Source organism: Noviherbaspirillum aerium, assembly GCF_008929045.1.
GTDB classification, from domain to species: domain Bacteria; phylum Pseudomonadota; class Gammaproteobacteria; order Burkholderiales; family Burkholderiaceae_D; genus Noviherbaspirillum; species Noviherbaspirillum aerium.
The window spans coordinates 55,207-112,877 of record NZ_VFAH01000005.1 but is presented as its reverse complement, the minus strand read 5'-3'; the positions used below and the strand labels follow the sequence as shown (position 1 = coordinate 112,877).

At 62.9% G+C, this 57,671-nt stretch carries 48 protein-coding genes, 1 pseudogene and 1 riboswitch (2 of these 50 only partly in view); of the genes and pseudogenes, 15 read left to right on the top strand and 34 right to left on the bottom strand.

The window, feature by feature from the left end; all coding sequences use genetic code 11:
• On the top strand, nt 1-162 hold the end of the coding sequence (locus tag FH061_RS09835) for a copper chaperone PCu(A)C (protein WP_151635455.1). The gene continues 321 nt to the left of window position 1, outside the view; only the last 162 of its 483 coding nucleotides appear in the window; the start codon falls outside the window, past its left edge; the stop codon is at nt 160-162.
• Between the two features lie 179 nt (nt 163-341).
• Here the strand turns inward: FH061_RS09835 and FH061_RS09830 are convergent, their stop codons facing one another.
• From FH061_RS09830 to FH061_RS09810, 5 genes are all read right to left on the bottom strand, one after another.
• The gene (locus FH061_RS09830; protein WP_404822437.1) at nt 342-803 is read right to left on the bottom strand and encodes a DUF411 domain-containing protein; all 462 of its coding nucleotides are present in this window, start codon (nt 801-803) and stop codon (nt 342-344) included.
• Nucleotides 804-812: 9 nt separating this feature from the next.
• Nucleotides 813-1,838, bottom strand: coding sequence for an asparaginase (locus tag FH061_RS09825; RefSeq protein ID WP_151635454.1), 1,026 nt, complete (start codon nt 1,836-1,838; stop codon nt 813-815).
• 23 nt (nt 1,839-1,861) lie between these two features.
• Complete coding sequence (gene rfaE2 / locus FH061_RS09820; protein WP_151635453.1) at nt 1,862-2,338, bottom strand: D-glycero-beta-D-manno-heptose 1-phosphate adenylyltransferase; 477 nt, start codon at nt 2,336-2,338, stop codon at nt 1,862-1,864.
• 182 nt (nt 2,339-2,520) lie between these two features.
• Nucleotides 2,521-3,378: a ferritin family protein gene (locus tag FH061_RS09815; protein WP_151635821.1), complete on the bottom strand. Its 858-nt coding sequence runs from the start codon at nt 3,376-3,378 to the stop codon at nt 2,521-2,523.
• A 375-nt stretch (nt 3,379-3,753) separates the two neighbouring features.
• Nucleotides 3,754-4,686 carry a MerR family transcriptional regulator gene (locus FH061_RS09810; protein ID WP_151635452.1) on the bottom strand — a complete coding sequence of 311 codons (933 nt, stop codon included), beginning with the start codon at nt 4,684-4,686 and terminating at the stop codon, nt 3,754-3,756.
• A gap of 347 nt (nt 4,687-5,033) precedes the next feature.
• Here FH061_RS09810 and FH061_RS09805 point away from each other — a divergent pair, with 347 nt between their 5' ends.
• Together FH061_RS09805 and FH061_RS09800 are read left to right on the top strand one after the other, a co-directional pair.
• Nucleotides 5,034-6,101 (top strand): hypothetical protein, encoded by a 1,068-nt coding sequence (locus tag FH061_RS09805; RefSeq protein WP_151635451.1) that lies wholly within the window; start codon nt 5,034-5,036, stop codon nt 6,099-6,101.
• Nucleotides 6,102-6,330: 229 nt separating this feature from the next.
• Nucleotides 6,331-8,496, top strand: coding sequence for a putative bifunctional diguanylate cyclase/phosphodiesterase (locus tag FH061_RS09800; RefSeq protein ID WP_192804989.1), 2,166 nt, complete (start codon nt 6,331-6,333; stop codon nt 8,494-8,496).
• Nucleotides 8,497-8,542: 46 nt separating this feature from the next.
• Here FH061_RS09800 and FH061_RS09795 read toward each other — a convergent pair whose 3' ends face one another.
• The 8 genes from FH061_RS09795 to FH061_RS09765 form a co-directional block, all read right to left on the bottom strand.
• The gene (locus tag FH061_RS09795; RefSeq protein WP_151635449.1) at nt 8,543-9,673 is read right to left on the bottom strand and encodes a YbdK family carboxylate-amine ligase; all 1,131 of its coding nucleotides are present in this window, start codon (nt 9,671-9,673) and stop codon (nt 8,543-8,545) included.
• Between the two features lies 1 nt (nt 9,674).
• A complete protein-coding gene (locus FH061_RS09790) occupies nt 9,675-10,862 on the bottom strand; it encodes a cation:proton antiporter (protein ID WP_151635448.1) in 1,188 nt (395 codons plus the stop codon).
• A 908-nt stretch (nt 10,863-11,770) separates the two neighbouring features.
• Nucleotides 11,771-13,117 (bottom strand): ATP-binding protein, encoded by a 1,347-nt coding sequence (locus tag FH061_RS09785; RefSeq protein WP_192804988.1) that lies wholly within the window; start codon nt 13,115-13,117, stop codon nt 11,771-11,773.
• Nucleotides 13,114-13,773: a response regulator gene (locus FH061_RS09780; protein ID WP_151635444.1), complete on the bottom strand. Its 660-nt coding sequence runs from the start codon at nt 13,771-13,773 to the stop codon at nt 13,114-13,116. Before FH061_RS09780 ends, FH061_RS09785 begins: the two co-directional genes overlap by 4 nt.
• Nucleotides 13,770-14,030, bottom strand: a complete 261-nt coding sequence (locus tag FH061_RS09775; protein ID WP_151635442.1) for a hypothetical protein — start codon at nt 14,028-14,030, stop codon at nt 13,770-13,772. Before FH061_RS09775 ends, FH061_RS09780 begins: the two co-directional genes overlap by 4 nt.
• 77 nt (nt 14,031-14,107) lie before the next feature.
• Nucleotides 14,108-14,278: a hypothetical protein gene (locus FH061_RS30375; protein ID WP_192804987.1), complete on the bottom strand. Its 171-nt coding sequence runs from the start codon at nt 14,276-14,278 to the stop codon at nt 14,108-14,110.
• Nucleotides 14,279-14,512: 234 nt separating this feature from the next.
• Nucleotides 14,513-15,205, bottom strand: a complete 693-nt coding sequence (locus tag FH061_RS09770) for a hypothetical protein (RefSeq protein ID WP_225984577.1) — start codon at nt 15,203-15,205, stop codon at nt 14,513-14,515.
• Nucleotides 15,206-15,231: 26 nt separating this feature from the next.
• Complete coding sequence (locus FH061_RS09765) at nt 15,232-16,227, bottom strand: fatty acid desaturase family protein (RefSeq protein ID WP_151635440.1); 996 nt, start codon at nt 16,225-16,227, stop codon at nt 15,232-15,234.
• Between the two features lie 239 nt (nt 16,228-16,466).
• On the opposite strand from FH061_RS09765, the gene FH061_RS09760 reads away from it, so the two are divergent.
• Both FH061_RS09760 and FH061_RS09755 read left to right on the top strand, forming a co-directional pair.
• Nucleotides 16,467-19,346: a hypothetical protein gene (locus tag FH061_RS09760; protein ID WP_151635438.1), complete on the top strand. Its 2,880-nt coding sequence runs from the start codon at nt 16,467-16,469 to the stop codon at nt 19,344-19,346.
• A gap of 179 nt (nt 19,347-19,525) precedes the next feature.
• Nucleotides 19,526-20,809 carry an MFS transporter gene (locus tag FH061_RS09755; RefSeq protein ID WP_225984576.1) on the top strand — a complete coding sequence of 428 codons (1,284 nt, stop codon included), beginning with the start codon at nt 19,526-19,528 and terminating at the stop codon, nt 20,807-20,809.
• A gap of 139 nt (nt 20,810-20,948) precedes the next feature.
• On the opposite strand, the gene FH061_RS09750 is transcribed toward FH061_RS09755, so the two are convergent.
• On the bottom strand, nt 20,949-21,704 hold the full coding sequence (locus FH061_RS09750) for a PhaM family polyhydroxyalkanoate granule multifunctional regulatory protein (RefSeq protein WP_151635436.1): 756 nt from the start codon (nt 21,702-21,704) through the stop codon (nt 20,949-20,951).
• Nucleotides 21,705-21,931: 227 nt separating this feature from the next.
• Here FH061_RS09750 and FH061_RS09745 point away from each other — a divergent pair, with 227 nt between their 5' ends.
• From FH061_RS09745 to FH061_RS09725, 5 genes are all read left to right on the top strand, one after another.
• Nucleotides 21,932-23,095: a DUF3108 domain-containing protein gene (locus FH061_RS09745; protein WP_151635433.1), complete on the top strand. Its 1,164-nt coding sequence runs from the start codon at nt 21,932-21,934 to the stop codon at nt 23,093-23,095.
• Nucleotides 23,096-23,115: 20 nt separating this feature from the next.
• Entirely contained in the window at nt 23,116-23,904 is a 789-nt protein-coding gene (locus FH061_RS09740) for a DUF3108 domain-containing protein (protein WP_151635431.1), read from the top strand.
• A 146-nt stretch (nt 23,905-24,050) separates the two neighbouring features.
• Nucleotides 24,051-24,752, top strand: coding sequence for a 7-cyano-7-deazaguanine synthase QueC (gene queC, locus FH061_RS09735; protein WP_151635429.1), 702 nt, complete (start codon nt 24,051-24,053; stop codon nt 24,750-24,752).
• Between the two features lie 57 nt (nt 24,753-24,809).
• Nucleotides 24,810-25,601, top strand: a complete 792-nt coding sequence (locus FH061_RS09730) for a metallophosphoesterase family protein (RefSeq protein WP_225984575.1) — start codon at nt 24,810-24,812, stop codon at nt 25,599-25,601.
• 1 nt (nt 25,602) lies between these two features.
• On the top strand, nt 25,603-27,204 hold the full coding sequence (locus FH061_RS09725) for a protein kinase domain-containing protein (RefSeq protein ID WP_318840979.1): 1,602 nt from the start codon (nt 25,603-25,605) through the stop codon (nt 27,202-27,204).
• Nucleotides 27,205-27,241: 37 nt separating this feature from the next.
• Here the strand turns inward: FH061_RS09725 and FH061_RS09720 are convergent.
• Nucleotides 27,242-27,880, bottom strand: a pseudogene (locus FH061_RS09720) (DUF72 domain-containing protein); the annotation flags it as partial.
• Between the two features lie 316 nt (nt 27,881-28,196).
• On the opposite strand from FH061_RS09720, the gene FH061_RS09715 reads away from it, so the two are divergent.
• The gene (locus FH061_RS09715; protein ID WP_151635424.1) at nt 28,197-28,526 is read left to right on the top strand and encodes a hypothetical protein; all 330 of its coding nucleotides are present in this window, start codon (nt 28,197-28,199) and stop codon (nt 28,524-28,526) included.
• On the opposite strand, the gene FH061_RS09710 is transcribed toward FH061_RS09715, so the two are convergent.
• Nucleotides 28,514-29,686 carry a GGDEF domain-containing protein gene (locus tag FH061_RS09710; protein ID WP_151635422.1) on the bottom strand — a complete coding sequence of 391 codons (1,173 nt, stop codon included), beginning with the start codon at nt 29,684-29,686 and terminating at the stop codon, nt 28,514-28,516. The two genes, FH061_RS09715 and FH061_RS09710, sit on opposite strands and share 13 nt — an antisense overlap.
• A gap of 234 nt (nt 29,687-29,920) precedes the next feature.
• On the opposite strand from FH061_RS09710, the gene FH061_RS09705 reads away from it, so the two are divergent.
• Nucleotides 29,921-30,223 carry an EF-hand domain-containing protein gene (locus FH061_RS09705; protein ID WP_225984574.1) on the top strand — a complete coding sequence of 101 codons (303 nt, stop codon included), beginning with the start codon at nt 29,921-29,923 and terminating at the stop codon, nt 30,221-30,223.
• A 78-nt stretch (nt 30,224-30,301) separates the two neighbouring features.
• On the opposite strand, the gene phhA is transcribed toward FH061_RS09705, so the two are convergent.
• The gene (gene phhA, locus FH061_RS09700) at nt 30,302-31,195 is read right to left on the bottom strand and encodes a phenylalanine 4-monooxygenase (RefSeq protein ID WP_151635418.1); all 894 of its coding nucleotides are present in this window, start codon (nt 31,193-31,195) and stop codon (nt 30,302-30,304) included.
• Between the two features lie 127 nt (nt 31,196-31,322).
• Between phhA and FH061_RS09695 the strand changes: the two genes are divergently transcribed.
• On the top strand, nt 31,323-31,814 hold the full coding sequence (locus tag FH061_RS09695) for an Lrp/AsnC family transcriptional regulator (RefSeq protein WP_151635416.1): 492 nt from the start codon (nt 31,323-31,325) through the stop codon (nt 31,812-31,814).
• Nucleotides 31,815-31,849: 35 nt separating this feature from the next.
• On the opposite strand, the gene FH061_RS09690 is transcribed toward FH061_RS09695, so the two are convergent.
• The 12 genes from FH061_RS09690 to FH061_RS09635 form a co-directional block, all read right to left on the bottom strand.
• Nucleotides 31,850-32,536, bottom strand: a complete 687-nt coding sequence (locus FH061_RS09690) for a GNAT family N-acetyltransferase (protein WP_151635415.1) — start codon at nt 32,534-32,536, stop codon at nt 31,850-31,852.
• Between the two features lie 223 nt (nt 32,537-32,759).
• Nucleotides 32,760-37,289, bottom strand: coding sequence for an EAL domain-containing protein (locus tag FH061_RS09685; protein WP_225984573.1), 4,530 nt, complete (start codon nt 37,287-37,289; stop codon nt 32,760-32,762).
• Nucleotides 37,290-37,400: 111 nt separating this feature from the next.
• Nucleotides 37,401-38,432 carry an ABC transporter substrate-binding protein gene (locus FH061_RS09680; protein ID WP_225984572.1) on the bottom strand — a complete coding sequence of 344 codons (1,032 nt, stop codon included), beginning with the start codon at nt 38,430-38,432 and terminating at the stop codon, nt 37,401-37,403.
• Between the two features lie 150 nt (nt 38,433-38,582).
• The gene (gene cysC, locus FH061_RS09675; RefSeq protein ID WP_225984571.1) at nt 38,583-39,287 is read right to left on the bottom strand and encodes an adenylyl-sulfate kinase; all 705 of its coding nucleotides are present in this window, start codon (nt 39,285-39,287) and stop codon (nt 38,583-38,585) included.
• Nucleotides 39,284-40,561: a sulfotransferase family protein gene (locus FH061_RS09670; protein ID WP_151635414.1), complete on the bottom strand. Its 1,278-nt coding sequence runs from the start codon at nt 40,559-40,561 to the stop codon at nt 39,284-39,286. Before FH061_RS09670 ends, cysC begins: the two co-directional genes overlap by 4 nt.
• Before the next feature lie 120 nt (nt 40,562-40,681).
• Entirely contained in the window at nt 40,682-42,784 is a 2,103-nt protein-coding gene (locus FH061_RS09665) for a TonB-dependent receptor plug domain-containing protein (protein WP_225984570.1), read from the bottom strand.
• A gap of 116 nt (nt 42,785-42,900) precedes the next feature.
• Nucleotides 42,901-43,719 (bottom strand): citrate synthase family protein, encoded by an 819-nt coding sequence (locus tag FH061_RS09660; protein ID WP_225984569.1) that lies wholly within the window; start codon nt 43,717-43,719, stop codon nt 42,901-42,903.
• Complete coding sequence (locus tag FH061_RS09655) at nt 43,716-44,606, bottom strand: citrate synthase family protein (RefSeq protein WP_225984568.1); 891 nt, start codon at nt 44,604-44,606, stop codon at nt 43,716-43,718. Before FH061_RS09655 ends, FH061_RS09660 begins: the two co-directional genes overlap by 4 nt.
• An 11-nt stretch (nt 44,607-44,617) precedes the next feature.
• Nucleotides 44,618-46,390: a thiamine pyrophosphate-binding protein gene (locus FH061_RS09650; protein ID WP_151635403.1), complete on the bottom strand. Its 1,773-nt coding sequence runs from the start codon at nt 46,388-46,390 to the stop codon at nt 44,618-44,620.
• Nucleotides 46,391-46,959: 569 nt separating this feature from the next.
• Nucleotides 46,960-48,195 (bottom strand): multifunctional CCA addition/repair protein, encoded by a 1,236-nt coding sequence (locus tag FH061_RS09645; protein ID WP_151635401.1) that lies wholly within the window; start codon nt 48,193-48,195, stop codon nt 46,960-46,962.
• Nucleotides 48,196-48,205: 10 nt separating this feature from the next.
• Nucleotides 48,206-48,919 carry a glutathione S-transferase family protein gene (locus FH061_RS09640; RefSeq protein WP_151635399.1) on the bottom strand — a complete coding sequence of 238 codons (714 nt, stop codon included), beginning with the start codon at nt 48,917-48,919 and terminating at the stop codon, nt 48,206-48,208.
• A 133-nt stretch (nt 48,920-49,052) separates the two neighbouring features.
• Entirely contained in the window at nt 49,053-51,017 is a 1,965-nt protein-coding gene (locus FH061_RS09635; RefSeq protein ID WP_151635398.1) for a lytic transglycosylase domain-containing protein, read from the bottom strand.
• Nucleotides 51,018-51,274: 257 nt separating this feature from the next.
• Between FH061_RS09635 and FH061_RS09630 the strand changes: the two genes are divergently transcribed.
• The gene (locus FH061_RS09630; protein WP_318840978.1) at nt 51,275-51,868 is read left to right on the top strand and encodes a 5-formyltetrahydrofolate cyclo-ligase; all 594 of its coding nucleotides are present in this window, start codon (nt 51,275-51,277) and stop codon (nt 51,866-51,868) included.
• 85 nt (nt 51,869-51,953) lie between these two features.
• On the opposite strand, the gene metF is transcribed toward FH061_RS09630, so the two are convergent.
• From metF to metK, 5 genes are all read right to left on the bottom strand, one after another.
• On the bottom strand, nt 51,954-52,793 hold the full coding sequence (metF, locus tag FH061_RS09625; protein WP_151635394.1) for a methylenetetrahydrofolate reductase [NAD(P)H]: 840 nt from the start codon (nt 52,791-52,793) through the stop codon (nt 51,954-51,956).
• Nucleotides 52,790-53,131, bottom strand: a complete 342-nt coding sequence (locus tag FH061_RS09620; protein ID WP_151635393.1) for a phage holin family protein — start codon at nt 53,129-53,131, stop codon at nt 52,790-52,792. The genes metF and FH061_RS09620 overlap by 4 nt, the downstream gene beginning before the upstream one ends.
• 134 nt (nt 53,132-53,265) lie before the next feature.
• Complete coding sequence (gene ahcY, locus FH061_RS09615; protein ID WP_151635391.1) at nt 53,266-54,696, bottom strand: adenosylhomocysteinase; 1,431 nt, start codon at nt 54,694-54,696, stop codon at nt 53,266-53,268.
• Nucleotides 54,697-54,729: 33 nt separating this feature from the next.
• A riboswitch (S-adenosyl-L-homocysteine riboswitch) is annotated at nt 54,730-54,808 on the bottom strand.
• A 79-nt stretch (nt 54,809-54,887) separates the two neighbouring features.
• Nucleotides 54,888-55,841 (bottom strand): M14 family murein peptide amidase A, encoded by a 954-nt coding sequence (locus FH061_RS09610; protein WP_151635389.1) that lies wholly within the window; start codon nt 55,839-55,841, stop codon nt 54,888-54,890.
• A gap of 28 nt (nt 55,842-55,869) precedes the next feature.
• Nucleotides 55,870-57,033, bottom strand: a complete 1,164-nt coding sequence (gene metK / locus FH061_RS09605; protein WP_151635387.1) for a methionine adenosyltransferase — start codon at nt 57,031-57,033, stop codon at nt 55,870-55,872.
• A 223-nt stretch (nt 57,034-57,256) separates the two neighbouring features.
• Here metK and FH061_RS09600 point away from each other — a divergent pair, with 223 nt between their 5' ends.
• A protein-coding gene (locus tag FH061_RS09600) for a lysophospholipid acyltransferase family protein (protein ID WP_151635386.1) crosses the window boundary here: on the top strand, nt 57,257-57,671 show its start. It continues 437 nt past the right edge of the window; only the first 415 of its 852 coding nucleotides appear in the window; the start codon lies at nt 57,257-57,259; the stop codon falls past the right edge of the window.

Below are 57,671 nucleotides of genomic sequence, written 5' to 3'. Positions count from 1 at the left end.
TATCACATCATGCTGGTAGGCCTGAGCCAGCCGCTCAAGGCGGGGGACAAGATTCCGCTGACGCTCAGCTTCGAGAGGGCGGGCAAGACGGAGGTATCGGTAGTGGTGGAGAAAGCGCCCGCAAACGAGGAAAAGCCGGCCGGCGCACACCACCATCATTGAAGCTGCGCGCAGGCCAATGTCCTGGTACTGGCCTGCCATCCGCTCCGGGCCTTGTCTGGCAAGCATTGCGAGAGGTTCGGAGTTGCGGTCAGGAGCAGGGGCGCACGCGCACGGACTTACGCCTGGCACCGCAGGCGGGGATCCGGATCCAGGCCACACGGCAGCTTATCGAACCCCGCCTATGCGGGGTAGTGTTTGTACACGGTATGCTTGCCGCCCTGCCTGATCAGGATGACATCGAATGCATCCTTGCGGTCCCCTTCCATTCCCGGCGAACCCATGGGCATGCGCGGCACCGCCAACCCGTGGGCCTTGGGCCGCTCGGCGAGCAGACGCCTGATCTCTGCCGCAGGCACATGGCCCTCCAGCGCATAGCCGCCGACGACACCGGTATGGCAGGAAGCCAGTTCGGCCGGCACCTTGTATTTGCTGCGGTAGGGTGAGGTGTCTTCCACATCGGTCGCCTTTACCGTGAAACCGTTTGCGCGCAGATGGTCAACCCAGGCATGGCAGCATCCGCAGCTTGGCGTCTTGAATACCTGGATGACCGGCGCGGCGGCGCCCGGCGCGGCGGCCCGTGCGGCGGCGGGCATCAGCAGGGTGGCAAGCGTTGCCTTCAGCAGCTTTCTTCGTTCCATCATGAGTCTCTCTTAATGTTTGGAAAGTGCAAAGACCGCGCGCAAGTCGCCGGTCGGCACTCCCCTGAAGTTGTTGACATGCGGATTGGCCCAGGAAGCCAGCGGCGTATTGTTGATTGGATCACTCGTGCCGATGGCGCCGATCTGGCGCAATGCGGCAATGGCGGCGGGAAGCAATGCCCGCGCACTTCCATCGGCAATCTTGACGGCGATGCCGATTCCCATCGAGCGGATGCCGATGGCCTGCACCGCCTCGGCGCCAACCTTCGCAACCCAATCCCCGGGCGCCGCCTGCATGAAGGCGAGATCGCTGCGGCCGGTGCCCGACACCAGTTCAGGATGCAGTGTCATTGCATCGAACAGGTCTCCCATCAGGTGGCCGTAGACAGGATCCCGGCCGCCTTGCGCCAGCCGGGCATAAGCCAGCGCCAGGCGCGACAGCGGCAAGGCGAAATTCGGCGCCGAACAGCCGTCGATGCCCATCGGCATTGCATCCGGCGCGAGGCCGGCAACATCGGCAAGGCTTTGTTGTACCGCCTGCTGCAGCGGATGGGCAGGATTCACGTAATCGTCCAGCGGCGCGCCGTGCTGGACGCAATAGGCAAGAAAGCCCGCATGCTTGCCGCTGCAATTGTTATGCAGCTGGTTGAAGCTTGCTCCCGCATCCGGTGCCTTGTCATGGGTCGGATAGTAGATCGGCACATGGCAGCCGCAGCGCAAATGAGATTCGCCGCAGCCAGCCTTGTGCAGCATGCGCTCCACGATGCCGGTATGCATGGCCTCGCCGGAATGGCTGGCGCACAGCAATGCCAGTTCGCGGGTGTCGAAGCCGAACCGTTCATGTCCGCCGCCTTGCAGGAAGGGAAGCGCCTGGAAGGGTTTGATGGTTGAACGGGTGAAGGTCAGGAAGTCGGGGTCGCCGGCGTGGTACAGCACTTCACCGCGCACGTTGACGACCGCGACCGCGCCATGGTGAATCGATTCCGTGTGACCGCCGCGAGTCGCTTCAACCAGGGGAACGAACGGAACGAGCGCCATTGCGTTTTCCTTTTCCTTTTCCTTCAGGACTGCCGCACCTTGGCGAGCAGTCTCGTGGTGGAGCGGTCGTGCTCGAAATCGATGGCCATCGCGCGTCCGCCATAGGCCGACACGGCCTGCCCTTCCGGAATGGCGTTCATGTCATAGTCGCCGCCCTTGGCGTAGATCTCCGGGCGCGCTTCCTGTACCACTTCGAGCGCGGTATCTTCATCAAAGGACACCACCATGCTGACCGATTCGAGTGCCGCCAGGATGGCCATCCGGTCCTCGCAGGAATTCACCGGCCGGTCGTCTCCCTTGCCCAGGCGCTTCACGGAGGCATCGGTATTGACCGCGACAACCAGCGACGCGCCCAGCTCCCGGGCCTGCGCAAGGTAGGTTACATGGCCGCGATGCAGGATATCGAACACGCCGTTGGTCAGCACCACGGGCTTGGGGAGGTGCGCGACACGTTCTGCCAGTTCGGCGCGGTGGCAGATTTTCTTTTCAAATTCAGGCATGGAGCGAAGCAATGATTACCGGACAGTCAAAAATTTCGGAAGTCGGGAGAAACAAACATCAAAAGCTGAAAACCAAAAGCAAGGGCCGCAGGAAACTGCCTGCGGCCCTTGAGTGTAACGCGATTGCTTCAAACGGTCTTGCCTCGCGGTCCTGACTCGGCTGAACCGTCCGGTTGCAGCAATCAGGCCGCGGGCTTCAACTGGCCGGGCTGCAGACGCGCCGTGACTTCCTTGCGGTAACGGTTCAGATCCTGCACCGATTCGAAGGTCCGCTCGAACAGCAGCGACATATTGTGCAGGATGCGGTCGACGACCTTCTTTTCCCATTCGCCGTCGAACTTGATCTGGCCGTCGAGCCACCGTTCCAGCCAGTTCGGATCGGGCAGGCGGCTCTGCACGGTGTCGTTCGGGAACAGCGACTGGTTGACGTGCAGATTGGTCGGATGCAGGGGCTTCTCGGTACGGCGGGCGGAAGCCATCAATACGCCGATCTTGGCAAAAGCGGCGCGCGCGGAGTCGCCGACTTCGCCGAGCGCCTTCTTCATGTAACGCAGATAGGCGCCGCCATGACGTGCCTCATCCTGGCTGATGATCTTGTAGATTGCCTTGATGACCGGCTCGGTATGCCAGTCGGATGCGCAGCGGTACCAGTGATTCAGGCGGATTTCGCCGCAGAAGTGCAGCATCAGCGTCTCGAGCGGAGGTGCGGGATCGAATTCGAAGCGCACATTGTGCAGTTCCTCTTCAGTCGGAACCAGTTCCGGGCGGAAGCGGCGCAGGTATTCCATCAAGACCAGCGAATGCTTCTGCTCCTCAAAGAACCAGACGGACATAAATGCGGAAAAATCGCTGTCGCCGCGGTTGTCGCGCAGGAACATCTCAGTAGCAGGCAATGCCGACCATTCGGTGATCGCATTCATCCTGATGGTCTGAGCTTGCTCGTCTGACAATTTGGATGCATCAAACTGGTCCCAGGGAATGTCTTTTTCCATGTTCCAGCGGACTTGTTCAAGCGATTTGAATAGTTCTGGGTACAGCATCACGCACCTTCGAGTTTAGTTAAGTGATTGATTTTACCAAAGTCAAGCGGGGAAACCTGCATTCGGGCGAGTTTGCAAAGGCGCCTGCGCTTGGCACGGCGCCGCTCGTATGCTCGACGCCAACACCTGATTGGGACCGCAAACACGTCCGACCTGCAAAGTTTCCTGCCGTATTCAAGCGCTAACAAGCACTATGCCGCCTGCTTTAAAAATGCAAATATAAATATAAAGGCAGGCAAGCAAGCAACCAGGCAAGGAGCCTCGAGCACGGCATTGTCAGTTATGACCACGACCGTCGCCTCAAGTGCCAATTATGTCATGCTGAAATGTCATGCCCGTCTTGCATGACATGAGGAATCGTGCGTTCAGTGTCGCTCAGCAAGGTTTGTGACGTTGATACCAGTCACCAAGCTGTCCTGCAAGGTCGGACAGGCCAAGCACGCTGATGCCTGGCGGAGGACGGCGAGCAAGGACGGCGCACCCGCCGCCTATCCATATCTCGGTTTCCTCCGGCAAACCGGCGCGCAGGTCGCGCAAGCCTTCAATGGCCTGGTTTCCATTCATCGCCGACGAGAATGACAGTGCGACGATATCCGCATGCTGGGTTTGTGCCGCCCTGGCAATCTCGGTAATCGGGGTCTGCACGCCGAGGGACATGCAGTTCGCGCCTTCAAGGGCAAAGATGGCCTCCGCCATCAGCAGGCCAAGGCCATGCTGCTCCTGGGGAAATGTGGTCAGCAGAACGCGTGGACGTCCGGCCGCGCCATGTTGCCTGGGAATTGCGGCAATCGCGTTGCGCAGCACGATCTGGACCGATTCCGTATAGAGATGCTCTTCGAATACGGCGAGGCTGCCGTTTGCCCACTGCATGCCCACCATGTGGTTGAGCGGTGCAATGGTGTTCACCACGAACTCGAATAGTCCAAGGCGCAGCAGGTCTTGCGAGAGTGTGCGGCGAAAATCGTCGAAGCGGTGGGTCTTGCAAAGCTCAAGGTAGTGCAGCAGTTCCTGGCGTTCGCCGCCCCTGCTCTGCGGCGCCTCGGCTGTCTGGCCAACGCCTTGCGCGAGCGACTGCAATTCCTCGATATTGCGGTCGACAATCTTGCCCGGCCGGTGACCGATGTCGATCAGCCGCTTGAGCAGTTGCAGCTTGCGGACGTCTTCGAGCGCGTAGACGCGTTCGCCGAAGGCATCCCGGCCAGGTTGGGGAAAACCGTAACGTCGTTCCCATATGCGCAGCGTGTCCTTGGACAAACCGGTTTCACGTTCGACTGAGCCGATGCTGAGCGGACTGGCGTCAGATGTCATTGAAGAGATTGAATTAGGAATCAAGAGCTAAAAGGAGTCGGCAAAACACGGAATAAGACGGGAAGTCGCAAGATGCCGACATTGTAAGCGAAGCCTTCTGTCATGGACAACGAATTGGCAAGGCAGTTTGCATCATGTCATGGCCGTTTCCGGATCGCATGCAGCAGGTGGTGAAAGCTTCGGCTCTGCTCCATCGTGACTCCTTGCGCGTCGCCAGCGGCAAGCGGAGTTTCCAGTATTGAAGTTTATGCAATGCAACTATACCGGCTTGATGCTGTCCATGCCTGTCTGACTATTCAGGAACGCGGTTGCGTTTCCCGATCTCGAACAGTTGAAGCAGGGAGCGGATGCTTTTTCACTTATTCAATCGCACCAGGCTGCATGCAAGCCTGGGCATGCTGGCCGTTTCGACGCATGTTGCCGGCGTCGAAATGCATTCCAAACCGGACAACATCGTCGACAAGCTGCCGGACTTCCAGAGCGGCGTCCATGCCCCTGGCTATTTCGGCCTGGCGCGCGACCGCGCGATGGTCGGCTACGCCAGCCAGCAGGAGAAATGGGATGCCAAGCTGGAGCAGTACAGCGTTGCTCCGGCCCTGGTCTTCGACTATGGCCGTGCGCTATCAAGGCGCTTCGGCGCGGGCGGCACCGTTACCCACCGCGAGACGCAATCCGAAGTGGTCGTCAACGGCATCTTTGCGCCGAAGAGCAATGTCCGCTTCCGCATCGCCGGGTCGCAGCTGCGCAGTGACGCGGCCGGCATGCCGGGCATCGCTTCGGTAGAACAGCAAGGCTACCTGCTGGGCGCGAGAAAATACTGGGACAGTTACGAGTACCTGTCCGATCTCGGAATTTCTGCCTACACCGTCGAAGCCAGCGCAGCGGCGCCGGCCGCGGTAGCGGCGCTCACCGACCCGGATACGCTGGATGCGGGCATGACAGGCGCGCAGTTGCCGGCGTCCGGGCGCACCGAGGGCTATCAGCTCAGCCTCAACCTGCGGCCCTCGCCGGCATCGAAACTGGAGTTCAAGCATGACTTGAGCCAGGCCAGTTATTTCGCCGATGCCGCAGCCATCCGCAGCGAGTCGCAGGCATCGAGCCGCATCCGCTACTCGCATTTCTTCGACGACTGCCTGCAGCTGCACGGCGGCTATACCAGCACCAGCAGTGCCGAGCGCTTCGACCTGACGCTGACACGCGACAAGTGGAATCTGCACTTCATCCGCGAGCAGCATGACGGCGGTGCCAGCACGAGCATGCGTATCGGCTACGTCGTACCCCTGGGCCGTCATCAGAATACAAAGCGCCAGTGCGGCTCGGTCGGCGCACCGCGCTTCGACTCGATCGTCAACGCCACCATGAAACGCCCGGCTCAGCTGCCGGCCGAGCCGATGGCGATTGGCACCATCCGCTGATGTGCCAATTCATATCAAATCAGTATGCATTGATGCGTTTCTATCGTCTTCTCCGATGAAACGACCCATTTCCGGCAAAAAATGATGCCCGCCAGATACGGCTCGGGATATGATGAACCCTATCCTCTTCTGCAGCTTCGGACGTGCGCCGCACGTTGCCTGCGCATGCTGACGGGACTTGCCGGGACGACATGGGGTCTGCCGGCTTACTTTCCGCTGAATGGAAAACATGGAATCACAGTACGAGCCGTGGCTCGTCATGCTTTCGATTGCCATCGCAGTCTTTGCTTCCTTTGTCGCCTTCAATCTTACCGGCCGCGTCGCGGCGGCAAGGAACCGGCGCGTGGCCGCCTATTGGCTCGCCGGCGGCGCGCTGTCCATGGGAACCGGAATCTGGGCCATGCATTTCATCGGCATGCTTGCGCTCAAGCTGACAATGCCTGTGGTCGTCTACGACCTCGGCATGACTATTCTGTCGCTGCTGACCGCCATCGGAGTCAGCGGCTATTCACTGCATATCCTCGATCACGCCTCCCGGAAGCGGTCGCAGCTCATTGCGGCCGGCGCCGTAATGGCCGGTGGCATCATCGCCATGCACTATGCAGGAATGGCGGCGCTGGCATTGAGTCCGGCCATCACCTACGACCCATGGCTGGTGCTGGCATCGGTCCTGATTGCAGCGGCCGCTTCCACCGGAGCGCTCTCCATCAACTTGCGCGTACGCGGCGCACGGCTTGCCGCAAGCCTGCGGCACAGGGTGCTGGGTGCGCTGGTCATGGGCCTCTCGATCGCGGCCATGCATTACACGGGCATGGCGGCCGCGCATATTCCCGCCGGCGCCGTGTGCATCACCGAAACCGGCGTGCTCAATGTATGGTGGCTGGCCGGTGCCGTTGGCGGCATTGCATTCCTGCTGCTGGCGACGAGTCTTCATCTATCCATGATCGATTCCTATCTCGCCGCCCGTTCCAGCCAGCACACCCTGGAATTGAAAAAGGTGAATGCCGATCTCGAAAGCAATACTACGGAACTCCTGCAGGCCAACCGCCAGCTGAGGCAGGAAATCGAGGAGCGCATACGCTCGGAACAGAAGGTGGCCTATCTCGCTTACCATGACACGCTGACATCCCTGCCGAACCGGCGCATGCTCAGCAGCCACCTGCTGCACGCGGTGAGCCAGGCACAGCGCCGCGGCAAGCAGATCGCTCTTTTGCTCATCGACCTCGACCGCTTCAAGACCGTCAACGACACGATGGGCCATGAGGCGGGCGACCAGCTGCTGCAGGAAGTCGCCATGCGCATCCGGCACTGCCTGCGCGAAAGCGACCTCATCGCACGCCTGGGAGGCGATGAATTCGTGGTGTTGCTGGAAGATGTCGACACGCCGGCAACCGTCGCCGTGGTCGCCGAGAAGATTCTTGCCGTCGTGCGCTGGCCTTTCGTCATCGGCGGGCAGGAGTTCTATGTCAGCGCCAGCATCGGCGTGAGCCTGTTTCCGAAAGATGGCCAGAATGAGCAGTCCCTCTTGCGCTGCGCGGATGTGGCGATGTACAAGGCCAAGGAGGACGGCAAGAACGCATTCCGCTTTTATTGCAACGAACTCAATGCGCATGCCATCGAAAAACTGGCGCTGGAAACCTATCTGCGCACGGCGATCGAGCGCGGGCAGATTGCGATGCATTACCAGCCGAAGATCGGCCTGGATACCGGCCGCATCGTCGGCGTCGAGGCATTGATGCGCTGGACGCATCCCAAGCTCGGCATCGTTCCTCCGAGCCGCTTCATTCCGCTGGCCGAAGAAACACGCCTGATCCGCCCGCTCGGGCGCTGGGCGATCGAAGACGCCTGCAGGCAGGCCGTCGCCTGGCGCGAGCAGGGCCTGGCGGATCTGAACGTGGCGGTCAACCTGTCGGTATCCCAGTTCGACGACGAGGGGCTGCATGGCGACATTGCCTCGATCCTGCAGGCAACCGGCATGGACCCGACACGGCTGGAACTTGAAATCACGGAAAGCATGTTCATGGACAGGCTGGAGGAAAGCCTCGAGACGATCCGGCGGCTGAAGGAAGCGGGCGTGCGCATCGCGGTCGATGATTTCGGCACCGGCTTCTCTTCCCTGTCGACGCTGAAAAACCTTCCCATCGACACGCTCAAGATCGACGGCTCTTTCGTGCGCGGGCTGCCCTTCGACGCGAAGGATGCGGGCATCACGCGCGCCATCGTCGCCATGGCCAAGACGCTGAACGTGACGGTGGTGGCGGAAGCGGTGGAAACCGCAGCGCAACGCGATTTTCTGCAGGCCGCCTCATGCGACCAGGTGCAAGGGTATTACTACAGCAAGCCGGTGCCGGCCGCCCAGCTGACCGACATGCTGGCCTCGCCGTCGTTTGTCTGAGAAGCATTGACCAGCGAAGCTGATCATCGCATAGGGACAGGACGGCTCAGGCCATCTCGAAATTTTCGCGGAAGCGGAGCACCGCCTCGTTGACCATGCCTTCGGTGCTGCCGCATTGCGCGCGCTTGTCGCGCAGGTAGCTGGCATCGCTGCCTGCCTGCGCGGTTTTGCGTACATGCTCCAGTGCCTGCTCGGCGCCCAGCGCCGCGGCGAAGGGCGCGATACGCTCCAGCGTGCCAAGGATGTCTTCACGCAGCGTTTTCGCTTCGTGTGTCTGAGGATGCACGACCGTGCCATCAAGCCCGAAGCGGCATGCCTGGAAGCGGTTGTAGTTATAAACCAGGTAATCCTCCTCGCGCGGCGGGGCTTCCATGCCTTCCAGCAGATAACAGCACAGCGCCTGCAGATAGCAGGCCAGCGCGGCGGCGCGTTCGACCGTCAGCGGCGTATCGCAGACGCGCAGCTCTATGGTGCCGAATTCCGGCTTGGGGCGGATGTCCCAATAGAAATCCTTCATGCTTTTGACGATGCCCGTGTGCTCCATCTTGGCGAAATACTCGGACTGGAATTCTTCCCAGGTCAGCAGGAAAGGCGCGCGGCCGCTCAACGGAAAGGCGAACACGGAATTCAGGCGCGCCGAATTGAACAGGGTATCCCTGCCCTGCACATAGGGCGATGACGCCGAGAGCGCGATGAAGTGCGGCACATAGCGGTTGAGGCTGTGCAGCAGGCGCAACGCCACATCGCCGGAGCTGCAGCCGACGTGCACATGCTGGCCGAAGATAGTGAACTGCTTGGCGAGATAGCCGTACAGCGTGGAGACTTCCTTGAAGCGCGGCTTGGAAAAGATCTTGCGCTCCGACCAGTTCTGGAAAGGATGCGTTCCGCCGCCGCAGACGCCGACATTGAGCATGTCGCCGGCATGCACCAAGGTGTCGCGAATCTCGCGCAGCTGCGCCAGCAGTTCCGCATGATTGGTATGCACGTCGGTGGAAATCTCGATCATGCTCTCAGTGATTTCGGGCACCACGTTGCCGGGAAACTTGCGGCGCGACAGCAGGTCGAGCATGTCGGGGCTGGCATCGACCAGGTCGAAATCGCTCAGGCTGACCAGCTGCAATTCGAGTTCGACGCCAAGCGTCAGGGGTTTGGATACGCCAAAGGGTTCGAGCGGCATGTCATTTCTCCTCGGATTCGGAAGTTTCACCGGCAAACTTCAGGGCGAGCTGCGTCAGCACCGGACCGAAGATTGCCAGCAACAGCGTGGCGGTGGCCAGGGGCGCGAGCTGGTCCATCAGATCGATGCCCATGGAGCGCGTCTGCACCAGCAGGCCGATCACCAGCACCGACATCGGCGACATCGCAACGCCGGTCAGCAGGCCCTTGCGCCATGTGGTTCCGCTGAAGCGGGCGAACAGCGTGGCGCCGGCCAGCTTGGAAAGAAAGCGCGCCGCGAGCAGGGCCAGCGCGATGTCGGCGCCGGCCACGATGCGCGGCCATGCGAGACTGGCGCCGATGAACACGAACAGCAGCACGGTCAGCAGGTCTCCCAGCGCGCCGAAGTTGCGCTGCGCGGGGCTGAGCGCTTCGCGCCGGTGCCGCACCATCAGGCCGAAACTGAGCGTGGCCAGGATCGGCGACACCTTGAAGGCCTGGGCCAGCGCTGCCAGCAGGATCACCGCAATCGAAAACGCCAGGGTCGCATCCTGGGCAAGAATCCCTATCCTGCGCAGCAGCGTCGGCACCGCATAGCCGAAGGCGATGCCGAGCGCGCCCGATACCACCAGCACCAGCAGGCTGTTCGATACCGCGCTCCAGAGGCTGCCCGAATGCTGAAAGGACCAGAGGCCGACGATGAGATTGAAGATGAAGACCGCGAAGATGCAATTGAGAGCGGCCAGGTGCAGCACGCGTTCCGTCACCTGCCCCGAACTGCGCTGTTCGTTCACCACCCGCAGGACTTCCGCCGGCGAGGTGGACACCGCCAATGCGGCGATCAGCAGGCCCGGCAGGCCGGTAATGCCGAAGGATGTCGCCACCATGTACACCAGCACGAAAGTGGCGACGGATTCCACCAGGCCGCTGACGGCCAGCCACCAGTTCAGCCTTAGCCAGCGAAGATTGATGCGGTAGGCGAATTCGAAGAGGATCAGGCCGAAGGCCATGTTGGCGATCAGCGTGATTTCGCTCTCGCTGGGCCGTGGAAGCATGCCGGTCTGCGCATACGACAACAGCACGCCGGTCAGGCTGTAGATGCTGATGCGCGGCAGGTTGGTCGAGCGGTGCACGATTTCACCGAGCAACCAGGCAATCGCCACGGCAAGCGGCCAGACGAAGCCGCTACTGATAGGTAAGAATTCTGTCATCTGTTTCCTGGCAAGTTGACAAGCCGGCAGGGCGAACCTTGCCACGCCGGCGGCACGGCATGTGCCGGCCCATGGAAGGTCTGTCACGCGCGGTTGCGCCACTGCCCCTCCGGATGCCGGAGCCTGTGCATCCTCGCATGCGGCCGATACCCGCATGTCGACATGCGACAAGCTAGTTGGCTGCCAGTCCCAAGCCGCTCCAGGAGATGGCTCGGGTCTGGTATATGCCATGCGTTGAAGCCGTCTCGGATACGGCCCTGTTGAGAAGATCGTCCTGTTCGCCGCCATCCGGCACTGCAATGCAGCGCCTGTGCGGATACAAAATACAGTACGTACCTGTGCACGCTATGTACGTGCGAAAGAAAATGAAAAACTGACACGGCACTGCCGGAATGACGCACCCATGATCGAAGGGCGAGCCTGCTGCCGCATGGCCATCCTGAAACTGCTTGAGGACGGAGCACAAAGCCGTGTTTTCCGCTTGCATGAACGGCGGAGTCATGTTGCCGCTGGGGTGACAAGCAGCCTCATGTTGCCCGACTATGCTTAGGGGAAACTTAAACGGCGGGAAAGACGATGCGAGAGCTGCGCCGGCTCGGAAGAGACATCATTTTCAAATGCATGAAAATGATGCAGAATCTGCCTGCAGTTAAAAAAATCCATTCTCAGGAGTTGAGGAGAGACATGAAAGCCCGCTTCGCAAGAAGCGGGCTTTTGCATTCCGGCGGCGGGCGCAGGACACAGGATGCTTGCCGCGAGCCCTTCCGACGGGCGCGTCATGAAAGCCAAAAAAAATGGCTCGGCGGTCCAGGGACCTGCCGAGCCAAAAGGGAACCTTCATTGTCACCTGCTGAGTGACAGTACCAGCCCATCATGCCCGAGTTAGCTTAGGCGAAGCTTAAGAGCGGCTATACCGCTTCCGCGACCGGTTCGGGCTTGCGCAATACCTCATGCAGGGGGAAAGCCACCTCGACCTTCAATCCGCCCAGTTCCGAACGCCCAAGCTCCACGCTGCCCTGATGCCGGTCGACGATCGCCTTGACGATGGCCAGTCCCAGCCCGCTGCCGCCGGCGCTGGTGCCCGGCACGCGATAGAAGCGGTCGAATACGCGCGTCCGGTTTTCCTCCGAGATGCCCGGCCCCGAATCCTCGACGGTAAGGCAGGTTCTCCCGTTGAGGCTGGCAATAGCGACAGCGACGCTGCCGTCGGCAGGCGTATAACGTACCGCGTTATCCAGCAGGTTGCGCGTCATCATGCGCAAGGCTTCCGCATCCCCCTCCACGCCGGCGCGCACGGCGGCATCGAGCCGGATTTCAACATTCTTGGAAGCGGCAAGCGGCGCCACATCGGCGACTGCGTATTCGATGCAGGCCTGCAGATCGACGACCGTGTCGCTCGCCGGCACCGACATCGGATCCTGCCGCGCCAGCACGAGGAGCTGTTCCACCAGCCGCGAGGCGCGGTCCACGCCGCCCTGCAAGCGGGTGACGGCCTGCGCCCGCGCCATGTCATCCTTGGCCCGTGTCAGGGTCTGCAGCTGCAGCTTGAGCGCGGTCAGCGGCGAACGCAGCTCATGGGCCGCATCGGCGACGAAATTGCGCTGCGACTGCAGCGCGCTGCCCATGCGCGTCAGCAGCAGGTTGAGCTCGGCCACCAGCAGCGACACCTCCTGCGGCACGCCCTCGTCCGAGACCGGCGCGGTGGAGTCGGCATTGCGATGCGACAGGTCATGCCCGATCCGGTTGAGCGGACTCAGTGCCGAGGTCACCACCCACCATGCCGCGGCAAACAGCATCAGCGACACCGGAATGATCGGCCACAGCGAATGCATGGCGAGCGATATCGCGCGATCGCGCCGGGTATCCATCTTCTGCGCGACCTGGATGCGCTTGGACTGGTTTTCGATGGCGAACACCCGCCACTCGCCGTTGTTGAGGGACACCGTGGAAAAGCCGAGTGCGCCCTGTTGCGGCAGGAACAGATACGGCCGGCGCTGGAACACGCGCACGCCGTCATCGCCCCAGATCTGGATGACGAAATCGAAATTCGTGCTCGGCTTGGAGGAGGTGTACCACTCGGTATCGTCGAGCGCGGTGTCCTTCAGTGCGAAAGCCATCTGCTTCATGTGATAGTCGAACAGCTTGTTGGCTTCCTGCATCGCCTCGCGCAGCGATACCGTGAACTGCAGCGCCGCCGAGCCGAGAATCGCCACGCCCAGCAGCAGGATCAGGCGGATCCGCAGCGAGCGCATCATGGCTTGCCCACCATGTAGCCGAGGCCGCGCACCGTGATCACGAACTGCTGTCCGAGCTTCTTGCGCAAGCCATGCACATAGACCTCGATGGCATTGCTCTCGACATCGCCCGACCATCCGTACAGCCGCTCCTCCAGCTGGCTGCGCGACAGGATCGCGCCGGGACGCGCCACCAGGGCATCGAGGATCGCCCATTCGCGCGAAGAAAGAATCACCTGACTGCCGTCGACCATGACTTGCCGGGTCTCGATATTGATTTCGATATTGCCATGCCGGTAACTGCTCTCCGTCATGCCGCGCGAGCGCCGCACCAGCGCATGCAGTCGGGCAAGCAATTCCTCGACATCGAAGGGCTTGACGAGATAATCATCGGCGCCGGTTTTCAGGCCCAGCACGCGCTCGGGGACCGAATCGCGCGCGGTGACGATCAGCACCGGCGTGCTGTTGGAGCGGGCGCGCAGGCTGCGCAGCAGTTCCATGCCGTCCTTGCCCGGCAGGCCGAGGTCGAGCAGCATCGCATCGTAGGTATGGGTGGCGAGCGCAATGTCGGCGGCTTCGCCATCCTTGACCCAGTCGACGGCAATATCCTCGCCCTCGAGTGCGATCTGGATGTTTTCGCCGATCATTGCATCGTCTTCCACTAGCAGAATTTTCATGTCGTGCCGGTCTGGCCGTTCCCGTGCAGGAAAGCTTCGATTCTAGAACGATTTATGGATTCGCGGCCGCTTGTCGCCATGCGGGGCATTGCCGTTCCGACCATGAAGTCGATGAGGCCGGCAGCGAAATGCCGGAATGAATAGCGAGTTAACCGAGTGCGGCGGAGGAAATTGAGGAAACTGAGGAAACTGGGGAAACTGAGTGAGGAGAAAGCGATCGGATGTCGTTCGATGGCCTTGTGCTGACGGTCTGTCATATCATTTCGCCGACATGACAATTTGGCAGGCCTGCACGGAATTTCCGCACAGGCCTTGCATGGAAGCGGAAAACGGATCAGCGACGGCCGAAGCGGCCGAAACGGTCACGCCGCTCCAGTTCGATGCGCTGCACCCGGTTATTGCGTACCGCCGGCGCATTGATCTGCTGGCTGCTCTTGACCGCAGGCGAAATCGCGTTGCGGGAGGATACTGCGCTGACATTGGCGATCGTGAATTGTGTGCTCATAAACCCTCGGAGAAGTGTCGGTGCGGCAAAAGGAAACCATGTATGCCGTCATACATACGGTATGGAAACAGTTTGGCATGCGAAGCTTAGGCCAGCCTTAGACCATCCATCCTTTACCGGCTTTATTCCTGCATTCGTCAAAAAGTTTGAGAAATCTTCATCCGTTACACGGCTTTCGATGAAAGTCATTGCATGACAGAAATTTTCCGACCACTGGCGTCAACAATGATGTCGTCAACGCAACGCCACCATCGAAAGTGTTTCCAGCAAGAACATGGGCGCGTGACGCCAGAGCCGCGTGGGCGCGTTCAGAGGAATGGAGCCGCGCATGACTACCCCATAATTCAGGGAATCTTCATGCGGAAAGTAATTTTCCTGGATCGAGACAATCTCCTTGAATCCCTTGCGGTAGTAATACCGCAACTGCGGATCGAGCGGTTCCTTCGAACGAAATCGCCGGCGCGCATGCACGTATTGCCAGACCGGCAGTTGCGCGTCCCGTTCGCGCGCTTTTCTGAAGCCGGGTATCGGTGATCCGAGATAGATGTCGCGCCACCCGGCCTTCAGCGCACGTGGATAAAAATAACGGAAGATCTGCGTGACCGCCTTGGGGTCGACGCTGCTGAGGCTGATGCCGAACAGCGAGCGACCGGACTCCGAAGCGCCATGATGGATGCGCACGTCGGCGGAGACGTCCCAGCGCGTCGGCGCGGTGAAGGCATGCGGACTGACGGGCCGCATGAACAGCGAGGCCAGCGCCCTTCCCGAGCTGGCGCAAAAACTGCCGATGCAAAGTTGCGGATAGGTTTCGATACGGCGCAGCAGGGTTGCGGCGTCGGCTGCCTGATGCGATTCCCACTTGGCATGCTCGAGTCTCAGCAGCGCCGGGATATCTTCCGGACGAAGGTAACGGGAAATGATGTTCATGATTCAAACCTGTTTTGCGTGATACGTCAGGAGCAGGAAGACGCGGCATGGATGGCGGCGGCACCTGGAGCGGGACGCTTTTGCTCGCCGCGCGCTTGCGCCAGCTGCGCCACCAGGCCGGTGAGGTAGCCATGCGTAATGACGGCATGACGGCGGTAGTAGTCATCCTTCTGCAATGCCGCATGCAGGGACTTGAGGTGATGGAAGGGCACCGAGGGATAGAGATGATGCTCCGCATGGAAGTTGATGCCGTAGGGGCAGATGAACAGGCGCCCCATCCGGTTGCTGAGCATGGTTCGCGCGCCGGCGATGCCCTCCGACGGCATGCCGAAATGTTCGCTCACATCGCGCACGTACAGAATGCCCATCAGGAACGTGGCCAGAGGAATGATCCAGTACAGCAATACCGTCCACCACAAATCGAAACACGCGATCAGCGCAAGAACGACAAGCGCATAGACGCTGCGGAAGCGGCGCGCCGCGGGCGGCAGATTGACGGACATGCCGGCATCGAACGCATAGTGGCTGAGTTCTTTGAGCGTGTACCAGCCGAGTACGTGCTTGAACATTTCGGCATAGGTTTGCGCTCTTGTCTTCGGAAACTGGTAACGCGCAACCTCAAGGGCGGAAACCCAGTTGGAATCCGCTCCGGTCTTGACATGCCGGTGGTGCGGCATGTGATTGCGCCGGAAGCCATGCACCGTCAGGAAGAACGGCAGCGCCGCCAGCGCATCGCCGAGCATGTCGTTGAGCCATGCATGTCTGCGGCTGAACTGGTAATGCGCGTATTCATGCATCAGGATCAGCAAGGCATGCTGGCGTGTTGCAATCAGCAGCATGCAGAGCAGGCTGACCGCGATATGGCCGGCATGGATCGCGGTGGCAATCAGCACGGCGATGCAGAGCCACTCCAACAAGGTCTGTAGTAGCAGGCGCCCCGGCGCCCTCCTCGACAATTGCTTCAGCAGATCGTGGTCAAGCCGCATCTGCGAACGCGCCGGTACGACTGAAGACGGGTGCATGGTGGTTCCTCCTTTTCAAACTTTCATTGCGGCTTTTCCATGAGAAGACCTGGATGCTAAAGGCCGAATGTTTCAGGAAAATGAAATTCCAAAGCGCTATGGAACTCCATTTCGGTTCTGGTCACTCATGGTTCGCTCTGCGCGCGCCAACCTGATCACATTGAAAGGACGACCTGATGGAGGCATTACGAAGGTTTTGGATCTCCGCAAACTCCATGCGCGGGGCGGCGACGGACCGCATGGTTGAACATGCCTCGCCAGCGGCCGCCGCCACGGATCCAGCGGCAGACCGGCCTGCAAACCGGTCAGCAAACACCGCGGCACCGCATGAAACGCCCGGCCTGCGCGCCCGCATGCGGCAATTGCTGAACACGCGGGCAGTGCTCCACCCGCCCGCGCTGAGATATCAGGAGGACTGGAGCCAGGCGGTAGCAAACATTTGCAATGACTGGGTGGCGGATCAGGAACTCAGGAAACGTCGGGCCGAGTCGCCGGAAGCGTCGCGCGAGATTTCCCGCATGCTGGCCCTGGCCCATGAATTCAAAAATCTGGAAACCCTGCGGAAAGACGGGACGGAAAACCTGATTCTCGGCAATGTGAAGAATCCGAAGCAAGTCTATACGGACGCGATCATCCGATCGTTTCTGCATGCCGTCGGCGAGACCGATGTTGAAGCCGTCCTCAATAGCTTCAAGAACACCGGCACCGGCGCTTCGCATCGGCAGATTCCCACTGTCATCTCGACCATTGCCAATCTGCTGGGCGCCGCCCAAATCCTGGCTCCCGACCCGATCGCCAAAGCCGCGATTTCCGGCACTCGACTGGCGGTGCAGGTTGGCCTTTCGGCGGCAGTGATCGATTCGGGCGAGCGGCGGCTGTTCAATTCCGGAACCGAGGACGCGCTGCCTCTTGGACGTGCGGAAGCGGCAACCGCGGCCAGGCGTGCGCCGAGTGTCCTGCAGGCTTCATGGGATGTGATGCGGGAACTGCATGATGTCGAAAAAGATCTTCGGCATTTGACCGAGGCACTGAAAAGACTGGAACAGGCGCGCGCGAATCCATCGCCGCAAGGCTCCGGCTCCGCGAATGGCAAGAGCGCGGCCGAAGCGGCGCGAGACGATGTGAACCTGGTTTCCGCCCGCATCTGCTACAAGCTGAAGGTCAAGCAAGGCTACAAGGCGGCACGGGAAAACGCCGCGGTGGAATGGCGGGGCGGCGAGCGCGGCATCTATTGCGGGACTACCGGGACCGCGCTCACCCTGACAGCGGCAGGCATCGGCATCATGACGCCGGAAATCATTGCCTCCGCCATCAGCGGAGGACTGCTTGCCGGCGCGGCCACGACAGCGCTGCTCCTGTACATCGGCTATCAGCTCGGCAGCGGCCCCAGCAAGGACGGCGAAGCGAAGGCACGCCGCGCCATCATTGCACTGGCCAAACTGACCGAAGTGCTCGATCCGACGCTGGACAAGGCGATACAGGAGCGGGCGGCCGCCTATGAACGCTACCGCGAGGATTGCAAGCGGCCTTCCCGGCTTCAACCCGCCAGACGAGAAGCGGTCGAGCAAGCCGCCAGGCGGATACTGCTCGCCAGCCTCAACGGGATCACGCAGCGCGAGCGCGAGCAAGGCGACGCGCATCCGGATGGCGGCGCATCCAAAGCAATCTCACCGGAGGAAAACTGGGCGCAATACCGCACCTACCAGCAACATCAAGCGGATGCCCGGACCCGGGAAGCGGGAGCCGACTCGGACGGCATGCGGCATGCCTCGCCCGAAGCGTCGGACGATGCGGCACATCCGGAACCGGCTTTCACGCCGATAGCAAAGCCCCTGATCGAGGGCTGGAAAAGACAGATCGAGATCAAGATGATTGGCGCACAGCGGCTGCTGGCGGGAAAAGTCGCGCGCGCCCAGAAGCATGTGCTCGCGCAGCAGAATGCGGCGCGGCCGCAAGAGGAATCACAAAAGCTGATCGACGCAAAAGAAGAGCTGCGGCAGACGATGCGCAACCTGATTCATTTTGAACTGGCGTACAGCCAGATGAGAGTCGGCGAAGACGGCGCCCGCCCCGGCGAGGCGGTGCTTGACCGCGCCAAGGCATTATTGCTGCGGATCGACGACAGCGATGCGCGCGCGCTGTTTTGCGGCGATGCCGATCAGCAGGTGAAGGCCACTTACCTGTCGAAGAGGCTTACCGCGGGCGAAACCGAACGCTACACCCTGCTCAACACCGGCGCCAACGCGTTGGCCATGGGCCTTGGCATCGGGTTGCAAGCCGGGGATGTGCACATTGCGTTCGACAAGGCGGACGGCGCGTACACCGGGCCGAGATTCAACGACTTCAAACTGGTCGCAACGCTCAATGGCATGCCCACGCCATCCGGACCGCTGAGCACCGGTGACCGGGCACCGTTCCAGCAACGTGAGATGCCGACGCTGCTGAAGACCATCGAACCCGCGGCGGCTGCCGGCAGTCCCTCAATCGTACCGATCACGCTCGACGCTCCGCGGCCGGCGGACGACGCTCGGAATGATCCTGTGAATGCCCTCGATGCGCAAATCAATGCGCTGGTTGACCAAATGGCGTCAAGACAGTCCGTATTCGATACGCTGACCCTGGAGATAGTGGCGCCTCCAGCCGGAACGGGCGAAGCGATGCCGGTCAGCGGCAGCGGCACAGACACCATCAGGATTGACCTGACGAAGACGGCGGCCTTCCATCGGGTTCGCTACAAGAACGCGACAAGCGCCCAGAAGGCGCGCTATATCGCAAGGGAGGCGGCGATCGCCGCGAAGCAGACCGGCTCCATCTATGTCGGGCCGCTTGCACAATTGGCGGCAAAGCCAAGGCTCAATGCCACGCGCGCGTTCCTGAATCAAGCCAGAGGCCAGATGGCCACCGTACGCGAGACGCTCCTGACGGAAGCGCCGACGCCGCCGCGAGCGCCGACGCTACCGGAATTTTCCTGGTTGAAAAGTTCAGCGCCGGACCCGGCCTCGGACCCGATCAGCATCCTGCCCGCACCGCCAGACTTGCCAACCGATCCAGTTACCATTAGTGGCTTTACAAGCGAAGTCAACGATGCCCTTGCCAAGATGCGGAGTGCCAGTGACTAGTGGTGTGATCTGAAACCGGATGAAGACAGCTGCGGCCCATTGGATAAACAAATTGTTGACCCGCGCCACCAGGAAGTTGGCACATCCCGATAATGAGACAATATGGCAGCCGCGCCGGGCTTCCTGCGAGGCCCGACCGCGCCGCGCCCGCATGACGCGCCAACACGATTGACCGCCACTTGAACTCCACTTCCCCACCATCGCTGCCGCAGAAACAGGAACGCCGTTTCCTGCTGGTGCTCTCGGGCATCCAGTTCACGCATATCCTCGACTTCATGATCATGATGCCGCTCGGGCCGCAACTGATTCGCGTGCTGCAGATCGATACCCATCAGTTCGGCTTGCTGCTGTCGTCCTACACCTTCACCGCGGCCGCATCCGGACTGCTGGCGGCCACCTATGTCGACCGCTTCGACCGCCGCACGCTGATGCTGAGCCTGTATGTGCTGTTCATCCTCGCGACCTTGTGCTGCGGGCTGGCGCCGAACTTTGAATTCCTGCTGGCGGCGCGCGCGCTGGCCGGCGCCTTCGGCGGCATCCTGGGCGCGATGGTGCAGACCATGGTGGCCGACGTCGTGCCGTTCGAGCGGCGCGGCCAGGCAATGGGTACGGTGATGGCGGCGTTTTCGCTGTCGACCGTGGCCGGCGTGCCGCTCGGGCTTTTCCTGGCATCGCATTCGGACATGCTGGGCTGGCGCGCGCCTTTCTTCTTCATCGTGCTGCTGTCGGGCGGCATTCTCGTGGCCGCGCACCGGCTGCTGCCCTCGCTGACAACCCACTTGCAGCGCCATGGACAGGGGGAGGCGAAAGTCAATGTGTTCCGCCAGATCCATGCGGTGGCGAGGCAGCCCAATCATCTGCGCGCCTATCTGTTCATGGCGCTGCTGATGTTCGGCGGCTTCACGGTGGTGCCCTATATCGCGCTCTACTACACCGCCAACCTCGGCTTGTCGGAGAGCTTCATCGCGCTGGTCTACCTTTGCGGCGGCGCGGCGACCTTCTTCACGTCCCGGCTGATCGGCCGGCTGGCCGACCGCCATGGCAAGCAGCGCATCTTCCGCATCGTCGCGATCGCCGCCTTCCTGCCGATCCTGGTCACGACCCACCTGGTGCCGGTGCCGTGGTGGATCGTGCTGATCAATTCGACCGTGTTCTTCATCCTGGTGCCGGGCCGTTTCATTCCCGGCATGGCGATGATCACCGCGGCAGCGGCGCCGCAGGTGCGCGGCACCTTCATGAGCCTGGGCTCGTCGGTGCAGATGATGTCATCCGGGCTGGCTTCGCTGGTAGCGGGCCTGATCATCTCGCGCAATCCGGCGGGACAGATCGAGCATTTCAACCTGGTCGGCTATCTTGCCGTGGCTTGCGGCATTGCCAGTTTGTGGATCGTGCGGCGGCTGACCGTTGCGCAGCCGCCGGCAGCGGCGCAGGCAAGTCCCGCCGCTGCTAGCCGCGGCGCATAGGCTGTGTTTGGTAAGCGTTATAGGCGCTGCGGGCGGTTCGAAGCCGCGTCGAGGAGCGGACTCGGACCGGACGGGGCTTATCAAGCGCAGCATAGGGCTTCCTGTTCACACCTTATCCACCGGCGCGAACAGGCCGAAGCTACTTCGCCGCCTTCGGCTTGCGCGCCGCTGCAGGTGCGGGTTTTGCCGCGCTGTCTTCCTTGCCCTCGGCCTTCGGCCTGGACGCGGCTTTCGCGTCGTCCTTCGGCGTGCTCTCCGCGGGCTTGGGCATCTCGGTCATTGCATTGTTGACCGCCTGCTTGAACTGGTCCTGCAGCATGTTCCACCAGATCGCGGCATTCATCAGCGGCGCGGTCAGGCTGGCGGCATCGCTCTGGTCCTTGCTGGTGGGCTCCGGCGCGCCTTGCGTCTTCGCGTCGTTCGACGATGCGCCGGCAGCTTGCGCGGCGGCACCATTGCCGCTGCCATTGCCATAAGTGAAGGGCGATGCTGACTTGCCATTGCCATTGCCATGCTCCTGACCGGAAGCTGCCGGAGCGGCTTTCGCCGCCGGCTGCATCGAGGCGGCGAAGCTTTCGCTCATGGTCTGCAGGGTGGAGATGGTGGCTGCCTGCACTTCCAGTGCCTGTATCGTGCCGCGCAGCATGTTCATGTTGAGGGTGAGCCAGTTCTCCACCGCCTTCAGGTCGGCGATCTTCTTGTTGATTTCCTCGACCGACAGCGTAGGCATCACCATGCCGGGAATACCCATGCCGGGCATGTTCATGCCGGCGGCATTCATGGCCGGCATGTTCATTCCGGGAATGCCCATGTTGCCCCACAGGGTCTTGACGAAATCCAGGGAGTCGGTCATCGCCGACATTCCAGGGAAATTGGGCGTCGCTGGCTTGCTCATGAAAACCTCCGCTTGTTAACGCGTTAAAACCACCGAATCGACGACTACATCGATTTATTGGACAAAACAACAATTAGCATAATCAGCAAAGTATGCACCTGACCGCCTTGTCTGTCATGTGCGACTACGCAAACGGGGCACAGGTTCATGCCAGGTTCGCAATGCATGGAAGCAACGTCGCGTTGCTTTGCAGGGGGAATCGGCACAGAGGTTGATACACTAGCGTCATGGCGATTTTTCTTTCAAGGGCTGCGAAGCAAAAGCGGTTCAGGCGGCGCACGGTGGTGCTGATCTGCGCATCGCTCCTGGTGCACCTGTTGGCTTTCCGCTGGGCCGAAGGCAGGCTGGGAGTCCCGGCCTGGCGCAATCCGTCGGATGCGGCCGTCACCACGGTATCGCTGGTATCCCTTGCGCCGGCGCAGCCCGCAGTGCCGGATGGAGCCGAAGCAACGGCGCTGGAACCGGTCGCCCCGCCACCGAAGAAAACCAGGCCGAAAAAAACCATGCGGAAAGAACAGGCCGCGGCTACGCCGTCGGAGCCGACCATCCCGCCAGCCGCAGGCATGGAGGCGCCGGGCACGAGTGTGGAGGCGCCGCCGCTCCTCATGCCGGAGGATGCTGCCGATGCGCCAGGCGAGAACGCCGCGCCCGCGCTTGTTGCGGACAATGCCGCCGAGGCCGCCGAAGCCCCTGAGAGCAAGCCGGCCGTGCCGGAGGCGGCCCAGGCTTACAAGGTCGATCTGCCACCGTCGGCACGGCTCGACTACGATGTCGAAGCCCTGGTGAAGGGGCAGAAATGGCATGGCGGCGGCACATTCCGCTGGGAAGCCGGCGCCGACAGCTACAGCGTGAGCGGTGAAGCGGGCACGTCGCTGCTGCTGGTCAAGATCACGGTGCTGAACTTCCGCAGCGAAGGCAGGATCAATCAATTCGGCATCGCACCGGTGCTGTACAGTGAAAAGCCGCGCAACAAGTCGCTGACCCAGACTCACTTTCAGCATGACAACGGCAGGATCAGCTTTTCGGCCTCCGAGAGAACCTATCCTTACCAGGGAGGCGAGCAGGACCGCGCCAGCGTCATGTGGCAAATCGCCGGCATCGGCAGGGCCGAACCGGCGCGCATCGTACCCGGTGCGGAGATCGACGTCTTCGTTGCCGGCGCGCGCGATGCCGAACCCTGGCGCATCCGCGTGCTGGGCCAGGAAGAGATAACGACCGCGGCCGGCAAGACCGCCGCATGGCATCTGGTGCGCGCGCCGCGCCAGAAAAGCTTCGACCAGACCGTTGAATTCTGGCTGGCCCCGCAACAGGAATGGTATCCGGTGCGGATCCGCTATACCTCGCCCAATGGCGACTCCCTCGACATGACCCTTGCGGGCATTGAACGCTGACACTAATTCAAATTCCATCGATGATGCATTCATATACGACCAAGTCTTGCGCCGCGCTGCTGCTCTGCGCCGCCTTCGCCGTGCATGCGCAGCAGGCACAGCAACCACATCAGCAACAACAGCAAGCACGCGGGACGGCCGCCAAGCAGAAGATCAATCCTCCGCCGAATGCCGAACTCGGCTATGCGATCAAGGCCAAGCAGAAAGGCATTCCGGTCGAGGGCGATGCCATCGTGCGCTGGCAATCCGGCGCGGGCCGCTTCGCCGCCACCAATGAGGCGCGCGCGGCGCTGATCGGCAAGATCCTCGATACGAGAAGCGAAGGCGCCATGGATGCCTTCGGCCTCGCTCCGGATGTGTTCACCGAAAAGCGGCTGCGCCGCGAACCGACCACCACCAGTTTCGACCGTGCCGCGAAGGCCATCCGTTTCAGCGCGTCGGAACAGGCCCAGCCGCTCAAGGGCGGCGAGCAGGACCGCAACAGCGTGGTCTGGCAGATGATTTCCGTGGCCCGTGCCGCACCCGGCAAGTTCAAGCCCGGCGCGGCGTGGAATGTGTCGGTGGCGGGGCAGCGCGACGTCGACGCCTGGACGTTCAAGGTCATCAAGCAGGAAAAGATTTCCACGCCGCTCGGCGAGCTCAATACCGTGCATGTGCAGAGAGCGCCGGGCGCCGACTCGAAGGACCAGCATCTCGACATCTGGCTCGCTCCTTCGCTCGAATGGTATCCGGCACGCCTGCGCTACAGCGATGACAACGGCGACTACATCGAGCAGACGCTGCGGGAGGTCAAGCGCCAGCCCTCATGACCGCCTGCGGGCATTCACATACGAAACCGCATATGTCCGCACCGCGCCGATCGGCTATCCTGCCAGCCGGTGCCGGGTGCCGGCGCCCATGGACATTCGCCGGCAATCGCATTACACCCTCTTTCCATTTTTATTCGAAGCATTTCATGACACCAAACAACGGCGCACTCGTCCTGTTCAGCGGCGGACAGGATTCAACCACCTGCCTCGCCTGGGCCTTGTCCCGCTATGCGCGCGTGGAAACCATCGGCTTCGACTACGGCCAGCGCCATGCGGTGGAACTGCAGGTGCGGCCGACGCTGCTGCAAAAGACGCGCGAACTGTCGGCCGGCTGGAACGCCCGCCTCGGCGAAGACCACATGATCGACCTGTCGCTGATCTCCGCCATTTCCGACACCGCGCTCACCAGCGATGTGGCCATCGCCATGCAGGATAACGGACTGCCCAACACCTTCGTGCCCGGCCGCAACCTGCTGTTCCTGACGGTGGCCGCGACCGTCGCTTACCGGCGCGGCCTCGACGTGCTGGTGGGCGGCATGTGCGAAACCGATTTCTCCGGCTATCCCGACTGCCGCGACGACACCATCAAGGCGCTGCAGGTGGCGCTCAATCTCGGCATGGCCACGCGGCTGAAGCTGGAGACGCCGCTGATGTGGATCGACAAGGCGGCGACCTGGAGGCTGGCGCATGATCTCGGCGGCCAGCCGCTGGTGGACCTGATCCGCGCGGACACCCATACCTGCTACCTCGGCGAACGCGGCGCGCTGCACGACTGGGGCTACGGCTGCGGCAGCTGCCCTGCGTGCGAACTGCGCGCGCGCGGCTACCGGGAATACGCCGCCGCCTGAAGCGTCCGCCGGCCGGACAGCAGTGACGGCGGGGCGCATTGTCAGCAAAACCTAAGGATGACGGGTTACCATCATCCCATTGTCGAACAAATGCCTGCCGCTCCGATGCTCATTGCCATCCTCACCGATATTCACGCCAACCGCGAAGCCTTCACCGCCTGTCTTGCCCACGCGGAAGAGCGGCGCGCGCAGCGCTACGCCTTTCTCGGCGACCTGGTGGGCTACGGCGCCGATCCGGCCTGGGTGGTCGATACCGTGATGGCTTATGTCGCGCAGGGCGCGATCGCGGTGCAGGGCAACCATGACGCCGCCGTCGCCCAGGCCTCCGGCAAGAGCATGAATGCGAAGGCGCGCGAGGTGGTCGACTGGACGCGTTCGCAGCTCGGCCGCGAACAGCTCGATTTCCTGGACCGCCTGCCGCTGACGCAGGAAGCGGGAGAATGCCTGTTCGTGCACGCGACCGCCGCCGAACCGCGCAGCTGGGAATACATCACCGGCACGCTGGAAGCGGTCAAGAGCATGCATGCCACCGACCGGCGCGTGAGCTTCTGCGGCCACGTGCATCAGCCGGCGCTGTACAACCTGTCGCCTACCGGCAAGGTGTCGGCCTTCGTGCCGAGCGGCGACAGCAGCATCCCGCTCGGCACCCAGCGCCACTGGCTGGTGCTGCCCGGCTCCGTCGGCCAGCCGCGCGACGGCAATCCCGCCGCCTGCTATGCGCTGTACGACGACGCGACGCATGAACTGATCTATTTCCGGGTGCCTTACGACCATGACGCGGCGGCGGAAAAAATCCGCGCCGCCGGCCTGCCGGCGAGCATCGGCGACCGGCTGCAGCAGGGACGCTGAGGTGGAGAAGCTCGTTCCTGGCATGACGGTCGACGGCTTCCGCCTGGAAGAGCGCCTGCACAAGGGCGGCATGGCGGTGCTGTGGCGCGTCACGCCCGTGGGGCGCCCCGATCTGCGCGATGCGGGCGAGCTGCTGATGAAGGTGCCCATCCTCGGCGACAACAACGATCCGACCGCGATCGTCGGCTTCGAAGTCGAGCAGATGATCATGCCCAAGCTCGCCGGCATCCATGTGCCGGGATTCGTGGCCTCGGGCGACTTCACCGGCCAGCCCTACATCGTGATGGAGCGCATCGCGGGCGCCTCGCTGCGCAGCCGTTTCGATGCGGCTCCGCTGCCCGTGGACGAGGTGGCCGGCATCGGCATCCGCGTTGCCAGCGCCTTGCATGACCTGCACCGCCAGAACGTGATCCATCTCGATGTCAAGCCGAGCAACATCATGTTCCGGCCAAGCGGCGAAGCCATTCTGATCGACTACGGCCTGTCGCGCCACGACAAGCTGCCGGACCTGCTGGCGGAAGAGTTCCGGCTGCCGATGGGCACCGGCCCCTACATCTCGCCGGAGCAGGTGCTTCATATCCGCAACGATCCGCGCAGCGACCTGTTCGCCCTGGGCGTGCTGCTGTATCACCTGGCCACCGGCGAACGGCCCTACGGCCATCCGACCTCCGTGCCGGGCCTGCGCCGCCGGCTGTATCGCGATCCGGTGCCGCCGCGGGCGATCAATCCGGCGATCCCGCCCTGGCTGCAGGAGATCATCCTGCGCTGTCTCGAAGTGGACCCCGGCAAGCGCCACGACACCGCGGCCCAGCTGGCGCTGGCGCTGCAGAACCCGGAGCAGGTGCCGCTGACGGCGCGCGCCGGCAAGCTCGAACGCGACGGCTGGTGGACCGTGAGCCGCCGCTGGTTCCGGGCGATCGGCATGGAATCTTCACCGCAGCAGTCGGCATCCGAGCAGCTCATGCATGCGCCGATCATCATGGTGGCGATCGACCTCGCCTCGGGTTCGGAGATGCTCGCCGAGTCGCTGCGGGTGGCGGCGCGGCGGGTGCTGCAGACCGAGGCCGGCGCCCGTCTCGCCTGCGTGACGGTACAGAGGACCAACCGCATCGGCATGGACAGCGTGGTGGACAAGCAGGGACGCAACATCCACGTCAAGCACCTGGTCGGCCTCAAGCACTGGGCGCGGCCCCTGCAGATCCCGCCGGAAAAGATCACCTATCACGTGCTGGAAGCACCCGACCCCGCCGCCGCGATCGTCGACTACGCCAAGCTCAACGATGTCGACCATATCGTCATCGGTTCGCGCGGCAGCTCGGTGCTGCGCCGCTACCTGGGCAGCGTGTCGTCGCAGGTGGTGGCCCAGGCCGACTGCACCGTCACCGTGGTCAAGAGCGCCGGACTGAGCGCCGAACGCCCTGCCCTTCGGGCATCTGCGGCACCTCCGGCAGATCCAGGGAATGCTGGAATCCCTGCCGCTCCTCCTGCTTTGGTGGCTTCGGAGGCTTTGATGGCTTCCGATGCTCCGGTGGAACCTGAGAAACCGGTGGAACCTGCGGCTCCCGCATCCCCTGAAGACGCTCCAGCAGGGACAGCGCGTTAGGCACGGCCGCCCCGCTGGCGGTATTGTCGAAGATGCACCAGACCTTGCGGCCCGCGCCGGCGTCGTTGCGCATGCGTGCGGCCAGATCGTCGAGATAGCTTTCGGAATAGGATGAGTGATACATCTCGGGCGAACCGTGCAGCCGCAGATAGACGAGGCTGCTGTCGGCGGCAATGTTTTCCAGCGGCATGACGGCCGGGTCGGCATACACATAGGCCACGTTGCGGCCGTGCAGCATGTCGGCCGCGGCGGGAGTGAACCAGCTTGCATGGCGCGGTTCGCAAACGATATCGACATCGATCAGCCGGTGCAGGCTTTGAAAGAAGTGACGCGCGACAGCCGGATCGAAGCGCAGGCTGGGAGGCAACTGCACCAGCAGGCAACCAAGCTTGTGTTCCAGGTGGCGCACCTCGCTGACAAACCTTTCAAGCAGTTCGTCCGTGTCCTGCAGCCGCGCCTCATGCGTGATGGCCTTCGGCACCTTGGCGGAAAAGCGAAAATCCTCGGGTACGCTGTCGCGCCACCGGGCGTAGGTAATCGGACGGTGCGGTCGATAGAAGGAAGTATTGATTTCGACCGCGGGCAATCCCCGGGAGTAGCGTTCGAGATGGCTGTCCTCGCCGGGAAAACGCGCGGCGACTGCGCTCGAGAGGCTCCAGCCGGCGCAACCTATCATGAACGATGTTTTCGATTGGTTTTGCATGAGGCATCCGGGTCGTTTTGGCGGTGGCACCGCATACTTTCCGGTTTGACCACAATGAATGGCATTGTGCAGTGCGAATTGATCCGCGTCAGAAGCGAAGGCAGAATGATTGCGCATGCCCATGCGCCGATCGGGGCGAACAACGGCAACAGGCAAGAATGCGGACCGGAACTTCATTCCGGTCGGCTCATCCAATTCGGGTATGCGCTTACTTCGTCGGCCGGCCGCAGCCGGGCTAGGGAAATTCAACGGCTTCTTCCGGCACGGGAAGTTTCAAAGGGAGTCATGAATGAAAGCACAGCGCGAAGAAATCCGGCAGCGCCTGGTCTTCATCGACCGCACCATCTTTCACGCGGTTCGCGCCTGTCATTCGGATGACAGCGTGCCCTCGGAACTGAAGGAGTGCGTCACGCGCATGTGTCAGCGTTCCACCCAAGCGCAGCAGGCGCTGCGCTCGTTCGATGAACGGGGAGTACGCGAAACAGTCGATGACCTTGCGCGCATCAGCGACGAAGCACAGCACAGGCTGCACCCCTCCGACGGCATGAATTACGAATTGAAGAGCGCCGTCATCCTCACCCATATTGAACTGTCGGCGCTGCAGTATCAACTGACCTGATCTGCCTGCTTCGCCGGCACCGGCCCTGCCTGCCTTTCCCCGTCTTCCGGAGCGAAGCCGGCCTGCTGCACGCGGTTCCTTCCCGCATGCTTGGCCTGATACAGGGCGTCATCGGTGCGCTTGATCATCGTCTGCACGCCATCTCCCGCGCAATAGCCGGCCACGCCGGCGGAAAAGCTGACCTGCAGGCCGTCGGCAATCTGCCCCCAGTCATAGGCATGCACTGCGGCGCGCAGCCTGTCGATGGTGGTATAGCCTGAATCGAGAGCGGCATCCGGCAACAGGATCGCAAATTCCTCGCCGCCGATGCGGCCGATCTGGTCGGCCGCCCTCAGGTTCTCGCCGGCCAGCAGGCACAGGCGTTGCAGCACCGCATCCCCGACCGGATGACCGAAACCGTCATTGATGGCCTTGAACCAGTCGAGGTCCAGCATCACGAGACAGAATGGCCTGCCGTTGCGCGCACTGCGCTGCAGTTCCGACTCCAGCAGGCCCATGAAGTGGCGGCGGTTGTAGACGCCGGTCAGATAATCCCGGTTGGCCATCTCTTCGATGCGGTGCAGCGAATGCTCCAGCTGCCGGTTCTTCTCCAGCAGTTTTTCCCTGAGCCGGCTGAAACCGGCGTTGGCCAGCGTCAGGCTGCGCAAGGTCATGAAGAAAAACAGCCAAACAAGGCCGACTTCCATGTTCGAATGACCCGGATAGGAAAACCGGTCACCGAGCAGGATCAGCGCCGCCGCCGTCACAACGCCGTAGGCCAGCCAGCCTAGGGTGTACTGGCGCGGATTGAATTCGATGGCCGCATAGCCGGAAAGCACGACCAGCACCAGGAGGAAAAGAACCGACAGCTTCGGCGCCAGAAACATGAAGCCGATCTGTATGCTGCCATAGACCAGCAGCTGGGGAACCAGCAGGTTTTTCCGCGTGAAGCGCAGATTCAGCCCCAGCCGGAAAAACACGTAGAAGCCGATTGCCGCCGCAAAGCTGACCAGGAAAAACAGCGCCGCGACCGATGCCGGGATGGTTCCGACAAGGGCGAACAGGAAAAGCTCGGCCGTCTCGATGGACATGTTGATGATCAGCAGGCGTGCCATATGCAAGCGATGGCCTTGTCGCTTGTACTCCCTGTCATCCGGATGCGCGGCTGGTCGAACTTGCATCGTTATATTTCCAAATGGAAATCACGATCTCACTCTAATGCTCGAAAGCGGTGCATGCAAGAAATTATTGTTTGTCAGCACCGCTGTTAGCCTTACTCCTTGTCTCTCCCATGTATGCTTGTTGTCTTTGACATAGATCGTCACAACTATGTAACAAGGCGTAAATGCCGTCGTGAAATGTTTTGTTGCTGCTTACATTCAATACACAACGAGCAGTACATATCGGAGGAAACAATGCAATTCATCCTGGCATGCATGGCCATCGGCACTGTGTTTGGAGCCGGCCTTGCCATTGCAACCGAGCCGAATCAGCAACCTGCGGCGGAGCAGTCCAAGTCCTTGCGTCACCTGGCCAGATTCAATGAAAAATTCAAGGCGGCGGATAAGGATGGAGACGGAGCCCTGAGCCGGGCGGAAGCCGAAAATGCGAATATGGATCGTGTCGTCACCCATTTCGACAAGCTGGACCTGAACGGCGATGGCAAGCTCACGGCGGAAGAAGTGCGCGCACTGCTGCGCAGCCGGTTGTCGAGCTGAGCCAGGCGCGGCACTGAAGCGGCAGCGCCGGCGGGGGCAGCCACCGGCAATTCCGGCAGCCTGCCCGACAGACCGGCTCTATGCGCCCTGCCCGCTGTTGGGCGGAATATTGATTTCACCTGGCAGCAAGGTATCGGCAGCCAGGTCGGGCTGCTTACTGAGCCGTTCGTACAGCGGCGAGAAGTCCGGCGCCGTTGCCTCGAACAGCTGCTGGAAATCGCGAATGACAAAATACGTTTCCTGGTACGAGTCGATCTTGTACAAGGTGCGCATCACGCGCTCGACCTCGAAGGGAATGCGACGCGGCGCAGGATCGGTCAGGCAATATTCCACCTCGCCGCCCGATGACAGGATGCCGGCGCCATAGGCGCGCAGCCCCTGGTCCGTTTCGATCAGGCCGAACTCCACCGTGTACCAGTACAGCCGCGCAAGATGCGTCAGGCCGTCGAGCTTGAGCGCCTTCAGGCCGCCCTTGCCGTATTGCTGCATATAGTCGGCGAAAGTCGGGTTGAACAGCAGCGGCACATGGCCGAAAAAGTCATGGAACACGTCGGGCTCGACGATATAGTCGAATTCATGCGGTTCGCGCAGCCAGACGGTGACTGGAAAACGCCGGTTGGCCAGATGCTCGAAAAAGGTCAGTTCGGGCACCAGTCCGGGTACCGCGACGAGTTCCCAGCCGGTGGCCTTGCGCAGCGCCTCGGTGGTCTGGTCGAAACGTGGAATGCCGTCGGCCGCATCCATCCTGGCCAGGCTCTCGATGAACACGTCGCAGGCGCGGCCCTGCATCAGTTTGGCCTGGCGCTGGTAAAGCCGGCGCCACAATTCATGCTGTTCCGGCGTGTAGGCGCTCCAGTCCTGCTGGACCACGTAATTGGCATCGCAGCGGCTGTAGTCGCCGCGCAGGGCGCCATTGTCCGATTTCTCTTCCAGGGTTTTGAAAAAGTCGGCTTGGTCGACTGTCGTGTTCATGGCGAGTCTCCTTGATCTGATGGGATCAGTATAGTCAAGGAGGACGGGCATAAAATTGCCAAATCTGCTTAGGTTTAAACAAGATGAGCAATAATATTGCCGATATTCCCATCGCCAAAGACACATCATGCCAAAAATCAATCTCGACAAAACCGACCGGAAAATCCTGTCGATCCTGCAGTCCGACGGCCGCCTGAGCAATCAGGAAGTCGCCGAGCGCGTCAGCCTGTCGCCGTCGCCCTGCCTGCGGCGCATCAAGAACCTGGAAGAGTCCGGGGTGATTCGCCAGTACGTCGCCCTGCTCGATGCGGACAAGATCGGTCTCGGGCTTCTGGCGTATGTGAATGTGCGGCTGGAAAAGCACAGCGACCTGCCGTCGGCCGGGGGACGGTCGCCGCTGTCCGACTTTTCCGCATCGGTCGCCAATTGGCCGGAAGTGGTCGCCTGTTATGCGATGACAGGCGATCTGGATTACCTGCTGCGGGTCCATGTCGAGGACATGGAGCACTTTTCCCGGTTCATGATGGAAACCCTGCTCAGGCATCCGGCGGTGACGGATGTGAAATCAAGCTTCGCGCTGCAGAAGATCAAGGAAACGACCGCGCTGCCCCTGGTGTAGCGTCGGCCCCGACCCGAGACGCGCCGGCGGCCGTTTTACTTCTTCCAGTTCGGCAGCTTGCGCAGCCATTTCATGGCGGCCTTGGTGTTGGCCTTGACCCCATAGTCGAAAAAGGCGAACTGCTCTTCGACGGCTTCGGCCAGCATGGTGCCGGGACTGGCCGGCTCAAGCTTGAGATAGGCATCGGCTTCACCGTATTCACGGTGAATTTTCATGCCGGCCTTGGCAGCGATATGAATCATTGTCTGGTTGGAAGACAGGCAGTGCATGTAAAGCGTGTCCACATCCTCATTGCGACAGTGAATGGCGGCCCGCTCGAACAGCTTCGAGCCGATTCCCATGCCGCGCGCGCTGGACGCGACCGAGACGCCGAATTCGGCGATGCGCTCCTTGAGCGTGGCATTGGTCAGGGTCGGCGACGCTTCCCGCGGCGTGAATGCGAGATGACCGACACCCAGCAGATGCAGGTTGTCGTCGTAGACGCCGAAGACGGCGTCGCGCGAGAAATCCAGGCGCTGGACGTAGCGGGTGATCAATTCGTCAGGCAATACCGTGCCGAAACGCAAAAGGCGATCGCTGTCGTCCAGCACAAGGAAATGCATCAGCATGCGGCGGCGGTCGCGTTCCGCCAATTCCTTGACCCTGACGGCGGGACGGCGTGCTCCGGTAGCGGGAGCGGTAGTCAATTCAGGCATCAGGCCTTCCAGTTCGGATGAATTCATGGAAACTCCTGCAGTGGATTGTGCGGCGCACAAAAGCCATTTTAGGCGATACGGCAAATGCTTGTTGCAGGCATTCCTGAATATACGGTCGCGTTGACCGGTCTCAATAGCGCAGAGCCGTGATGGCGGCATCCGTGGCATAAAGCCCACAGTCCATGGTGCAGCTGCAAGCGGCGGATCGAAAAAGGGGCGGGACCGATGGATTCCAGCGCCCCTTTCCCTGTTAGAAGCCCGGCAGGTTCGGGCTTGCGCTTTGCCATTTCGGCTGCTCCGTGCCGAGGAGCTCGCGCGCAAACTGTTCCGCCGGCACCGGCTTGCTCAGGTAATACCCCTGCATCAGGTCGCAGGAGCGCTCTTGCAGGAAGGCAAGCTGGGATGCGGTCTCGACGCCTTCGGCCACGACTTCCAGCCGCAGGCTGTGGGCCAGTGCAATGATGCCGGTGACGATCGAGGCATCATCGGCGTCATGCGGCACATCGCGCACGAAGGAACGGTCGATCTTGATGATGTCGACAGGGAAACGTTTCAGATAGGACAGCGAAGAATACCCGGTGCCGAAGTCATCGATCGAGAGCCGCACCCCAAGCCCGCGCAAGCGATGCAATGCTTCCAGCGTATCCTGGGCGTTTTCCATGAGTGTGCTTTCCGTGATCTCCAGTTCCAGCATGCCGGGGGCGATGCCGGTATCGTTGAGCGCCTGCTCGACGCTGGAGGCGAAATCCTTCTTCAGCAATTGCTTGACCGACAGGTTGACCGCCACGCGGATCGGCGGCAACCCGGCTTCCCTCCATGCCTGCAGCTGGCGGCAGGCGGTGCGCAGCACCCATTCGCCGAGCGGATTGATCAGGCCGGTCTCTTCCGCCAGCGGGATGAATTCCGCGGGCGATACCATGCCGCGCGTCGGATGGCGCCAGCGCACCAGCGCCTCGGCGCCGATGATCCTGCCGCTGTTGACCCGCGCCTGCGGCTGGTAGAACACTTCGAGCTCGTTGCGCTCAAGCGCCCGGCGCAGATCGTTTTCCATGCGCACATGTTCGGAAATCGAATGCTCCATCGAGGCTTCGAAGAACTGGAAGCCGCTGCCGGTCTTCTTTGCCCGGTACATCGCGGTGTCGGCATGCTTGAGCAGCGTGCCGACATCGGTGGCGTCATGCGGATACATGGAAATGCCGACGCTGGTGGACACGAAGATATCGTGGCCGTCGATCTGGAACGGCGTCGACAGGGCCCGGCAGATATTCTGCGCCGCCGTCACCGCGGCATTCGGCCCGATCACTTCGGCCAGCACCACGGTGAATTCGTCGCCGCCGAGGCGGGCGACGCAGTCGGCATTGCGCACGCTGCGGCGCAGGCGCTGCGCCACGGCGATCAGCAGGCGGTCGCCGACGTCGTGGCCGAGCGAATCATTGACGTTCTTGAAACGGTCGAGATCGAGGAACAGCACCGCCACCGCTTCGCCGGCCACGCGCGCCTGCTCGATGCGCCGGCCGAGCTGATCCATGAACAGCGCGCGATTCGGCAGGCCGGTCAGCAGATCGTTGTAGGCAAGGTGACGGATGCGCTTTTCGGCCTGGTTGGCTTCAATGATGCGGCGCACGCGCTGCGACAGCACGGCAAAATGGATCGGCTTGGGAATGTAATCGCTGGCGCCGGCGGCAAAGGCGCGCTCGACGGAGTTGTTGTCTTCCAGCGCGGTAATCATCAGCACCGGTATGGAGCCGCCGTTCGGCAGTTCCTGCACGCGGGCGCAGGCGGTAAAGCCATCCATCACCGGCATCACCGCATCCATCAGGATCACGTCCGGCTGGATCCGCTTGAGGATATGCAGTGCCTGCGCGCCGTCGGCGGCTTCCTCGACCCGGAAACCGTCGCGCTGCAGGGTGTGCCGCAGCGAGCTGCGCGTGCTGCGGTCGTCATCGACCACCAGCACCAGCGGCAGTTCTTCCGCATCGCGCGCGCTATGCCGCTCCGTGATCTTGCCTTCCGCGCCGAGCACCGCCGACACCGCATCGAAGGCAATGCGCAGGCGGGACACCAGCGGCTTGACCGCATCGAGCCTGCGGTCGATGGCAAGCTCCTCGGCTTCCTTGGCCAGCTGCGCCAGCGCCATCGCGCCGAGATTGCCGCTGCTGCCCTTGATCGAATGCGCCATGGCACGCGCGATGTCGGCATTGCCATCCTGGACCGCCTGTTCGAGCCGGTCCAGGTATCCCGGCGTGTCTTCGAGGAAGGGCGTGACGGTCTGCTGCAGAGCGGGGCCGAGGATTTCGCGCAGCTTCTCGAACACCTCGTCATTGATCGGGCTGCCGTCGCTGTCGCTGGTTTCCACCTCCGCCAGCATGGCGCGGCCGCTTGGTTCAAGGCGGGCCAGCCAGCGCTCCAGCTTCTGCCGCAGTTCCGCCAGCGTGATCGGCTTGGCCAGGTAATCGTCCATGCCGGCGGCCAGGCACTTGTCGGCATCGCCCGGCTGGGTATTGGCCGTCATCGCGATGATCGGCGTGCGCAGGCCGAGCGTTTCCTCGAAATTGCGGATATGCGCGGTCGCTTCATATCCGTCCATTTCGGGCATGCTGCAATCCATCAGGATCAGATCGAAGCGGCCGGTGCGGGCCGCTTCAACGGCTTCCCGTCCATTGGCGGCGAACTGGCATTCGCAGCCGTTCATCGACAGCATGCCGCCGGCCACCATCTGGTTGGTACGGTTGTCTTCGGCCACCAGCACCCGGTAATCCTTGGCCGCCGCTGTCCTGGCCGCCGTTTGCGCCCCTGTCTGGCCCGGCGCCGGTGGAGCCGCGGAGACCGCGGGCTCGTCGGGCAGCAGGCGCTGCACCGCATCCATCAGGCGCTCCAGGCGCAGCGGCTTGCCGAGATAGAGGTCGGCGCCGAGGGCGTTGTTACCCATCGGCATGGCGTAACGGTCCAGCACCAGCAGGCGCGGCGCCACCGCGCCGATGTCGAGGCGAAGCCGGCGCACCAGGTCGGCGCCGCGGTCGTCGGTGGCATCCACATCCATCACCACCAGGCTGTACGGCGCTCTTGCCTGTTCGGCGCGCGCGATTTCGGAGAGGGCTTCCGGTCCGTTCAGCACGGCGTTGCAGCGCATGCCGGCCGTCTCCAGGCTCTGGATGATGAAGCTGCGCACGATCAGGCTGGCATCGACCACCAGCACGCGCACGCCGTGCAGCGCGGGCGTGTTGCGGGCCGGCGGCTGGCTGGCCGCGGCGGCGCAGCGCACCGTGAACCAGAAGGTGCTGCCCTTGCCCAGTTCGCTGGAGACGCCGATATGGCCCTGCATCAGGTCCACCAGCTGGCGGCAGATGGCCAGGCCCAGCCCGGTGCCGCCGTACTTGCGTGTCGTCGAGCGGTCGGCCTGGGCGAAGGATTCGAAGATATGCTTGACCGCGTCGACGCTCATGCCGATGCCGGTATCGGCTACCTCGAAGCGCAAGCCGAAACGGCCTTCGCTCTCCGGTGCGGGAGAGACGCGGATGGCAACTTCGCCGTGCTCGGTGAACTTGACGGCATTGCCGATCAGATTGAGCAGCACCTGGCGCAGGCGCAGGGAATCGCCGCGCACCCGCTCGGGCACGCCGGGCGCCATCTGATAGCCGATCTCCAGGCCCTTCTGCTGCGCCTGCTTGGCCAGCAGTTCGATCACTTCCTCGACCACCTTGCGCAGGTCGAAGTCGATTTCCTCGAGCTCGAGCTTGCCGGCTTCCATCTTGGAAAAGTCGAGAATGTCGTTGATGAGCTCGACCAGCGAGCGGGCGGAGTTCCAGGCGATGTCAACGCATTCCTGCTGGCGCTTGGTCAGGCGCATTTCCTTGAGCATGTCGAGCATGCCGACGACGCCGTTCAATGGCGTGCGCACTTCATGGCTGACCGTGGCGGCGAACTGGGTCTTGCCGAGCGCGGTGCGCACCGCCTCGTCGCGCGACTGCTTGAGTTCGGCCTCACGCTCTTCCAGCACATCCATCATCTTGTTGAAGGCATGCGCCATGTCGATGATGTCGCGCGGCCCGCCGGGCACCGCCCGCATGCCGGACTCGCCGGCCTCGGCACGGCCCATCAGTTTGGACAGCGCATTGAGCGGCCTGATCATGTGGCGCGCCAGCAGGCGCATGATGCCGAGCAACACCGCCGCGAAGGACAGCGTGATGGCGAGATTGCCGACCAGGAGCGAGGCAACCAGCCGGTTATGGGTTCCTTTGCCGACCACGACATGCACATGGCCGAGCAGTTGCGGTTCGCGCTCCTGCATCTCGAACGGCGAACTGTCGGCCTGGCCGCCGTACACCGGCGCGCTGAAATACCATTCGCCGCTGGTGTCGCCCGCCAGTACCGCGTGCATGGATGGCGCCTTCAAGACGCGCGCCTCTTGCGCGGCGATGGCCTTGACGGTGACGCCGGGCTTGCTCTGCGCGTGCAGCGAAGCGCCCGTCGTATCGGTGATTTCCACCTGCAGCACGTCCGGGAACGCCAGCGTGGCGGCGATGCCCTCGCGCACATTGTCCGGAGAGCGGTACAGCAGCGCCAGTATGCTCTGGCGCGCCAGATTCTCGGCGATGCGCTGGCCCTGCTCGACCATGTAGTCTTCCATGCGCCGGCTGGCTTCCCAGGAATTCATCAGCGAGGAAAACAGGGCCAGGCCCAGGATGGCGGCGCTGACGACGACCGTCAGCTGGCGGCGAAAGCCTGTGCGGCTGAGATAGTTACGAAGCATGGATGACAGGTAAAGCAGTATGGGGCGCATCGTCGCGCCGTTGTTGCGGCATGCGGTGCTGCCGGTAGCCGGTCGGTGATGCGTGCAGATCCGCGCCGCGGGGCATGGTCCGTTCCGTGGGCATGTCGACGCTCCGCTGCATCATGGTTCAGGGAAAACCGCATCGAAGGTGCGCTGCTGCTGGTAACTGAGCGACAGGCCGAGATGGCCGGCGGTACGCACATTGACCGCGATATGCACGTCGCGCAGCGGCAGCATGCCCCTCCTGCGCTGCTCGCCCGTCAGATAGGCGATCGCCGACCAGGCCAGCGTGCGGCCGAGTTCGAGGTTGTCCGGATACAGCGCAAACAGCGCGCCTTTTTTCACATGCAGGAAGCTGCTGGAAAAGAGCGCGATATTGCGGTTCCAGGATTCCTTCAGCACCAGGGGCAAAATGGTGGTTTCGTCGACCGTGGTGGCATCCTGCGGCAGCCAGATGGCGTCGCGCTTGCTGTCGCTGGCGGCGAATGCGTGCTCGTACAGGCGCGCCGCGCTGGCCAGATCGCGCGCCTCGTGCGCCACCAGTTCCAGCCCCTGCGCGCGCGCGGCTTCGCGGGCCAGGCGGATCAGCCATTCATTGTTCTGCGGGTTGTAGACGACGATCACGCGCCGGGTGCCGGGCAGCAGGTTTTTCAGGCGTGAGAACAGCAGTGCCGGATCCGGCGTCAGGCTGACTGCCGTCATGGTCCGGCTGTCGGCTTCGGGCACGGCCAGCACGCCGCCGGCCACCACCGGCAATTCCCGGTCGAGCGCGGAGGTGGCCCTGAGCCCCTGGCGGCCGAGGGCAATGACCACCTTGGCGCCGTTGCGCTTGAGCTGCGCATTCAGTTCGGCCGGATCGGTATTGGCCGCGACCGGATAAGTGCGCATTGCCGACCTGGCATTGTCTTCGATGCCTTCGATGATGGTGGCGAAGATGCTGTGATACGGCTCGCCCAGCACCGGGTACACCACCGCAATGGAACCGGGAGCCTGCGGCTCCGCGCGCCTCTGCTCGCCGGCCTCGGCCGTCCCTCCCTGCGGCGCCGCAACGACCTGCCCGGAAACGACGGCCGACAGCAGGACCAGCGCCGCGCAGCATGCGCGCGCGCCGGACCATGCCTTGCGCCTGAACATCTTTCCGGTCGATTCCATATTCTTTTTAAAACCAAGAGTCACTCTATCCCGCTGACGGGACAGCATAGCCGATAAAACATGCCTTTCGGCAACAATAACGCGCTTTTCAGGGAGGCTGCCTGCCGGCCGCCCCTTGCGGATCAGGTTCATGAAGTTGCTGCAGCCAGCTCAACCGGCCTGCAGCGCCGGCGGCATCGCAAGGAAATCCTGCAACCGATGCAGAATGGCATCGACCGACTGGACAAGCGTCGCCTGCTCGGTATCAATGCGCAAGGCCGGCTCCAGAGGAACTTCATAAGGCGCGCTGATGCCGGTGAATTCCGTGATCGCGCCCGAGCGCACCTTGCGGTACAGCCCTTTCGGGTCGCGCTGCTCGCAGACCGCCAGCGACGTGCACAGATGCGTTTCGATGAAGCGTTCCGCGCCGATGATCTGCCTGGCCATGTCGCGGTCCTGGCGATACGGGGAAATGAAGGAAGTGATCACGATCAGCCCGGCGTCATTGAACAGCTTGGCCACTTCGGCGATGCGGCGGATGTTCTCGTTGCGGTCTTGAGGCGAAAACCCGAGGTCGCGGTTCAGCCCGTGGCGCACGTTGTCGCCGTCCAGCACATGGGCGGCATGGCCCGCGGCCACGAGGCGGCGCTCCAGTTCGAAGGCGATGCTGGACTTGCCGGCCCCCGACAGGCCGGTGAGCCAGACGGTGGCCGGCAGCTGTCCCAGCAGCCGGGCGCGCTGCGCGGCGTCGACCTTGCCCTGCTGCCAGGCGATATGTTCGGCGGCCGGCGGGAGCGACGGGCTCTGCGGCTGCGGCTGGACCTGCTGTTCCGGCATCGCCTGCGCCGGCCGGCGCATGATCATGAGCTTGTTCATTTTCCCTCGTAGGCAATGTCGTAGCGCTGGCGCACGAACATCATGCGGCGGTCGACTTCGGCGGCGCTGGTTCCAAAATCCTCGAGGGCATAGCGATGGCCGCCATGCAGCTGGTCCCTGTCGCTGTCGGCCAGCCACTGCGCCATGGCCTGCTCGACCTCCGGCGTGAAGTCGATGCCGCCGAACGCATAGACGCGCCGCATCACCGAGCGCCAGTCGCGGTTCATTTCCTCGTAGTGCACATCGATCTGCTGGCCGGGGGGAATGTGTTCGCGCTGCAGCATGCCGCGCTGCGCCGACTGCTGGCAGAAGTCCATCCAAATGTCGCGCGTCGAGGCGCGGCACGGCAGATCGGTGTGCTGGCAAGCGAAATGCCACATCAGCGACATCACCGAGCCCACCGTCTTGATCGGATCGCGGTGGGTGAAAACCAGGCGCGCGTCCGGAAAGACCTTCAGCAGCGTGCCGAGATCGAGCATGTGCTGCGGATTCTTCAGCACCCAGCGGGCGCCCTGTCCCTGGGAAGGGACGTGCCCCTGGCCGCGCGACCAGGCGATGAGCTTGAGCAGCTTGGCGGTATAGCGGTACACCTCGGTCTTGTCATAGTCGAGGAACCAGCGGTAATAGCCGGGGATGTTGAACATGCCGAGCACCGAAAAGCCGCAGAACGAATGGTTCATCAGCAGCATGTCTTCTTCCGGCCAGTCGGCGTCCATCGGATGGGCGACATAGCCGCCGGCATACACCTGGCGGCCGAGGGCCAGGAAGTTCTTCACTTCCTCGTAGCGTGCCTGCCGGCCCATGTCGGGCTGGCCCGGCCGAGGCGCCGGATTGAAGCCTTCCCATGTGGAGAGATGCTGCAGCCGCGCATCGGTGGCCATCATCCGCTGCAGCCGCGTGGTGCCGGAGCGGTGCGGGCCGACGATGACGATGGGCGCTTCGATGCCGCTTTCCAGGATTTCCGGATGCGCCTCGAAACAGGCATTGGCCCAGAGCCGGTTCTTGAGCGAGCGGATGGTGCGCATGCGTGCATTGAAGCGGCCGAAGGGATTGAGGTCGGCCTCGGTTTCGAGCGAATGCAGCAAGGCCCGCAAGGGCGGCAGAAAGCTGTCGTCGCCGAAGCGTTCAAGGCCGGTCTCGGCGCGTGCGGCGGCGATCAGCGACGCTTCCGACAGGTCGATCTTTTTCATGCCGAAGATGTTCCAGGCGCGCGTGCGGCGGTTGAACTGGCGTACGAAAGGCGGCTGATAGGCGGTGCTTGGTTTGGTATCCATTATTTTTCCTGGGCGGCTGGCTCATGGCAGCGGCCGTTCCTGGCTATGCGGAATGGACGAGGCATGGGTCCCTCCGCGGTTGATGCATTAACGCTTCGAATCTTGCGCAGCCGGCGGCTGTCACATGCTGTACACCGCCTGCAGGTAGATGGCTCGCGGAGCGAGCGGCAGATCGTTCGGAATCAGGCCGGGAGCGGGGCTGGGCTCGCGGACATCCGCATTGAACAGGTTGCGCACCGTGGCGCCGAATTCCCATTTGCCGTTGCCGCGCAGGCTGCGCAGCGACAGGTCGACCGTCTTGTAGTCGGCCACCGGAGGACGGAGATCGCCGGCCGCACGCTTGCGGTCCGCCACCCAGTTGAGCTGGCTGCCGGCCATCCAGCCGCTGGCGAATCGCCAGTCCGCGCGTGCATACAGATGATGGTGCGGCGCATAGCCGGCATCGCGGCCGGTCGATTCATCGATCGAGCGCTGATAGGAATAATTGCCCGACAGGCGCAGCGTGCGGGTGGCATCCCACACCGCCTCGATCTCCATGCCGTGTCCATGCTGGCCGCCGGTATTGCTGAAGGTCGATCCGAGCGCCGGCGCCGGATTGGGTACGGTGCGGATGATCTCGTCCATGGTGTAGCGGAATACGCTCAGGTTCAGCTGCAGGTCGCGCCGCGCCTGCCAGGCGAACGCCGCCTCCAGGGTGCTGATGGTTTCCGGGCTGAGGTCGGGATTGCCGCGCTGGACGGGATTGTTGATGCTGTATTGCTCCGAGAACGACGGCGCCCGGAAGGCGCGGCCGTACAGCAGCTTGGCCGTGACGTCGAGCGCGGCATCCCAGACCAGCGCAAGGCGCGGATTGGTGGTGCCGCCGAAGTCGGAATAGCGGTCATGGCGCACGCCGGCGGTCAGCGCCCAGTCACGGGCGAACTGCCATTCATCCTGCAGGTAGACGTAATCGACCTTGCGCCGCTGCGGCAGCATGAACGGCTGGATCAGCGAGTAGTCGGCCACCGGACCGGCGGGGATGGGCATGCCTGCCGCATCGAACACGTAATTCTTGTAGGTTGCCGTCTCGTACAGGTTCAGGTCGTCGTGGCCGACGCCGGCGCGGATGCTGTGGCCGGCAAAACCCGAATAGGTGGCAAAGGCGGACAGCCGCAGCTGCCGTTCCGAGGTGTCGGGATGGCCGATCATCCCTTCCGGGAAGGAGCCGCTCGGAAAGCGCGTGCCCGGCGGCCACAGCCGCAGGTCGACCGGGATGCGCTGGCGGTATTCGAAATAGCTGACGGTGGCGCCTGCTCCCCAGCCGGGAGCGAGCTGGGTGTCGGTCCAGGACAGGTCGGTATTGAAGCGTTCGCTCTTTTCCTTGCCGACCGGGTCGAGCGCCGAGGAAATGCCGGCGCCGGTGCCGAGGTCGTCGCGCTGCTTGTAGCCGACGTTCATGCGCCATTTCCCATAGCCGAGACCCAGGTTGGCGTCGAGCGCGTCATAGCCGACATTCACCGGCCCCGGCGCCAGGCTGGCGGAGGTGCGGGCGGTGCGGTCGCGCGCGGTCTGGGCATCGGCTTCGATGATGCGGCGCTGGCCGTCGGTCTTGCCGGCGCGCAGATAGGCGGCGATGTCGAGGTCGCCGACCTTGCCGCCGTGCTGGATCCAGGCGCTGCGGGTATGGAACGAGCCGGCGCGCACGCCGACATGGGTGCCGGCCACATCGGCCGCATTCTTGGTGATGATGTTGATGACGCCGGAATAGGCGTCGGCGCCGTACAGCGCCGATCCGGGACCGCGGATGATTTCGATGCGGGCGATGTTCTCGACCGGATAGCCGCCCCAGATATTGCCCTTGTTGCCCTGGAAGAGCGTGGTCATCGGCACGCCGTTCTGCAGCATCAGCGTCTGCGGATTCTGGCCGCTGTAGATGCCCCGGATCAGGTAAAGCGAGCTGTAGGTGTTGGGCGCGTTGCTGACATGGATGCCAGGCACGGTTTCCAGCACCTCGTCGAGGTCGGTCGCGCCCATGGCGGCGATATCCTCGGCGGTGATGACGGTGGCGACCGCCGGCGCGCGGCGCAGCTGCTGCTTGCTGCCGGTGGCGATGCTGATGGTGGATTTGTCGCCGTAGACCAGCGCCAGGTCTTCCTCTTCGCCGGCATCGGCGGAGCGGGCAGCGGGAGCGTGGACGAGCAGGAGCGCGGCAAGCGTCAGAGGAAGCGCATACAGGGGTTTCAAGAAATTCCTCCGGCCTGTGATTGTGCAGAGCGGTAACAGTCTAGTGGAACGCTTTGTAACAGTCCATTCTCCAAAGCAAATATTCCGGGCAGCGTCACGCACCCGCGACAGCCTGATCATTTTTTCCATGCCCTTTTTCCAACGCCTTCGTAGGCGATGCCGTCGCAGGGCGTGGGGAACAGCGTTCCCTCCGGCTTCTGCGCCGCTTCCACCAGGCAGGGCGGCATGCCGGCGAAGAACAGGGGCACCCTGAAAATCTGGAATTCGCGGGCGGACAGGCCCATGTCGGCGCCCAGCGAGGCCGTCATTGCCGCATAGTTCATGCGCAGCGCGGGCTTGCCGAGCTCCATCAGAATGCGTTCGACTTCCTGCGCCATCCTGAAATAGCTGCCGTCGGCCAGCCCGAGCGAGCGGGCCAGGCCGGAAAGCCAGGGCAGACGTTCGTCATGCGCTTCGATCGGCCGGCCGTAGCCGTACAGATGGCGACCGGAGGCAAGCTCCTGGCTGATGAATTCGCGCAGCGGCTGTCCGCCGTCGACCGCCTTGCGCGCACGGTAAAAGAAGTTGATCGCCCGCAGGCCGGGGCCGCCGCCGTAGATGCGCGCCTCGGATACCGCCAGCGCCGCGGTCAGGCCCAGCACCGGCGAACTGCGCACGTTGCCGGCCAGCGCGGCGACGCGGTTGTTCCAGAGACGGGTATCCGGATAGCTGGTGTTGACCCAGATGCCATGCAGCAGCCGCAGCTGCTGCGGCGTGAAGCGGCGGCCGGTGATGCCGTAGACATACAGGTCCATCCAGTCGGCATCATGAAATTCCTGATGCAGGTCATGGCCGCGGAATATCGCATGGCTGCCCGGCCAGCAGGCGCCGACACGGGTACGCAGGATGCCGGCTTCGGCGGCGAGCAGTTCGGGGCCCTTCATCTGGCTGGTCATGCTTGCTGTCTGCTTTCTTGCTGGTCTTGCTGATCTTGCCGCTGGTCCCTCCGCTCGCCGCCGGTCGCCGCGCCTTCCTGCAGCTCGACCGCGTAGAACGGGAATTCGGTGTATTTCTTGCGCTGCTGCTCCAGCGCATGCATGGCCGCGCCGGGCAGGCGCAGCAGCAGGAACAGCATCTCGCCCTCTTCCGGCGCAAGGCCGAGATCGCTGAAGGCGGCGGCGGCCACGCCGGTCTGTTCCAGCGGCATGCCGGCGGCTTGCTCGAGCGCTTCGCGCTGTGCGGCCAGCCAGTTCAGGCGCGGCGTTCCGCCGATGCGCGCCAGCGTCGCCAGCAGTTGCCGGGTCGACGTGGCGCAGGCAGGCGCATGCGGCTCGAAGCCGGGCGGATGTTCGCGCGCCGGCCAGACTTCGATCACGGCCGCGTCTTCGGCCTGCGCTTGCCGGAGATGCCGGCGCCATGCATCGGCATCCATGCCGCACGCCCTCCAGGCCAGCATCGCATCATGCACGTCGCGCGCGCCGTGATAGCGTCCGGCGCCGACGGCCAGCGCCGCCATCAGGGATGCGGCCGCATTGGAGCCGGCAATGCCGCCGCACATCGCGGCATGCACCGAAGGGTCGCGCGGACCGGGGTTGGCCAGCGCCACGGCCAGCGCTTCGAGCAGATCGAGCGCGGCCGGTTGCGGCAGTTCCGGGCGCAGCAGCAGAAACAGCATTTCCACCCAGCGGGCATTGCCGACCATGTCGCCGAACACATCGTAGCCGCGGCAATAGGCGGCGCGCGTGGCGAAGCGGTTGTCCGCCTCCGGCTCTTCTTTCCAGATTTCGGTATGGATCAGCGGCAGGGATTGATGGGGTTTGTCGCTCACTTGAGAGTCTTTCATGATGGAGCGGCTTACACCGCGGTGCCCAGCACGCGCATGCGCAGGCTCATCGGCGGCACCTCTTCCGCATCGATGCGGACATCGAGCAGCGTCGGCCCGCGGCGTTCGCGGATCGCGTCGATGTCGAGCCCGGCAAGATCCTGCAGGCAATGGATGGTATGGGCCTGGGCGCCGAGCGCGTGCGCAAGCGCGGCGAAATCCGTGTGAGGCAACTGGTGCGCAATGCGCTCGGCGCCGGCCAGCCGCTGACCATGCTTGACCATGCCCAGCGCGGCATCGTTGAGCACCACGAACACCACATTGAGTTCTTCCGCGACGGCGGCCGACAACTCCTGGCCGTTCATCAGCATGCTGCCGTCGCCGGTGATGCAGACCACGGGCGCATCGGGATTGCCGAGCGCGGTGCCGATTGCGCCGCCAATGGCCCAGCCCATCGGCGCAAAGTCCATCGTCACGCGCAGCCAGCCGCCCTTGCCGGCCGAGGGCGCTCCGCCGGGCGCATCGGAAGAACCCGGCGCTTCCGGCGACAGATAATGGATGGCCCAGGCGAAGCTGTTGCCGGAATCGGCCAGATAACGGGTATGCGACGGGAACAGCCGGCCGAGTTCCTGCATCAGCTGCTGCGGCTTGACCGGGTCGTCGCTGTTGACGCCTTCATGAATGGATAGCGGCGGCACGCCGCGGTGCTGCGGCCGCACATCCGATGCGGGCCGTTCGAGCACCGGTCCGGGTATCGGCATGGCGGGCGGCACCTGCATGCGTTCGACCAGCCGGGCGGCGACGGCGGCGATGCGTCCGCGCACGTGCAGCCTGGCCATCGGCGTGCGAACCAGGTGCTCTTCGCACTCATCGACATGGACCAGGCGGTGGTTGAGCACCGCATCGCTCCAGCCGCCGCTGGTCCACTCATTCATGCTGGCGCCGAACGCCACGATCAGGTCGACCGACTTGTCGCGCAGCGCCATCTCCGCCGAGGCATGTCCGGCAAAACCGAACACGCCGCGAAACAGGGGATGCCGCGGATCGATCAGGCCCTTGGCATCGGGAGTCACGATAAAGCCGGCCTCCCGGTGCATGGCGATATCGAGAAGCGAGGCGATCGCTTCGCCGCAGGATCCGCCGATGAGCAACAAGGGATTTTTCGCTTCCTGCAATTGCGCGACGAGCATGTCGGCCGCCTGCACGTCCAGCATGGCGGCCGGCTTGAGCATGCCCTTGATGTCATGGGCCACGCCGGATCTCGGCAAGGGAGCTTTCAGAATATCCAGCGGGATGCTCAGGTGGGCCGGGCCGCCCGGCGTGCGGGTGGCATGCATCAGCGCGGCGACCAGCTTGTGCTCCAGCTGGTCCGCATGCGTGACCAGGGTGTTGTAGCGTGTGCAGTGACTGAACATCGCCACGATATCGATGCCGGTGCAGCTGGATTCCTGCAGCGCGCGCCGGCCGAAATTCGGCAGCGCCGGCTGCCCGGTGAGCACCAGCATGGGAATGGCGTTGTCATAAGCGCAGGCAACGCCGGTGATCATGTTGGTCGCGCCGGGCCCCGAGGTGCCGCAGCAGACGCCGAGCTTTCCGGTCTCGCGCGCATAGCCGTCGGCCATGAAAGCGGCGCCGGCCTCGTGCCGCGCCAACACCGGCCGCGGGCCTCCGCGCCTGCTGCTGCGCGCCAGTGCGTTGTAGAGCGGTTCGATCGCGCCGCCGGGGACACCGAACACATACTCGACGCCAAGCTGTTCAAGATAGGCAACGATCAGATCGGCGGCGTCGTGAAGCTGTCCTTCCATTGAAGTCCGCCAGCCGGCTGTTCCGGATACAAGCGGAGTGGTAATGCGCATGTCGAAGTTATCCCTGAATGATGTATGGCTGCCGTGTTCTCGCCAGTACGGCATTGCGGCATTGCGGCATTGCGGCATTGCGGCATTGCGGTTGCGATGCCGATATCGGCGAAGCGAACGCACGGAGTTGAGCGCGGCCATGGTACAGCAAGGCGGATGAGACTCATTGCATCAATACCGATGGAATACGCCGCTATTTCGCCATTGCCTTCCCGCTTTCCTTTTACCGCTACGGCAACGGCACGGCATGCCGATACGGTAAGAAGATGGAAGCGCATGGAAGCGTTCTACCGAAAGTCACAAAGAGGGTTGGATACGGCCCGCATGAAAGCGTTCCTTCAGGAATCTTTTTCTAAAGAAATATTTATCAAGAGTGGGATGATGGATTGCGCTGCGGTGTCGTATTGGCAAGCATCTGTCGCTTGCCGACAAGGCCCCATGCAATGTCAGTCAATGTCTATTCCGCACGGGAATGACGGCCGATGGCGCGCACAGCTCCTTGCGCCATGGCGGCAATATCAGGAAGGCTGCGGCCGTGCGAGGCTGCCGACGGCTGCCACCCGGGCCGCATGGATGGCCTCGGGAATACGCTGCGGCGCCGCGCCGCAGCTTCTGGCGATGTCGCCCGCATTGACCGACTGCGCGGCATGCAGTACCGACTCCAGGTAGGCCGCTTGCGGAAAGGGCGCGTCGGCGAAACCGGCGCGGCCGTAATGGTCGCATTCGGATGCCCGCACCATATCCAGGAAGCGCTGCGGCTTGCGGAAGGCATCGCAGCGTTCGAGCAGAGTCACCAGCGTATTGGCCCGCATCTCGAGCGCGCGCATCACGTTGCCATGTTCGCGCGCGGCCATCACCGCGAGGTCGCGGCAGTCGTTGGGGATCTTCAGCCGCTTGCATACCTGCTCCACCAGCTGCACGCCGCGTCCCTCATGGCCGTAATGCTTTGGCCATTCCTCGGCCGGCGTCGCGCCCTTGCCGAGATCGTGCAGCAGCGCCGCACAGCGAATCGGCAGATCGAAGCCCCGTGCCGCCGCATGATCGATCACCATCATCACATGCACGCCGGTATCGATTTCGGGATGATGCTTCTCCGGCTGGGGCACGCCCCATAAGGCATCGAGCTCCGGCAGGATGCGCGCCAGCGCGCCGCAGCTGCGCAGCACGTCGAACATGCGCGAAGGCCGCGCCTCCATCAGGCCGCGCGACAATTCCTGCCATACCCGCTCCGGTACCAGCGCATCGACCTCGCCCGCCTCGACCATGTCCTGCATCAGGCGGTTGGTTTCCGGGGCCACGGTGAAGTCGGAGAAGCGCGCGGCGAAACGCGCCACGCGCAGGATGCGCACCGGGTCTTCGGCGAATGCCGCGGACACATGGCGGAATACGCGCGCCTGCAGATCCCTCTGTCCGCCGAAGGGATCGATGATGACGCCGTCCTCCGCGTCTTCCCTGCGCGCCATGGCATTGATGGTGAGGTCGCGCCGCACCAGGTCCTGTTCCAGAGTGACATCGGCGTCGGCATGGAAGACGAAGCCCTTGTAGCCCGGCGCGGTCTTGCGCTCGGTGCGGGCCAGCGCATATTCCTCGTGGGTCTTCGGATGCAGGAAGACCGGAAAGTCCTTCCCTACCGGCGTGAAGCCGGCGGCGATCATCTGCTCGGGCGTCGCGCCGACCACCACATGGTCACGGTCCTGCACCGGCAGGCCGAGCAAGTCATCGCGCACCGCGCCGCCGACCACATACGTCTTCATCGCCGCACCATCAGTCCGGATAGATATCGAATTTTTCCAGGCGCTCGCCTTCGGCCACCGCTTCGCCCATCCATTGCGCGACGGCGGGATGCGAGACGACGCGGTCCATGTAGGCCTGCAGTACGGGCGGCAGCCAGACGCCGTAGGTGCGGAAGCGCATCACCACCGGTGCATAGAAGGCATCGGCGATGGAGAAGTCGCCGAACAGGAACTGGTGAGGACCGGAACGGGCAAGGCAGTCTTCCCATATTTCGCCGATGCGGGCGATGTCGGACTGCGTGCCGGTGGTGCGGCCCTTGCCGGGAAAGCTGGCGCGGATATTCATCCACATCGATGAACGCAGGTCGGTAAAGCCGGAATGCATTTCCGCACAGACCGAGCGGGCGATGGCGCGGGCGTCGGCATCCCGCGGCCACAAGCCCTTGTCCGGAAACTGCTCGGCCAGGTATTCGCAGATCGCCAGCGAATCCCAGATCCTGGTTTCGCCGCAGACCAGGACGGGAACGCGGCCGGCCGAGGAGTACTGGGCAATGCGCGACGACGTGTCGGGACGGCCAAGGGGAATGCGCACTTCCTCGAAGGGAATGCCGAACGCAGTCATCGCCACCCATGGGCGCATCGACCAGGAAGAGTAATTCTTGTTGCCGATCACCAGTTTCAAGCCCGCCTTGCCCGCGGCATCGAGGGTTTGCTCAAGGGTTGGATCGAGTTCTGTGCTTTGCATACGTCTTGTCCCATTCTTAACGAAGCTGCCATGCGAAAATGCCGCGCTGCGGCGTGATCGCTGCAGCGCGGCATTCGAGGATAAAGCTTTTGCGCCGGTTTGCAAACCGGCACGCAACCGAGGACCCGGAACCTCAGGGCAATTCGCTGGGCGCGAATCCCTTGGGCGCCACGGTGCCGAGGCGCGCCTTCAGCGACTGCGGCTTGCCTTCGAACAGCGCGGCATAGTATGTCGCATTCGACAATACTTTCTTCACGTAATCGCGGGTCTCGTTGAACGGGATCGACTCGGCGAAGACCGCCCCTTCGACCTGGCGCTGCAGCGTCGAACGCCATGCGCGCGGACGGCCGGGGCCGGCATTGTAGGCGGCGGTGGCCATTGCCTGCGAACCTTCCAGGTCGTTGAGCACCATGTTCAGGTAATTGGTGCCGAGCGTGATGTTGGTATTGATGTCATTGACCTGGCTCGGCGTGAAGCCTTCCAGGCCGATCTTGCGGGCGACATACTGCGCCGTCGCCGGCATCAGCTGCATCAGGCCGGAGGCGCCCACATGCGAACGCGCATTCAGGATGAAGCGCGATTCCTGGCGGATCAGTCCATATACCCAGGCCATGTCGAGGCCGAGGCGCTCGGTCGAGGCGCGCATCACATCACGGTAAGGCGACGGGAAGCGCTGAGTGAAATCGAACTCCGACCTGGTGCGGTCGGAAGTGTTGACCATGCGGTCGAGCACATTCTTCTGCCGCGCGAATTCCGCCGCCGCCAGATGCTGGCGATCGTTCATTTTGCGCAATTCCCAGTTCCATTCACGATAGCCTTCGAAACGCATGTTCAGGTCGAAGAACTTGAGCGCGCGCTGGAATCCCGCATTGCTCGCCATCGGCGCGACCTCTTCCGCCGTCACGGCCTGGGCGCGCGGCGGGATGTTGATCTTCTGTCCGAGTTCTTCCAGCGCGAGTTGGCCATAGAAATCGTTCTTGTCGGTGATCGATTCGAACAGCTTCTGCGCTTCCTCGGTCTTGCCTTCGGCGCGGTAGGCCCGGGCCAGCCAGTAAACCCAGGGGGAGTCATTGGCCAGCGCCGCCGGCATGGCTTCGATGGTCGTCCTTACCTGCTTCCACTCGCCAGCGCGCAGCGCAGTACGCGCTTTCCACTGGTGACCTTCCAGCGACAGCGTCGCGCCTGCGGTGCGATGCCAGTAGACCGCGGCTTCGGGAAGAAGCTTGAGCGAAGCCGGCAGCGCGATCTGCGCCCAGGCCTGCGCGCGTTCGCGTTCGCTCAGGCGATTGGCGCCGGCGACCAGCGCATCGACCGCGCGATCGGGATTGTTCTTGGCGCTGCGTCCCAGTGCAAGGATGAAGACCTCGTTTGCGGCACGGCCGCTGCCGGGTCCGCGCGCCAGCACCGCGTCCGGCTTGTCGAGCGCCTGCATCAGCGCGGTTTCGCTGGCGTCGGTCAGCGGCGCGAGGCGGCGGACGGTGCCGGGGAAACCGGATTCCGCGACCAGCCTGATCTGCGCCCACACATCGTCCTGGGTGAACTGGCCGGCCTGGACCAGCGTCGTGATCAGGGCCGGACAGGCCTCGCCGTAATTCTGCGGGCCGACCAGCACGGTGCGCGCCTCCTCGGCCACATTCTGTCCCTTCTGCGCCTTCGACATCAGCGCATAGCATTTGAGCTGGGTGTCATCGTTGAGCGCGAACAGCGGATATTGCTCGTCGAACAGCGTCCAGTTGCGGGCGCGTCCAAGTTCCAGCAGCCAGTCGTTGCGCAGGCGGTCGGCGATGGCCTGGCCGTCATAACGCGTCAGGTAACCCCGGATTTCCTGTTCGGAGGCGGTGAGAATGCGGGGGCGCAGGCGGTAATAGTCGACGTAGGAAGGCATCAGATAATTGCCGAGCTTGGCGGCAAGCTCCTCGACCCGCGCCAGATCGCCGCTGCGCGAGGCATCGCGCAAGGCAATGAAGACATCATCATCGGAGGCAAACGCGGGCGCGGCGCGCTGGGGTGCCGGCTTCTTTGCAAGGGCTGCCTGGGGCAGCAGCACGACCGAGGCTGCGGCGAATGCAACGCCCGCCATCCATTTCATAGGAGACATCAAAAACCGCTTTCAAAAAATACGTGTCTGATTCAAGCATGTCGCACAGTCGCCGGGACCAACGGGATGCGCGCAGGAGATGCTCTAGTGGAGTGAGCCGGAAATTCGTTGATGGCAAATGATCATGTCGAGACCAGGAAACGAGCCCGGCAGGGCCGAAGCCTTGCGCGCATTCCAGACGCGGTATCGCGCGGTATCGGGATGCTCCTCATGCATCACTTGACCAACAAATTTTTAACTCGCACCACTAGAATAGCATGCGCAATCACGACCAACCCGACCACGCCATGCCGAATGCCATGTCAACCAAACCGACCAAAATCGCCTTGCGAAAGACATTGCTTGCCAACAGACAAGCAATGTCCGCCGAAGTTCGGCAAGAGATGGATGGTTGCATTGGCGAGCGCGTGGAAGCGTGGTGCATTGAGCATCCTTTGCGCACACTCGGCGTGTATTGGCCGATACGCGGCGAACCGGACTTGCGAAACGCATATGAAAAGCTTGCGGGACGCGGCATTGCGCTGGCCCTGCCGGTGGTGGTCGGCAAGGAGGCGCCGCTGCGCTTCATTGCATGGACGCCGGGGGACGCGATGCAAAAAGACCAATACGGCATCGCCATTCCGGCAGGCGACAAAGAACTGCTTCCCGATGCGGTGCTGGTGCCGTGCGTCGGCTTCAATGAGCAGCGCTTCCGGCTGGGATATGGCGGAGGATTCTATGACAGGACGCTGGCGCAGGCGCCGCGTCCGGTGACGGTGGGAATTGCCTATGCGGCATCGCTCACCGAATTTGAAGCGGATGCATTCGATATCGCGCTCGACCGCGTGATCACCGAGTCCTTGCAGCTTTGACGGCGGCGTTGATGGCAAGGGCGGCCATCAGCCGACGGCCGCCACTATCGCGAGCGTCTGCGCCCTTGCCTGTCCTTGCCCGCCCTTACCGGTTCGACAGGTCCAGCCGCTTCCACAATGCCGTGGTCGTGGCCGCCTGATTGAGCGAATAGAAATGCATGCCCGGCACGCCGCCGGCCAGCAATCTTTCGCACAGATCCGTGACGACGTCGAGGCCGAAGGCCTTGATCGATTCGGTGTCGTCGCCGAAGCTGGCCAGCTTCAGGCGAATCCAGCGCGGGATCTCGGCGCCGCACATGTCGGAAAAGCGGCTCAGCTGGGAGTAGTTCGTGATCGGCATGATGCCCGCGACGATGGGCACGTCGACGCCGGCCTTGCGGGCATCCTCGACGAAGCGGAAGTAGGCATCGGCATTGTAGAAATACTGGGTAATGGCGGCATTGGCGCCGGCCTTGACCTTGCGGGCGAAGCTCTGGATATCGTCCTGCGGCGACCTCGCCTGCGGATGGGTTTCCGGATAGGCCGCGACTTCGATATGGAACCAGTCGCCGGTCTCGGCGCGGATGAATTCCACCAGCTCGTTGGCATAACGGAATTCGCCCGATGCGCCGTAGCCGCTCGGCAGGTCGCCGCGCAATGCCACCACGCGGCGGATGCCGTTGGCCTTGTATTCGCCGAGGATGGCGCGCAGGCTTTCGCGCGAGCTGCCGATGCAGGACAGATGCGGCGCGGCCTCATACCCTTCGCGCTGGATCTCGAGCACGGTTTCCAGCGTGCCCTTCTGCGTCGATCCGCCGGCGCCGAAAGTCACGGAAAAATACTTCGGCCGCAGCTCGGCCAGCTTGGCGCGCGTCGCGCGCAGTTTCTCCGCGCCCTCCGGTGTCTTCGGCGGGAAAAACTCGATGCTGAAATTCTTTTGTGTCATTTTTTAAGCAGTAGAGCAGAGAGTGCCCACGAGATCAGGCTGTACAGCAGCGCGCCCGCGACCGCCGACCAGAAGCCGGCGACGTAAAAGCCGCTGACGAAATTCGCGACCACCCAGAACATCAGCCCGTTGACGATGAAGATGAACAGCCCCAGCGTGAGCAGCGTGACCGGCAGGGTCAGCAGCACCAGGACGGGTTTGATCAGCACATTGACCAGGCCGAGCACCAGCGCCGCGATCAGCGCGACAACGAAATTCTCGACGTAGACCGTCTTCATCAGAAAAGGCACGATGAACAATGCCGCGGCATTGATCAGCCAGGTAAGCAGCAAACGCATGTCGACCTCCTCTTGCCGGCAATGCAGGGAGCGCGGCGGAAGGGAAAGCTTTCGCTGAACATTCCTCTCCCGCCTCACGTCACATCCCGGCTTGCGGCCGGAATGTGACGTGCGCGCTTCTTTAATAACGCATCTTAATAACGGTAGTGATCCGGCTTGTACGGGCCGGTCTTCTTCACGCCGATATAGCTGGCCTGCTCTTCCGTCAGTTCGGTCAGTTTCGCATTGAGCTTCTTGAGCTGCAGGCGCGCGACTTTCTCGTCCAGATGCTTGGGCAGCGTGTAGACGCCGACCGGATAGGCCGCGGTATTGCTGAACAGCTCGATCTGGGCGATGGTCTGGTTGGCGAACGAGGAGCTCATCACGTAGGACGGATGGCCGGTGCCGCAGCCGAGATTGACCAGGCGGCCTTCGGCCAGCAGGATGATGCGCTTGCCGTCGGGGAAAATCACATGGTCGACCTGCGGCTTGATGTTTTCCCAGGTGTACTGCTTCAATGCGGCGACTTCGATCTCGTTGTCGAAATGGCCGATGTTGCAGACGATCGCCTGGTCCTTCATCTTCTTCATGTGCTCATGGGTGATCACATGGTAGTTGCCGGTGGCGGTGACGAAGATGTCGCCGTGCTCGGCGGCGTAATCCATGGTGACGACGCGGTAGCCTTCCATGGCGGCCTGCAGTGCGCAGATCGGATCGATCTCGGTGACCCAGACTTGCGCCGACAGGGCGCGCAGTGCCTGCGCCGAGCCCTTGCCGACGTCGCCGTAGCCGCAGACCACGGCGATCTTGCCGGCCACCATCACGTCGGTGGCGCGCTTGATGCCGTCGACCAGCGATTCGCGGCAGCCGTACAGGTTGTCGAACTTGGACTTGGTGACGGAATCGTTGACGTTGATCGCGGGGAAGGCCAGCTTGCCTTCCTTGTGCATCTGGTACAGGCGATGCACGCCGGTCGTGGTTTCCTCTGTCACGCCCTTGATCTTGCCAAGGCGTGTCGAATACCAGGTCGGGTCGGCCGCCAGCTTTTTCTTGATGGAATTGAACAGGCAGACGGCCTCTTCCGAATCCGGCTTGTCGAGCACGCTGATGTCCTTCTCGGCGCGGGTGCCCAGATGCAGCAGCAGCGTGGCATCGCCGCCATCGTCGAGGATCATGTTGGAATACTCGCCGTTCGGCCATTCAAAGATGCGGTGGGTGAAGTCCCAGTACTCATCCAGGTTCTCCCCCTTGAAGGCGAAGACCGGCGTGCCGTTGGCGGCGATCGCGGCCGCCGCGTGATCCTGGGTGGAGTAGATGTTGCAGGACGCCCAGCGCACGCGCGCGCCCAGCGCTTCCAGCGTCTGGATCAGCACCGCGGTCTGGATGGTCATGTGCAGGGAGCCGGTGATCAGCGCGCCCTTGAGCGGCTGGGATGCGGCGAACTCCTCGCGGATGGCCATCAGGCCGGGCATTTCCGTTTCGGCGATCTTGATCTCTTTGCGGCCCCAGTCGGCGAGACTGAGATCGGCAACGAAGTAGTCCTGCTGGGAACCTTGGGATTGGGTGTTCGAGATAACGGCGCTCATCACGCCCTCCTTTCCTGTTGAAGATAGAAAAAAGTAACGTGAGCGCCGTTGCGAAAAAGATATCCAAGCCTGACACGATGTCGGAAACACCGTGCTGCAACGCTCCTTGGAGCCGAGATTATACCGCAGGAGTCGATGCCGGATGGCGGAAAACCGCGCGGGCCGCCATCGATATTGGCATCAATTCGGCATCAATGCTCGGCCAGCGCCTTCTGCGATCCTTGCTGCGCCGGCGACGCTGCGCGCGTTTTCTGCGGCGGCACGCTGCCGCCTATCCATGCCAGCATGTCGGTCCAGATGCGGCGCGCCTCGTCGGCTTTCGGCATGGTCAGCGCACTCGGCAGTTCGATGGTGATGACCGGCACGTTCTTGTGGGTGCCGCCGTAGTTGCCCAGCGATCCGGGATACACGCCGACACGGTTGAAATACAGTCTTCCGAAGCTGCGCGGCGCCTTGGCCGGTCCGTCCAGATCGAGGACGCCGAATGGCGCATGCACGGAAATGATGACATCCGGCCGGAAGCGCTCGATCTCCTGATCGAGCCAGCGCGTTTCCGGTTCCGACAGCGGAGACTGGCCGGGAAAGCGGCGCGGATCGCTGCCGGTGGTCTTGATCCAGTAATGCCGGGCGTCTTTCTCCCACCCCGGCGTCGGGAAATTGCGATTCAGATCCACGCCGTTGGCATTGACCCGCTGCGGCTTCGGCGCGAGCAGGCCATCGGGATTCACGAGCGGCACCACATGCCAGTGCATCGTCTGCGCCTCCGGCATGGACAGCCACTTCATCCACTGGAAAACAATCGCCGAGGCAGTCAGTTCATCGCCATGGATGCCGCCCAGAAGCAGCACGCGCCTGGCGTCGGCCGGCTTGCCGGCTTTCGCCGGCACGGTACGCATGAGTATGGGAATGCCCTTGCGGGAAGCGGCGCCGGTGGGCTGCAGCGCGCTCGCCCGGCAATCGGCGACAGTGACGCCGGGCAGGCGCGGCGTCACCTTCTCGCACCAGTCCTGCCTGGCGGGCGAGGGCTTTGCCGGTCCTTCGCTCCTGGCATGGACCGGGAGCGGAAGGCATGCGGCAACGGCTAACGCAGCAGCGGCATTGCGGAGTCGCCGCGATTTCGACAGCCGGTCCGGAGGCTGCTGCATGAAAGGCGATCCCCGTGCGCCTGGAGACTCAGAGTCCGGCCGCCGCCCGCAGGGCTGCCGCCTTGTCGGTACGTTCCCAGGAGAACTCCGGCTCTTCGCGGCCGAAGTGTCCGTAGGCTGCCGTCTTGGCATAGATCGGACGCAGCAGATCGAGCATCTGCACGATGCCCTTGGGCCGCAGGTCGAACAGTTCCTGCACCAGTTGCGCCAGCTGCTCGTCGCTGACCTTGCCGGTGCCGAAGGTGGTCACCATTACCGAGGTCGGCTTGGCGATGCCGATCGCATACGACACCTGGATCTGGCAGCGCTTGGCGAGGCCGGCGGCGACGATGTTCTTCGCCACGTAGCGGCCGGCATAGGCCGCCGAGCGGTCGACCTTGGACGGATCCTTGCCGGAAAACGCGCCGCCGCCGTGGGGCGCCGCGCCGCCGTAGGTGTCGACGATGATCTTGCGGCCGGTCAGGCCGCAGTCGCCCTGCGGTCCGCCGATGACGAAGCGGCCGGTGGGATTGATCAGGAAACGGGTATTCTTCAGCCACTCCTGCGGCACGACCGGCCTGATGATTTCCTCGATCGCCGCTTCCTCGATGGTCTTGTGTTCGATCTCGGGCGCATGCTGGGTCGACAGCACGATGGTGTCGATGGCAACCGGCACGCCATCCACATAGCGCAGCGTGACCTGGGATTTGGCGTCGGGACGCAGCCATGGCAGGCGGCCGTCCTTGCGCAGCTGCGACTGGCGCTCGACGATGCGGTGCGAATAGTAGATGGCCGCGGGCATCAGTTCCGGCGTCTCGTCGCAGGCATAGCCGAACATCAGGCCCTGGTCGCCGGCGCCCTGGTCGAGGTCGATGCCCTTGCCCTCATCGACGCCCTGCGCGATGTCGGGCGACTGCTTGTCGTAGCAGACCATGACCGCGCAGCTCTTGTAATCGATGCCGTAGTCGGCATTGTCGTAGCCGATGCGCTTGATGGTGTCGCGCGCGACACTGATGTAATCGACGTTGGCGTGGGTGGTGATTTCGCCGGCAAGGACGACCAGGCCGGTGTTGCACAGTGTCTCTGCCGCAACACGCGCTTTCGGATCCTGAGTCAGGATTGCGTCGAGAATGGAATCGGAGATCTGGTCGGCGACCTTGTCCGGGTGACCTTCGGAAACCGATTCCGAAGTAAAGAGATATTCATTTGCCATCGCAGGCTTCCTATTGAGTAGTTGCTTCGACCATGTCGCGGCCAAACCACCGAGCCTGCGACGCTTTAGCGAAATTTTTAGGCCGCCTCGCAAGTTGTCTATTAACTCGGCGGTGCCGCACGGTTATTCCCAACTGAAACAGTTTGCACGGGAATGGATCGCACAGCGTTGTGATATTTTACGCGTCTGGAAAAAAATCACAAATTTTCTCTCGCTCCATTTGATGCTTGTCGCCCTCTTCCGCCTGCTTTCCAGGCTGCCGCTGCCCGTCCTGCATGCCATCGGCGCGGTGCTCGGCCGGCTGGTGTACCTTGCCTCGCCTTCCTATCGCCGGCGGCTGAGAAGCAATATCGAGGCTGCCGGCTTCGGTTCGCACCTGAACGCGGCGGTGCGCGAAGCCGGCAAGAACGTACTCGAGCTGCCTTTCGTCTGGTGCGCGCCGCAACGGAAAGTCATTGACAGCACGCGCATCGAGAACTGGGAACTGGTGCAGGCGGCCTTCGATGCCGGCAAGGGTGTCGTGTTTCTGACTCCGCATCTCGGCTGCTTCGAAATCACCGCGCAGATTGTTGCAAGCAGGACACCCCTGACCGTACTGTACCGTCCGCCCAGGAAGCAGGCGCTCAAGCCGCTGATCG

What these genes read in the sequence shown, in the direction of transcription:
- FH061_RS09830 (WP_404822437.1), bottom strand. Translation starts at nt 803, where the DNA reads ATGATGGAACGAAGAAAGCTGCTGAAGGCAACGCTTGCCACCCTGCTG.
- FH061_RS09825 (WP_151635454.1), bottom strand. Translation starts at nt 1,838, where the DNA reads ATGGCGCTCGTTCCGTTCGTTCCCCTGGTTGAAGCGACTCGCGGCGGT.
- rfaE2 (WP_151635453.1), bottom strand. Translation starts at nt 2,338, where the DNA reads ATGCCTGAATTTGAAAAGAAAATCTGCCACCGCGCCGAACTGGCAGAA.
- FH061_RS09815 (WP_151635821.1), bottom strand. Translation starts at nt 3,378, where the DNA reads ATGCTGTACCCAGAACTATTCAAATCGCTTGAACAAGTCCGCTGGAAC.
- FH061_RS09810 (WP_151635452.1), bottom strand. Translation starts at nt 4,686, where the DNA reads ATGACATCTGACGCCAGTCCGCTCAGCATCGGCTCAGTCGAACGTGAA.
- FH061_RS09805 (WP_151635451.1), top strand. Translation starts at nt 5,034, where the DNA reads ATGCTTTTTCACTTATTCAATCGCACCAGGCTGCATGCAAGCCTGGGC.
- FH061_RS09800 (WP_192804989.1), top strand. Translation starts at nt 6,331, where the DNA reads ATGGAATCACAGTACGAGCCGTGGCTCGTCATGCTTTCGATTGCCATC.
- FH061_RS09795 (WP_151635449.1), bottom strand. Translation starts at nt 9,673, where the DNA reads ATGCCGCTCGAACCCTTTGGCGTATCCAAACCCCTGACGCTTGGCGTC.
- FH061_RS09790 (WP_151635448.1), bottom strand. Translation starts at nt 10,862, where the DNA reads ATGACAGAATTCTTACCTATCAGTAGCGGCTTCGTCTGGCCGCTTGCC.
- FH061_RS09785 (WP_192804988.1), bottom strand. Translation starts at nt 13,117, where the DNA reads ATGATGCGCTCGCTGCGGATCCGCCTGATCCTGCTGCTGGGCGTGGCG.
- FH061_RS09780 (WP_151635444.1), bottom strand. Translation starts at nt 13,773, where the DNA reads ATGAAAATTCTGCTAGTGGAAGACGATGCAATGATCGGCGAAAACATC.
- FH061_RS09775 (WP_151635442.1), bottom strand. Translation starts at nt 14,030, where the DNA reads ATGACAGACCGTCAGCACAAGGCCATCGAACGACATCCGATCGCTTTC.
- FH061_RS30375 (WP_192804987.1), bottom strand. Translation starts at nt 14,278, where the DNA reads ATGAGCACACAATTCACGATCGCCAATGTCAGCGCAGTATCCTCCCGC.
- FH061_RS09770 (WP_225984577.1), bottom strand. Translation starts at nt 15,205, where the DNA reads ATGAACATCATTTCCCGTTACCTTCGTCCGGAAGATATCCCGGCGCTG.
- FH061_RS09765 (WP_151635440.1), bottom strand. Translation starts at nt 16,227, where the DNA reads ATGCACCCGTCTTCAGTCGTACCGGCGCGTTCGCAGATGCGGCTTGAC.
- FH061_RS09760 (WP_151635438.1), top strand. Translation starts at nt 16,467, where the DNA reads ATGGTTGAACATGCCTCGCCAGCGGCCGCCGCCACGGATCCAGCGGCA.
- FH061_RS09750 (WP_151635436.1), bottom strand. Translation starts at nt 21,704, where the DNA reads ATGAGCAAGCCAGCGACGCCCAATTTCCCTGGAATGTCGGCGATGACC.
- FH061_RS09745 (WP_151635433.1), top strand. Translation starts at nt 21,932, where the DNA reads ATGGCGATTTTTCTTTCAAGGGCTGCGAAGCAAAAGCGGTTCAGGCGG.
- FH061_RS09740 (WP_151635431.1), top strand. Translation starts at nt 23,116, where the DNA reads ATGATGCATTCATATACGACCAAGTCTTGCGCCGCGCTGCTGCTCTGC.
- queC (WP_151635429.1), top strand. Translation starts at nt 24,051, where the DNA reads ATGACACCAAACAACGGCGCACTCGTCCTGTTCAGCGGCGGACAGGAT.
- FH061_RS09730 (WP_225984575.1), top strand. Translation starts at nt 24,810, where the DNA reads ATGACGGGTTACCATCATCCCATTGTCGAACAAATGCCTGCCGCTCCG.
- FH061_RS09715 (WP_151635424.1), top strand. Translation starts at nt 28,197, where the DNA reads ATGAAAGCACAGCGCGAAGAAATCCGGCAGCGCCTGGTCTTCATCGAC.
- FH061_RS09710 (WP_151635422.1), bottom strand. Translation starts at nt 29,686, where the DNA reads ATGCAAGTTCGACCAGCCGCGCATCCGGATGACAGGGAGTACAAGCGA.
- FH061_RS09705 (WP_225984574.1), top strand. Translation starts at nt 29,921, where the DNA reads ATGCAATTCATCCTGGCATGCATGGCCATCGGCACTGTGTTTGGAGCC.
- phhA (WP_151635418.1), bottom strand. Translation starts at nt 31,195, where the DNA reads ATGAACACGACAGTCGACCAAGCCGACTTTTTCAAAACCCTGGAAGAG.
- FH061_RS09695 (WP_151635416.1), top strand. Translation starts at nt 31,323, where the DNA reads ATGCCAAAAATCAATCTCGACAAAACCGACCGGAAAATCCTGTCGATC.
- FH061_RS09690 (WP_151635415.1), bottom strand. Translation starts at nt 32,536, where the DNA reads ATGAATTCATCCGAACTGGAAGGCCTGATGCCTGAATTGACTACCGCT.
- FH061_RS09685 (WP_225984573.1), bottom strand. Translation starts at nt 37,289, where the DNA reads ATGCGCCCCATACTGCTTTACCTGTCATCCATGCTTCGTAACTATCTC.
- FH061_RS09680 (WP_225984572.1), bottom strand. Translation starts at nt 38,432, where the DNA reads ATGGAATCGACCGGAAAGATGTTCAGGCGCAAGGCATGGTCCGGCGCG.
- cysC (WP_225984571.1), bottom strand. Translation starts at nt 39,287, where the DNA reads ATGAACAAGCTCATGATCATGCGCCGGCCGGCGCAGGCGATGCCGGAA.
- FH061_RS09670 (WP_151635414.1), bottom strand. Translation starts at nt 40,561, where the DNA reads ATGGATACCAAACCAAGCACCGCCTATCAGCCGCCTTTCGTACGCCAG.
- FH061_RS09660 (WP_225984569.1), bottom strand. Translation starts at nt 43,719, where the DNA reads ATGACCAGCCAGATGAAGGGCCCCGAACTGCTCGCCGCCGAAGCCGGC.
- FH061_RS09655 (WP_225984568.1), bottom strand. Translation starts at nt 44,606, where the DNA reads ATGAAAGACTCTCAAGTGAGCGACAAACCCCATCAATCCCTGCCGCTG.
- FH061_RS09650 (WP_151635403.1), bottom strand. Translation starts at nt 46,390, where the DNA reads ATGGAAGGACAGCTTCACGACGCCGCCGATCTGATCGTTGCCTATCTT.
- FH061_RS09645 (WP_151635401.1), bottom strand. Translation starts at nt 48,195, where the DNA reads ATGAAGACGTATGTGGTCGGCGGCGCGGTGCGCGATGACTTGCTCGGC.
- FH061_RS09640 (WP_151635399.1), bottom strand. Translation starts at nt 48,919, where the DNA reads ATGCAAAGCACAGAACTCGATCCAACCCTTGAGCAAACCCTCGATGCC.
- FH061_RS09635 (WP_151635398.1), bottom strand. Translation starts at nt 51,017, where the DNA reads ATGTCTCCTATGAAATGGATGGCGGGCGTTGCATTCGCCGCAGCCTCG.
- FH061_RS09630 (WP_318840978.1), top strand. Translation starts at nt 51,275, where the DNA reads ATGCGCAATCACGACCAACCCGACCACGCCATGCCGAATGCCATGTCA.
- metF (WP_151635394.1), bottom strand. Translation starts at nt 52,793, where the DNA reads ATGACACAAAAGAATTTCAGCATCGAGTTTTTCCCGCCGAAGACACCG.
- FH061_RS09620 (WP_151635393.1), bottom strand. Translation starts at nt 53,131, where the DNA reads ATGCGTTTGCTGCTTACCTGGCTGATCAATGCCGCGGCATTGTTCATC.
- ahcY (WP_151635391.1), bottom strand. Translation starts at nt 54,696, where the DNA reads ATGAGCGCCGTTATCTCGAACACCCAATCCCAAGGTTCCCAGCAGGAC.
- FH061_RS09610 (WP_151635389.1), bottom strand. Translation starts at nt 55,841, where the DNA reads ATGCAGCAGCCTCCGGACCGGCTGTCGAAATCGCGGCGACTCCGCAAT.
- metK (WP_151635387.1), bottom strand. Translation starts at nt 57,033, where the DNA reads ATGGCAAATGAATATCTCTTTACTTCGGAATCGGTTTCCGAAGGTCAC.